Source organism: Geobacillus sp. FJAT-46040 (assembly GCF_002335725.1).
In the GTDB taxonomy this organism is placed as follows: domain Bacteria; phylum Bacillota; class Bacilli; order Bacillales; family Anoxybacillaceae; genus Geobacillus; species Geobacillus thermoleovorans.
The window spans coordinates 2,068,873-2,124,316 of record NZ_NISS01000001.1; the positions used below are offsets into that span (position 1 = coordinate 2,068,873).

At 51.7% G+C, this 55,444-nt stretch carries 66 protein-coding genes, 1 tRNA gene, 3 pseudogenes, 1 riboswitch and 1 other annotated feature (1 of these 72 cut by a window edge); of the genes and pseudogenes, 27 read left to right on the forward strand and 43 right to left on the reverse strand.

Features of this window, described 5'->3' with window-relative positions; all coding sequences use genetic code 11:
- From CD000_RS10870 to CD000_RS10905, 7 genes and pseudogenes are all read right to left on the reverse strand, one after another.
- Positions 1-294 (reverse strand): DUF4277 domain-containing protein (locus CD000_RS10870; RefSeq protein ID WP_143425280.1); only part of this gene is annotated, 294 nt, incomplete at its 3' end.
- Between the two features lie 490 nt (positions 295-784).
- Positions 785-982: pseudogene (locus CD000_RS19575) on the reverse strand (IS1634 family transposase); the annotation flags it as partial.
- 258 nt (positions 983-1,240) lie between these two features.
- Positions 1,241-1,741, reverse strand: a pseudogene (locus CD000_RS10885) (helix-turn-helix domain-containing protein); the annotation flags it as partial.
- A 152-nt stretch (positions 1,742-1,893) separates the two neighbouring features.
- Positions 1,894-2,439 (reverse strand): DUF6431 domain-containing protein, encoded by a 546-nt coding sequence (locus CD000_RS19165; RefSeq protein WP_096225649.1) that lies wholly within the window; start codon positions 2,437-2,439, stop codon positions 1,894-1,896.
- Between the two features lie 153 nt (positions 2,440-2,592).
- A pseudogene (locus tag CD000_RS10895) lies at positions 2,593-2,700 on the reverse strand (UPF0236 family transposase-like protein); the annotation flags it as partial.
- Between the two features lie 286 nt (positions 2,701-2,986).
- A tRNA-Val gene (locus CD000_RS10900) sits at positions 2,987-3,058 on the reverse strand.
- A gap of 112 nt (positions 3,059-3,170) precedes the next feature.
- On the reverse strand, positions 3,171-4,220 hold the full coding sequence (locus tag CD000_RS10905) for a polysaccharide pyruvyl transferase family protein (RefSeq protein ID WP_096225651.1): 1,050 nt from the start codon (positions 4,218-4,220) through the stop codon (positions 3,171-3,173).
- Here CD000_RS10905 and CD000_RS10910 point away from each other — a divergent pair.
- A complete protein-coding gene (locus tag CD000_RS10910; protein ID WP_233130428.1) occupies positions 4,210-4,503 on the forward strand; it encodes a hypothetical protein in 294 nt (97 codons plus the stop codon). The two genes, CD000_RS10905 and CD000_RS10910, sit on opposite strands and share 11 nt — an antisense overlap.
- Positions 4,504-4,651: 148 nt before the next feature.
- Positions 4,652-4,861 (forward strand): LSm family protein, encoded by a 210-nt coding sequence (locus CD000_RS10915; RefSeq protein WP_011230369.1) that lies wholly within the window; start codon positions 4,652-4,654, stop codon positions 4,859-4,861.
- A gap of 49 nt (positions 4,862-4,910) precedes the next feature.
- Here the strand turns inward: CD000_RS10915 and metC are convergent, their stop codons facing one another.
- Together metC and CD000_RS10925 are read right to left on the reverse strand one after the other, a co-directional pair.
- Complete coding sequence (gene metC / locus CD000_RS10920; RefSeq protein WP_096225652.1) at positions 4,911-6,092, reverse strand: cystathionine beta-lyase; 1,182 nt, start codon at positions 6,090-6,092, stop codon at positions 4,911-4,913.
- A 3-nt stretch (positions 6,093-6,095) separates the two neighbouring features.
- On the reverse strand, positions 6,096-7,199 hold the full coding sequence (locus CD000_RS10925; RefSeq protein WP_011230367.1) for a methionine biosynthesis PLP-dependent protein: 1,104 nt from the start codon (positions 7,197-7,199) through the stop codon (positions 6,096-6,098).
- 201 nt (positions 7,200-7,400) lie between these two features.
- Positions 7,401-7,511, reverse strand: a riboswitch (SAM riboswitch).
- Positions 7,512-7,694: 183 nt separating this feature from the next.
- Here CD000_RS10925 and CD000_RS10930 point away from each other — a divergent pair.
- From CD000_RS10930 to CD000_RS10940, 3 genes are all read left to right on the forward strand, one after another.
- The gene (locus tag CD000_RS10930) at positions 7,695-8,423 is read left to right on the forward strand and encodes an alpha/beta hydrolase (RefSeq protein ID WP_096225653.1); all 729 of its coding nucleotides are present in this window, start codon (positions 7,695-7,697) and stop codon (positions 8,421-8,423) included.
- A gap of 98 nt (positions 8,424-8,521) precedes the next feature.
- On the forward strand, positions 8,522-9,043 hold the full coding sequence (locus CD000_RS10935) for a YjcG family protein (RefSeq protein WP_096225654.1): 522 nt from the start codon (positions 8,522-8,524) through the stop codon (positions 9,041-9,043).
- A 1-nt stretch (position 9,044) separates the two neighbouring features.
- Positions 9,045-9,479 (forward strand): GNAT family N-acetyltransferase, encoded by a 435-nt coding sequence (locus tag CD000_RS10940; RefSeq protein WP_011230364.1) that lies wholly within the window; start codon positions 9,045-9,047, stop codon positions 9,477-9,479.
- A 117-nt stretch (positions 9,480-9,596) separates the two neighbouring features.
- On the opposite strand, the gene spoVIF is transcribed toward CD000_RS10940, so the two are convergent.
- The 3 genes from spoVIF to CD000_RS10955 form a co-directional block, all read right to left on the reverse strand.
- A complete protein-coding gene (gene spoVIF / locus CD000_RS10945; RefSeq protein WP_096225655.1) occupies positions 9,597-9,854 on the reverse strand; it encodes a sporulation-specific transcription regulator SpoVIF in 258 nt (85 codons plus the stop codon).
- A 126-nt stretch (positions 9,855-9,980) separates the two neighbouring features.
- Entirely contained in the window at positions 9,981-10,106 is a 126-nt protein-coding gene (locus CD000_RS10950) for a YjcZ family sporulation protein (RefSeq protein ID WP_096225656.1), read from the reverse strand.
- Positions 10,107-10,185: 79 nt separating this feature from the next.
- Entirely contained in the window at positions 10,186-10,422 is a 237-nt protein-coding gene (locus CD000_RS10955) for a hypothetical protein (protein ID WP_011230361.1), read from the reverse strand.
- Between the two features lie 128 nt (positions 10,423-10,550).
- On the opposite strand from CD000_RS10955, the gene CD000_RS10960 reads away from it, so the two are divergent.
- A complete protein-coding gene (locus CD000_RS10960) occupies positions 10,551-10,871 on the forward strand; it encodes a thioredoxin family protein (protein ID WP_011230360.1) in 321 nt (106 codons plus the stop codon).
- A 139-nt stretch (positions 10,872-11,010) separates the two neighbouring features.
- Here the strand turns inward: CD000_RS10960 and CD000_RS18820 are convergent, their stop codons facing one another.
- The 11 genes from CD000_RS18820 to CD000_RS11010 all read right to left on the reverse strand — a co-directional run bounded on the left by CD000_RS18820 (position 11,011) and on the right by CD000_RS11010 (position 16,274).
- Positions 11,011-11,181: a hypothetical protein gene (locus tag CD000_RS18820; protein ID WP_011230359.1), complete on the reverse strand. Its 171-nt coding sequence runs from the start codon at positions 11,179-11,181 to the stop codon at positions 11,011-11,013.
- Between the two features lie 20 nt (positions 11,182-11,201).
- Positions 11,202-12,062 (reverse strand): DUF421 domain-containing protein, encoded by an 861-nt coding sequence (locus tag CD000_RS10965; protein ID WP_096225657.1) that lies wholly within the window; start codon positions 12,060-12,062, stop codon positions 11,202-11,204.
- A gap of 12 nt (positions 12,063-12,074) precedes the next feature.
- Positions 12,075-12,281, reverse strand: coding sequence for a DUF1657 domain-containing protein (locus CD000_RS10970; protein WP_011230357.1), 207 nt, complete (start codon positions 12,279-12,281; stop codon positions 12,075-12,077).
- A 12-nt stretch (positions 12,282-12,293) separates the two neighbouring features.
- A complete protein-coding gene (gene spoVAE, locus CD000_RS10975; protein ID WP_096225658.1) occupies positions 12,294-12,650 on the reverse strand; it encodes a stage V sporulation protein AE in 357 nt (118 codons plus the stop codon).
- Between the two features lies 1 nt (position 12,651).
- Positions 12,652-13,665 (reverse strand): stage V sporulation protein AD, encoded by a 1,014-nt coding sequence (gene spoVAD, locus CD000_RS10980; RefSeq protein WP_096225659.1) that lies wholly within the window; start codon positions 13,663-13,665, stop codon positions 12,652-12,654.
- Positions 13,665-14,144 (reverse strand): stage V sporulation protein AC, encoded by a 480-nt coding sequence (spoVAC, locus tag CD000_RS10985; RefSeq protein WP_011230354.1) that lies wholly within the window; start codon positions 14,142-14,144, stop codon positions 13,665-13,667. Before spoVAC ends, spoVAD begins: the two co-directional genes overlap by 1 nt.
- 11 nt (positions 14,145-14,155) lie before the next feature.
- Complete coding sequence (locus CD000_RS10990) at positions 14,156-14,632, reverse strand: YhcN/YlaJ family sporulation lipoprotein (protein WP_011230353.1); 477 nt, start codon at positions 14,630-14,632, stop codon at positions 14,156-14,158.
- Between the two features lie 97 nt (positions 14,633-14,729).
- Complete coding sequence (locus tag CD000_RS10995) at positions 14,730-14,936, reverse strand: DUF1657 domain-containing protein (protein ID WP_011230352.1); 207 nt, start codon at positions 14,934-14,936, stop codon at positions 14,730-14,732.
- Positions 14,937-15,094: 158 nt separating this feature from the next.
- Positions 15,095-15,298 (reverse strand): holin, encoded by a 204-nt coding sequence (locus CD000_RS11000; RefSeq protein WP_096225660.1) that lies wholly within the window; start codon positions 15,296-15,298, stop codon positions 15,095-15,097.
- A 27-nt stretch (positions 15,299-15,325) separates the two neighbouring features.
- Positions 15,326-15,556 carry a hypothetical protein gene (locus CD000_RS11005; RefSeq protein WP_096225661.1) on the reverse strand — a complete coding sequence of 77 codons (231 nt, stop codon included), beginning with the start codon at positions 15,554-15,556 and terminating at the stop codon, positions 15,326-15,328.
- 382 nt (positions 15,557-15,938) lie between these two features.
- A complete protein-coding gene (locus CD000_RS11010; RefSeq protein ID WP_014195191.1) occupies positions 15,939-16,274 on the reverse strand; it encodes a spore coat protein in 336 nt (111 codons plus the stop codon).
- Positions 16,275-16,428: 154 nt separating this feature from the next.
- On the opposite strand from CD000_RS11010, the gene CD000_RS11015 reads away from it, so the two are divergent.
- Together CD000_RS11015 and CD000_RS11020 are read left to right on the forward strand one after the other, a co-directional pair.
- Positions 16,429-17,148, forward strand: coding sequence for a BMQ_0737 family morphogenetic spore coat protein (locus CD000_RS11015; protein ID WP_096225662.1), 720 nt, complete (start codon positions 16,429-16,431; stop codon positions 17,146-17,148).
- A 101-nt stretch (positions 17,149-17,249) separates the two neighbouring features.
- Positions 17,250-18,014 (forward strand): hypothetical protein, encoded by a 765-nt coding sequence (locus CD000_RS11020; protein ID WP_096225663.1) that lies wholly within the window; start codon positions 17,250-17,252, stop codon positions 18,012-18,014.
- A gap of 321 nt (positions 18,015-18,335) precedes the next feature.
- On the opposite strand, the gene CD000_RS11030 is transcribed toward CD000_RS11020, so the two are convergent.
- On the reverse strand, positions 18,336-18,686 hold the full coding sequence (locus CD000_RS11030) for a DUF1360 domain-containing protein (protein ID WP_013523186.1): 351 nt from the start codon (positions 18,684-18,686) through the stop codon (positions 18,336-18,338).
- A gap of 174 nt (positions 18,687-18,860) precedes the next feature.
- Between CD000_RS11030 and CD000_RS11035 the strand changes: the two genes are divergently transcribed.
- The 8 genes from CD000_RS11035 to CD000_RS11075 all read left to right on the forward strand — a co-directional run bounded on the left by CD000_RS11035 (position 18,861) and on the right by CD000_RS11075 (position 28,305).
- A complete protein-coding gene (locus CD000_RS11035; RefSeq protein ID WP_011230344.1) occupies positions 18,861-19,163 on the forward strand; it encodes a hypothetical protein in 303 nt (100 codons plus the stop codon).
- Between the two features lie 161 nt (positions 19,164-19,324).
- The gene (locus CD000_RS11040) at positions 19,325-20,320 is read left to right on the forward strand and encodes an aminoglycoside phosphotransferase family protein (RefSeq protein ID WP_096225664.1); all 996 of its coding nucleotides are present in this window, start codon (positions 19,325-19,327) and stop codon (positions 20,318-20,320) included.
- Between the two features lie 6 nt (positions 20,321-20,326).
- Positions 20,327-21,409, forward strand: a complete 1,083-nt coding sequence (locus CD000_RS11045) for a glycosyltransferase (protein ID WP_096225665.1) — start codon at positions 20,327-20,329, stop codon at positions 21,407-21,409.
- A gap of 584 nt (positions 21,410-21,993) precedes the next feature.
- Entirely contained in the window at positions 21,994-23,277 is a 1,284-nt protein-coding gene (locus CD000_RS11055) for a UDP-glucose dehydrogenase family protein (RefSeq protein ID WP_096226282.1), read from the forward strand.
- Entirely contained in the window at positions 23,274-24,230 is a 957-nt protein-coding gene (locus tag CD000_RS11060) for an NAD-dependent epimerase/dehydratase family protein (protein ID WP_096225666.1), read from the forward strand. Before CD000_RS11055 ends, CD000_RS11060 begins: the two co-directional genes overlap by 4 nt.
- Positions 24,227-25,381 carry a glycosyltransferase family 4 protein gene (locus CD000_RS11065; RefSeq protein WP_096225667.1) on the forward strand — a complete coding sequence of 385 codons (1,155 nt, stop codon included), beginning with the start codon at positions 24,227-24,229 and terminating at the stop codon, positions 25,379-25,381. The genes CD000_RS11060 and CD000_RS11065 overlap by 4 nt, the downstream gene beginning before the upstream one ends.
- A gap of 255 nt (positions 25,382-25,636) precedes the next feature.
- Positions 25,637-26,731, forward strand: coding sequence for a CotS family spore coat protein (locus tag CD000_RS11070; RefSeq protein ID WP_096225668.1), 1,095 nt, complete (start codon positions 25,637-25,639; stop codon positions 26,729-26,731).
- 2 nt (positions 26,732-26,733) lie between these two features.
- Positions 26,734-28,305: a glycosyltransferase family 4 protein gene (locus CD000_RS11075; protein WP_096225669.1), complete on the forward strand. Its 1,572-nt coding sequence runs from the start codon at positions 26,734-26,736 to the stop codon at positions 28,303-28,305.
- A gap of 154 nt (positions 28,306-28,459) precedes the next feature.
- On the opposite strand, the gene CD000_RS11080 is transcribed toward CD000_RS11075, so the two are convergent.
- A complete protein-coding gene (locus tag CD000_RS11080) occupies positions 28,460-28,870 on the reverse strand; it encodes a CotO family spore coat protein (RefSeq protein WP_011230336.1) in 411 nt (136 codons plus the stop codon).
- Positions 28,871-28,989: 119 nt separating this feature from the next.
- Positions 28,990-29,766: an enoyl-ACP reductase FabI gene (gene fabI, locus CD000_RS11085; RefSeq protein WP_011230335.1), complete on the reverse strand. Its 777-nt coding sequence runs from the start codon at positions 29,764-29,766 to the stop codon at positions 28,990-28,992.
- 198 nt (positions 29,767-29,964) lie between these two features.
- Between fabI and CD000_RS11090 the strand changes: the two genes are divergently transcribed.
- Positions 29,965-31,140, forward strand: coding sequence for an FtsW/RodA/SpoVE family cell cycle protein (locus tag CD000_RS11090; protein ID WP_096225670.1), 1,176 nt, complete (start codon positions 29,965-29,967; stop codon positions 31,138-31,140).
- A 206-nt stretch (positions 31,141-31,346) separates the two neighbouring features.
- The gene (gene prpE, locus CD000_RS11095; RefSeq protein ID WP_011230333.1) at positions 31,347-32,084 is read left to right on the forward strand and encodes a bis(5'-nucleosyl)-tetraphosphatase PrpE; all 738 of its coding nucleotides are present in this window, start codon (positions 31,347-31,349) and stop codon (positions 32,082-32,084) included.
- On the opposite strand, the gene CD000_RS11100 is transcribed toward prpE, so the two are convergent.
- From CD000_RS11100 to CD000_RS11115, 4 genes are all read right to left on the reverse strand, one after another.
- A complete protein-coding gene (locus tag CD000_RS11100) occupies positions 32,081-32,992 on the reverse strand; it encodes an RluA family pseudouridine synthase (RefSeq protein ID WP_011230332.1) in 912 nt (303 codons plus the stop codon). The two genes, prpE and CD000_RS11100, sit on opposite strands and share 4 nt — an antisense overlap.
- Positions 32,993-33,148: 156 nt before the next feature.
- Complete coding sequence (locus CD000_RS11105) at positions 33,149-33,964, reverse strand: NAD kinase (protein WP_011230331.1); 816 nt, start codon at positions 33,962-33,964, stop codon at positions 33,149-33,151.
- A complete protein-coding gene (gene yjbM, locus CD000_RS11110; RefSeq protein WP_011230330.1) occupies positions 33,961-34,599 on the reverse strand; it encodes a GTP diphosphokinase in 639 nt (212 codons plus the stop codon). The genes CD000_RS11105 and yjbM overlap by 4 nt, the downstream gene beginning before the upstream one ends.
- A 137-nt stretch (positions 34,600-34,736) precedes the next feature.
- Positions 34,737-35,114: a UPF0738 family protein gene (locus CD000_RS11115; protein WP_020278707.1), complete on the reverse strand. Its 378-nt coding sequence runs from the start codon at positions 35,112-35,114 to the stop codon at positions 34,737-34,739.
- A gap of 135 nt (positions 35,115-35,249) precedes the next feature.
- Here CD000_RS11115 and CD000_RS11120 point away from each other — a divergent pair, with 135 nt between their 5' ends.
- From CD000_RS11120 to CD000_RS11140, 5 genes are all read left to right on the forward strand, one after another.
- Positions 35,250-35,843 (forward strand): CYTH domain-containing protein, encoded by a 594-nt coding sequence (locus CD000_RS11120; RefSeq protein ID WP_011230328.1) that lies wholly within the window; start codon positions 35,250-35,252, stop codon positions 35,841-35,843.
- Positions 35,840-36,463, forward strand: coding sequence for a lytic transglycosylase domain-containing protein (locus CD000_RS11125; RefSeq protein WP_011230327.1), 624 nt, complete (start codon positions 35,840-35,842; stop codon positions 36,461-36,463). Before CD000_RS11120 ends, CD000_RS11125 begins: the two co-directional genes overlap by 4 nt.
- Positions 36,464-36,565: 102 nt before the next feature.
- Complete coding sequence (locus tag CD000_RS11130; RefSeq protein WP_011230326.1) at positions 36,566-36,979, forward strand: globin domain-containing protein; 414 nt, start codon at positions 36,566-36,568, stop codon at positions 36,977-36,979.
- On the forward strand, positions 36,972-37,865 hold the full coding sequence (gene spxH, locus CD000_RS11135; RefSeq protein WP_096225671.1) for a ClpXP adapter protein SpxH: 894 nt from the start codon (positions 36,972-36,974) through the stop codon (positions 37,863-37,865). The genes CD000_RS11130 and spxH overlap by 8 nt, the downstream gene beginning before the upstream one ends.
- A 425-nt stretch (positions 37,866-38,290) precedes the next feature.
- Entirely contained in the window at positions 38,291-38,488 is a 198-nt protein-coding gene (locus CD000_RS11140; RefSeq protein ID WP_011230324.1) for a hypothetical protein, read from the forward strand.
- Positions 38,489-38,501: 13 nt separating this feature from the next.
- On the opposite strand, the gene pepF is transcribed toward CD000_RS11140, so the two are convergent.
- The 4 genes from pepF to mecA form a co-directional block, all read right to left on the reverse strand.
- Positions 38,502-40,325, reverse strand: coding sequence for an oligoendopeptidase F (pepF, locus tag CD000_RS11145; RefSeq protein WP_096225672.1), 1,824 nt, complete (start codon positions 40,323-40,325; stop codon positions 38,502-38,504).
- Positions 40,325-41,653 (reverse strand): competence protein CoiA, encoded by a 1,329-nt coding sequence (locus CD000_RS11150; RefSeq protein WP_096225673.1) that lies wholly within the window; start codon positions 41,651-41,653, stop codon positions 40,325-40,327. The genes pepF and CD000_RS11150 overlap by 1 nt, the downstream gene beginning before the upstream one ends.
- A 188-nt stretch (positions 41,654-41,841) precedes the next feature.
- A complete protein-coding gene (cls, locus tag CD000_RS11155) occupies positions 41,842-43,350 on the reverse strand; it encodes a cardiolipin synthase (RefSeq protein ID WP_096225674.1) in 1,509 nt (502 codons plus the stop codon).
- A gap of 280 nt (positions 43,351-43,630) precedes the next feature.
- The gene (gene mecA, locus CD000_RS11160; RefSeq protein WP_015374157.1) at positions 43,631-44,311 is read right to left on the reverse strand and encodes an adaptor protein MecA; all 681 of its coding nucleotides are present in this window, start codon (positions 44,309-44,311) and stop codon (positions 43,631-43,633) included.
- A gap of 210 nt (positions 44,312-44,521) precedes the next feature.
- On the opposite strand from mecA, the gene CD000_RS11165 reads away from it, so the two are divergent.
- Entirely contained in the window at positions 44,522-45,184 is a 663-nt protein-coding gene (locus CD000_RS11165; RefSeq protein WP_096225675.1) for a TerC family protein, read from the forward strand.
- A gap of 50 nt (positions 45,185-45,234) precedes the next feature.
- Here the strand turns inward: CD000_RS11165 and spxA are convergent, their stop codons facing one another.
- Complete coding sequence (gene spxA / locus CD000_RS11170) at positions 45,235-45,633, reverse strand: transcriptional regulator SpxA (RefSeq protein WP_011230318.1); 399 nt, start codon at positions 45,631-45,633, stop codon at positions 45,235-45,237.
- A gap of 302 nt (positions 45,634-45,935) precedes the next feature.
- On the opposite strand from spxA, the gene CD000_RS11175 reads away from it, so the two are divergent.
- Positions 45,936-46,118: a hypothetical protein gene (locus tag CD000_RS11175; protein WP_011230317.1), complete on the forward strand. Its 183-nt coding sequence runs from the start codon at positions 45,936-45,938 to the stop codon at positions 46,116-46,118.
- Between the two features lie 88 nt (positions 46,119-46,206).
- On the opposite strand, the gene CD000_RS11180 is transcribed toward CD000_RS11175, so the two are convergent.
- The 5 genes from CD000_RS11180 to CD000_RS11200 all read right to left on the reverse strand — a co-directional run bounded on the left by CD000_RS11180 (position 46,207) and on the right by CD000_RS11200 (position 51,939).
- A complete protein-coding gene (locus CD000_RS11180; RefSeq protein WP_033015644.1) occupies positions 46,207-47,142 on the reverse strand; it encodes an ABC transporter ATP-binding protein in 936 nt (311 codons plus the stop codon).
- Positions 47,135-48,196: an ABC transporter ATP-binding protein gene (locus tag CD000_RS11185; protein WP_063192215.1), complete on the reverse strand. Its 1,062-nt coding sequence runs from the start codon at positions 48,194-48,196 to the stop codon at positions 47,135-47,137. Before CD000_RS11185 ends, CD000_RS11180 begins: the two co-directional genes overlap by 8 nt.
- Positions 48,197-48,217: 21 nt before the next feature.
- Complete coding sequence (gene opp3C, locus CD000_RS11190; protein WP_044743398.1) at positions 48,218-49,240, reverse strand: oligopeptide ABC transporter permease; 1,023 nt, start codon at positions 49,238-49,240, stop codon at positions 48,218-48,220.
- Positions 49,237-50,166 (reverse strand): oligopeptide ABC transporter permease, encoded by a 930-nt coding sequence (opp3b, locus tag CD000_RS11195; protein ID WP_011230313.1) that lies wholly within the window; start codon positions 50,164-50,166, stop codon positions 49,237-49,239. Before opp3b ends, opp3C begins: the two co-directional genes overlap by 4 nt.
- Before the next feature lie 120 nt (positions 50,167-50,286).
- The gene (locus CD000_RS11200) at positions 50,287-51,939 is read right to left on the reverse strand and encodes a peptide ABC transporter substrate-binding protein (protein ID WP_096225676.1); all 1,653 of its coding nucleotides are present in this window, start codon (positions 51,937-51,939) and stop codon (positions 50,287-50,289) included.
- A gap of 457 nt (positions 51,940-52,396) precedes the next feature.
- On the opposite strand from CD000_RS11200, the gene CD000_RS11205 reads away from it, so the two are divergent.
- Positions 52,397-52,771: a DUF3899 domain-containing protein gene (locus tag CD000_RS11205; RefSeq protein WP_094239707.1), complete on the forward strand. Its 375-nt coding sequence runs from the start codon at positions 52,397-52,399 to the stop codon at positions 52,769-52,771.
- 49 nt (positions 52,772-52,820) lie between these two features.
- Positions 52,821-53,054 (forward strand) — a binding site (T-box leader).
- Between the two features lie 50 nt (positions 53,055-53,104).
- Positions 53,105-54,091 (forward strand): tryptophan--tRNA ligase, encoded by a 987-nt coding sequence (gene trpS / locus CD000_RS11210; protein ID WP_096225677.1) that lies wholly within the window; start codon positions 53,105-53,107, stop codon positions 54,089-54,091.
- 61 nt (positions 54,092-54,152) lie between these two features.
- Here trpS and CD000_RS11215 read toward each other — a convergent pair whose 3' ends face one another.
- From CD000_RS11215 to CD000_RS11225, 3 genes are all read right to left on the reverse strand, one after another.
- A complete protein-coding gene (locus tag CD000_RS11215; RefSeq protein ID WP_014195169.1) occupies positions 54,153-54,893 on the reverse strand; it encodes a YjbA family protein in 741 nt (246 codons plus the stop codon).
- A gap of 85 nt (positions 54,894-54,978) precedes the next feature.
- Positions 54,979-55,185 (reverse strand): YuzI family membrane protein, encoded by a 207-nt coding sequence (locus tag CD000_RS11220; protein ID WP_011230308.1) that lies wholly within the window; start codon positions 55,183-55,185, stop codon positions 54,979-54,981.
- Between the two features lie 136 nt (positions 55,186-55,321).
- On the reverse strand, positions 55,322-55,444 hold the 3' portion of the coding sequence (locus CD000_RS11225; protein ID WP_096225678.1) for a DUF2268 domain-containing putative Zn-dependent protease. The gene runs 681 nt beyond the window's last position; only the last 123 of its 804 coding nucleotides appear in the window; the start codon falls outside the window, past its right edge; it ends in the stop codon at positions 55,322-55,324.

Below are 55,444 nucleotides of genomic sequence, written 5' to 3' on the forward strand. Positions count from 1 at the left end.
GCGGTCGAGATGACGAGCCAAGGCATCGTCGTTCAACCAGGAAGGATGGAGACCGGGACGGATGAGTTTCTCTAGATCGATCTCCTGAGCCCATCGTTCCACGTGAACGAGGGCTTGCCGGCCGTCAAACATATTGTAGATGATGGCCTGAACGGCATCGCTGACTCGAGTCTGGCACTGTGGATCAACGGGAACGAGATGGTCAATCAATTGGGGCAGGCCCAGTTTCTTGAATAGGGCACTTATTATATTCAAATAATGATTGCGATAGACCTTTTTGACTTGAACGTTCATAAGAGAAAAACTCCTTTACGTTCCTTGTGTGTCAAGGATTCATTCGACATCGGAACGAAAAAATCCTCCCGATTTTCGTCGAGAGGGTGCGAAATGTGAGTTAAAAGCAAATAATATAATATAAAATATAAGAAATAAGGAACGAATTTGCTAACGTAACTTCAATCCATGCCCCAAGTGATGAAAAACACTTGGGGCATTTTTCAATTCTAATCGTATACCCGAGTTCGACAGTCACTAGGCAAACAAAATGCCTCTCGCCCCTTGATACAAAAGGGATCGGAGGCATTTGGGCACACTTCGGGCGTGTATCTAGGCGCGAGGGTGGATGCCTAGAATCTTTGGAGGAGGTTCCAGCCCTAGAGCCGCAAGGAATAGCGCTTGTTTGGCCGTCAGTTCTGTTCGTTGATAAAGGTCGCCGTTTTTTGAAGAAAAATGTCCAAGCATGAGACGCTCGCATTCATCTCTTACTTTCGGCCACGATTCATGAGTCAGGGGAAAGGAATCGCGAAATGCTTTTGGCCAGACGCTCCAAGACGGCGCGATCCACTTCATCTTCGCGACCGAACGAATCCATCACCTTCGCTTTCGCCTATTTGGCCTTTGGATCCCATTCATTATGAGCAAGCTGGGGATCCGCCACAGTCGTTCCGTCTTTGTTTTTGCGTGTCACTCGTCGTATGTACATGCCTATATTATAAGCGATATTAGGCTTTTTTAAAGGATAAATTATGAATTCGTGTGCCTATGAAATTCAGTGTTTTTTTCTAGGATCCGCATCGCGAAATCTTTGATATAACAGCATTTTGGCCATTTTCATTTGCCTAAAATGGCCTCAAAACTGTCGAACTCGGGGGTTTCATACAAGACGTTCATGTAAATTAGCACATTATTTCAGAGTCCCTTTTTCAAATTATTTCAGACGGATTCGGAAATAATGTGCAAAAGTTGGTCCATGGGATAAGTCCCCTTGCCATAGCTCATTGATCTGGTCATACGCAAAACGCTTTCGCTCCGGCATCGGCAAGATTTCTTTCCCGACAAGGTTGTGTTTTTTCAACAATCGGTATATAGTGAAGTAAGAGGTATGATTTTCTGGGATTTCCCCCTGCTCGATCAGGTGTTCGTAGAACACCGTCACGGGCATGGTGGGATGTTCTTTTCTTAGGGCTAAAATATGATCCTCATCATCGGGCGACAGACGCCTTGAGTGGCCGCGGTCCGAACGGCGCTTCGGCTTTAAGGCGTCAAAGCCCCCTTTTTTGTATCGGGTGCACCAATCGAGGATCGTCTTGGCTGCGATTCGTTTGTCGCCCTGGTGGGGAACATGGTGCACTCGCTCGCTCACCTCTTTCAGATACGTCTTCGGTTCCACCTGCCCATTCACCAACGGAGCGATTAGCCCGTACCGAAACAGGGCAATGTCGTGTCTCATCGACTCATTCATTCAAATCTCCTCCTGGTCTCACTTGGAATCAGGACCGTTCCGGTCCGTCTGCCCTTATCGTACCGAATTGCTTTTTCTCCGTCGATAGGAAAGGTTTGTGGGAACCGAAACTATTTCCAATTTAGGGTATGTATGTAAAATCAGGATCCCATTTAATTCGCAAAAGGGTGTCGGAATCCGCCCTCCCACATCTCTCTGATGGCCGAATCAAGACCGTGTTCCTCTAACGTCTGGATCCACCAAGAAGCCCGTTCCTTTTCTTTTTTCACGATAGGGCCTATGATCCTCCACCGCCTCGCAAAAAAGCTATGAAGGCTTGATAGGTTTCGGTAGAACCGTCGGACATAAAAGATGATGCCGTCCTTTGTCGGAAGAAACGGAGCCTGGTTCGTCCTTTCGGTCAATCCCAACTGCTCTTTCACGACTTGCCATATGGCGGACAACGTATACTGAAAATACGGGAGGAGAAAGGAAGGCAGCACACTCACCGTCTTCAAGCATTCCCGACAGCGATACCGGACAATCCAAATGCGATCATCACCATGTGGGGTCAATGCGTTTCGCTCATCGTAACCCTGGCGGTGCAACGGGCGCTTGGCCCGGCAATGCGGGCACTTTTTCAGAAGAGGGAAGTCGTTTTCTTTTCCACGCTCTGCATACGTTTGAACGTCAATGCCAAAGTCATGAAATTGAATCACGTCCTCCTCCCCCTCCTATGAACCGATGGATTTTTTCTTCCGAAATAATTCACAAAAAATTTAGCACATTCTTTCAGAAAAGGGGAGAGGGCTTTCTGAAGGAGTATGCAAAAAAATGTCTCTTTTGTTCCGAAATAAAGTGATAATTTACAACCGCCGCTTGTCCCGCGCTTCCGCCAGTTGTTGATCAATCTCCTCCAAAAGGGCGGCCAACAAGACAGCGAACACCTTTTGAAGAGTTCTTACTAATTGCTCCTCCAACTCTTTTAATAGGGGCCATTATGTGGTAAGATGTTTCATGGACTCCCTCCCTCCTGTTTTATGGATGTTGGTCATCACCATCATAGCAGGGAGAGAGTCCTTTTTACATGAGATTTGTTTTTGGATTGGTGGCCCCGACGAGCGTGGCGAACAAAAATTCGCTACGCTCGTCGGGGATCCTTCCTGAATTTCACCCACAAATATTTTACTCACACTTTGTGTTCGCATAGGCGGCGGGGCAATAAAAAAACACCTCGATCTCCATCGAGATCGAGGTGTTTTGTGATGACCTGTGAGGGACTTGAACCCCCGACCCCTTCCCTGTCAAGGAAGTGCTCTCCCACTGAGCTAACAGGTCATATCGCTTTCAAACACATTTTTTATTATATATATGCCTTCCTCGTTTGTCAAACACTTTTTTAAAAAAATTAGTGTTCATCATGAAAAAAGGGAAAGCCCGCGCCTCCCCCTTATCGAAACAACCCGCGCTCAAACGGCTCGAGCAAGAGCGGAATGTACTGGCGGCGGGCGGTTTCGTATTGTTCCATGATCCGGCGGCGGTGTTGTTCCGCGAGGGCGACGGTGTCGATCAAATCTGTTTCAAGCTGCGGGCTCGCGGTCGAGACGACATACCGGTCAAGGCCGAGCAAGGCGGCGAAGTCGAACACTTTAAACCGGTAGCCGAGCATGACGGCCGGGACGCCGGCGGCCAGGGACAACAAATTAGCGTGGAGTTTGAAGTTGACGGTGGCGGCAAGAGGCTGAAGCCGCTCGATGAACTGCCGTTCGTCATATAGTGCGCGGTCGAAGGTGACGCGCTCCGGGCAGTTAATTTTTTTGTACAGCCGCTCGCAGGCGGAGCGGTCGTTCGGCCAGACGATGTACAAGTGAATCCGGTAGCCGGAGGCGATCCACATTTTGGCAGCGCGGGCGAGGGTGTCTTCGACGAGTGTTTCGTGTTGGCCGAATAGGCGATTGTATGTCGTCCCCCAGTTGATGCCGATCGTTTTTTCTTTGTTTGGCGGTTCGGCTGAGGCGGGAGTCTGCAATAACAGCCCTGGATCGCCGATGACGCGGACGTTTGCAGGATAGGCGCCTAACGTTTTTAATACCGCTTCGCTGAGCGGGCCGCGAATGCCGGCAAAGGCGGCCGAGGCGAGGACGGTGCGGAACAGCTCGACGTCGTTGGCGGAAAAGTGGCGGTGAAGCGCTGGCTTAGCGCCTGCACACAAGGCGTCGGTTTCAGCTTCACCGATCCAGTCAATGCCGCTTCCCCATATCCATATTGGTTTTCCAGCTTCGTGCGCCTCTTGCAAAACGGCCATGTAGCCTGGAAGCAAGAGCGAACCGCCGCCGAGCACGACGGCGTCGTACGGGCTCGTATCTTTCCAGTTGACCTTGGGCGTCGATGGGATGATTTGAACGTCCGGGGCGTATTGGCGGGCATAGGAGGCAAAAAGATTCCATAACAGCTCGTCGCCTACGTTTTGAAAGCCGATCCAACCGATTTTGCGCCGCATTCTTGATGAGGAGCAAGAACAGCGGGACATTTTGGAGGACGAGCGCGAACTGTTGCAAGCCATTTTGACCGAGTTGCGCACAGGGGCGCCACCCGCGGAAGATATTGGCGACGAGCTCGAGGACTTGATTGGGGAGAGAGTAGAAATTACGGTCAATTTCGGCCCGGTGAGCGGCACAGTCATCGCCGTCCGAAACGATTATGCCGTGCTTGAGGATGCGCTCGGGCGTTTCGTTTACATTCCGTTTGCCAGCATTCAAGCCATCACCCGTTTAGAAGGCTGATGAAAAACAATGGATTCGCTCGATTTATGAGAAATCACAAGGAATGAAGTGATGGTGTTGCAAGGTTTTTCAATTTGAGAAACACTGTTGGAGAGCAGTATTTCTCCTTAAATCACCGGCCTTTTAGACTGAAAGGAGGGAGGAGACAATGGACTTTGCGACCACATTCGAAGAGCAGCTCCGCCGCCTCATCGGGGAAACGATCCAAGTCGCGACGGACAACAACTTAATAGAGGGACGACTCACCGATGTCGAGGACGGAACGATCGAGCTTAGGGCGGAAGCGGGCGGATACGAGCGGGAAACGCGCACGGTGCTCATTCCGCTGACAGCCGTCAACTTTGTTCGGGAAGTGTAACGAAAAAAACAAAGGTATGCATCCGCCGAAACGATGCATACCTTTGTCGTTACCGCGTCGGAACGACCGATGGATGCTCATTGACAAACGACAACGCCTGCTCAAAATCGGCGATCAAATCGTTGACATCCTCAAGCCCGACGCTCAGCCGCAACAAGCCGTCGGTAATGCCGCGCCGGAGCCTCTCTTCTTTTGGCATCGCCGCATGCGACATTTTCGCTGGGTGCGATAAAATTGACTCGACCGCCCCAAGGCTGACAGCAAACACCGGCAAGCGGACGTTTTGCACGAACGTCCGAGCCGCTTCTTCATCGGCTAAACGGAACGACAGCACAGCGCCAAACCCGGCCGCCTGATGGCGCTGGATGTCATGGCCTGGGTGGTTCTCCAGCCCCGGATAATACACTTCTTCGACCTTTGGATGACAAGCCAAATACTTGGCGATGGCGGCCGCTGATTCAGACGACTGCTTCAGCCGAACGTGGAGCGTTTTTAATCCCCGCAGCACAAGCCACGCATCTTGGACGCCAAGGACGGCGCCAAACGCGTTTTGCAGTTTGTACAATTCTTTTCCCAATTCCTCGTCTTTCACGACCGCCAGCCCGGCGACGACGTCGCTATGGCCGGCTAAAAATTTCGTGGCGCTGTGAAGGACGACATCGACTCCAAGATCAAGCGGCCGCTGCAACGCCGGCGTCATGAACGTATTATCCAAGAATGTCAAACAGCCATGCGCCTTCGCCAACTTGACGACGCCTTGAATGTCGGTCACTTTTAACAATGGATTGGACGGCGTTTCCATATAAATGACTTTCGTGTTCGGCCGGATGTTTTCCGCCACTGCGTTTAAATCGGTCATATCGACAAACGTATATTCAATGCCAAAGCGGCCGAGCACCTCCGTAATCATCCGGTACGTGCCGCCGTAGACGTCTTCGGTCACGAGCACGTGGTCGCCTTTTGAGAGAAGCAAAAACGCCGTTGAAATAGCCGCCATGCCAGAGGCGAACGCAAACCCGCGCGTTCCGCCTTCTAACGCCGCGATCGTTTCCTCAAGCGCCTCGCGCGTCGGGTTGCCGGAGCGGCTGTAGTCGTATTTGCCGAATGAATCGAAATCGAACTGATGGAACGTGGAGGCGTGCTGGATCGGCACGCTCACCGCTCCCGTGTGGCGATCGACTTTCCATTCATTGTGGAGCAGTTTCGTTGAAAACGACCATTCCCGTTCCATCGCTTACACCTCTTTCATGTTTTTCAATGCCTGCGCCAAGTCGGCGATTAAATCATCCGCATGTTCGATGCCGACCGAGAAGCGGAGCAGCCGGTTGCAAATACCGTTTTGGATGCGGATTTCCTCAGGAATGTCCGCATGCGTCTGCGTCGCTGGGTACGTAATAAAGCTTTCGACTCCGCCCAGGCTTTCCGCGAACGTAATGAGGCGCAAGCTTTTTAAAAACCCGTTCACCCACTTTTCATCGGCAATCCGGAACGACAGCATCCCGCCTCTTCCTGGATATAAGACGTCTGTAACATCTTCATGTTCGCGCAAAAAGGCGCTGATGCGCTTGGCGTTTTCTTCGTGCTGGCGCATCCTTAGCGCCAGCGTTTTCATCCCGCGAATCAACAGCCACGAATCAAACGGCGACAAAACCGCGCCGATGGCGTTCTGATACTCGGCCAGGCGTTGACAGAGCTCCTCGCCCTTGGCGACGACAAGGCCAGCCAACACGTCGTTATGGCCGCCTAAATATTTCGTGGCGCTGTGGATGACAATATCGGCACCTTGTTCGATCGGGCGTTGAAGCACCGGTGTATAAAACGTGTTGTCAACGATCAACAAAAGCCCATGCCGCTTGGCGAATTCGGAGACGGCGCGGATATCGGTCTCATGCATAAGCGGGTTCGTCGGTGTTTCCAGGAAAATCGCTTTCGTTTTTTCGGTGATACACGCTTCCACCGCAGCGAGATCAGCAAAATCGACGTAATGGAATCCAAGACCATACTTGCGCCAGCCGCGCTCAAACAGGCGGTACGTGCCGCCGTAAAGGTCGGCCGATACGAGAAACTCATCTCCGCTCTCAAACAAGGCGAGCACCGTCTGAATGGCGGCCATGCCGGAGCTGAACGCATAGCCTTGGTCGCCACCTTCCAGTCTCGCGATTGCTTCTTCGACGATTTTGCGCGTGGGGTTGCCGGTGCGGATGTAGTCAAACCCAGTCGACTCTCCGATGCCGGCATGGCGGTAGGCGGTGGAAAAATAAACCGGCGGGTTGACCGTCCCCGTCACCGTTTCGCTCCGGTTGCCAATTTGCGCTAACAACGTCTCCAGTTTCTCCATCTCATCTCTCTCCTTCTGTTGAAAATTCCATCATCGATCAACGGCCGACCACTTAATGCCCAACGAAGCACCACTGTCCGTTGGGCAGCGGCCAAGCGCCTTCGTCCGAAACCGCCTCGCGGTTGATGGAAGCGGCCGCTTGAATAAATAAAAAAAGTCTTCTAAGAAGAAGACTTTTCCATACACATGGGGGCATGCTTCTTCTTATCTGCCGAATTGAATGCTCAATTCGCTGGATTTAGCACCTGGCCGTCGGGCGGCTGGTTGCTGAAGCTTCATTGGGCCAGTTCCCTCCGCTTCTCTTGATAAGAATGGGACGCGTATTCAATTTTTTTTTTAATAAAAATGTAACGCATTCCCCACGTTTTTGCAAGCCATTTTTTTGTCAGCGGTGCGATTCGGCAAATTCGCGAAAAATTCGAGCCCTTCATTCACATCTTTGGGCGCAAATATGTTACAATAACAGATGAACTTACGCTTTCATGGAGGATGGTCATGGCGACAGCAACAGGAACGATGCGCGACTGCAAGTTGTACAGCGGAGAGCTGCAAGAAGAAATCGAACTGCTCATCTACTTGCCAAGCAATTTTTCGCCGCTTTACAAATATCCTTTATTAATCGCGCAAGACGGCAAAGATTATTTTATGTATGGAAAAATGAAAACCGTCATCGAAACGCTGATGGCAGAAGGAACAATCGACCGGATGATCGTCGTCGGCATCCCGTATCGGAACGTCAACGACCGCTACGAGAAATACCACCCGGAAGGACGAAAGCACGAAGCATACCTTCGTTTTTTAGCCCATGAGCTCGTCCCGTTTTTGGACCGCGAACTGCCGACATACCAAATGGGCAAAGGCCGGGCGCTGATCGGCGATTCGCTCGGTGGAACGGTGTCGCTTCTAGCCGGGTTGTTGTATCCGCATACATTTGGGAAAATCGCCATGCAGTCCCCCTATATCGATGACTCGGTATTGGCGCGCATCCGCTCATTCCGCGATCCATCGCTCCTTTCGCTTTACCATTCTGTTGGCACAGAGGAAACAGCGGTGAAAACGACGGATGGCCATGTGCGCGATTTTATCACCCCGAATCGAATGGCGCGGGACTTGTTTATGGAAAAACGGTTTGCTTATACATACCATGAGTTCGAAGGCGGCCATGCGTGGACGTATTGGCAGCCGGATGTACCCCGGGCCGTAGCCGCTGTTTTATCATTATAGGACAAAACGGAGCAACTTCAAAGATGTTGAAGCCGCCGCATCCATTCCGTGCGTTTCCTGTGCATGGAAAAAGAACTGGTTCAAGGAGGGAAAACAAAATGAAGTACGGCATTGTGATCTTTCCGCCAAAACGGATTCAGGACTTCGCCAACTCGTACCGGAAACGGTACGACAGCCATTACGCCCTCATCCCGCCGCATATTACGCTGAAATACCCATTTGAAGCGGATGAGGAGCAAATAAAAAAAATGGCGAAAGAGTTGCGCCGCATTGCGGCGGAAACACCTCCCATTCCGATCAAAGTGACGAAATTCAGCTCGTTTTACCCGACAAGCAACATCATTTATTTGAAGGTGGAACCAAACGACGTGCTCGAGCGCCTTCATGAACAACTGCACAGCGGCTTGTTCGCCGGAAAGCCGGAGTTTATGTTCGTGCCTCACATTACGATCGGCCGCGATTTGCCGAGCGCAGAATATGCGGACGTCTACAGCCAGCTGAAGCTGCAAGATGTGCACTTCGAGGAGACCGTCGACCGCTTCCATCTTCTCTATCAGCTGGAAAACGGCTCGTGGACCGTCTATGAAACGTTTATCGTCGGAGGAAAGGAAACGGTCTGAGATGAACATTGCGATTGGCACAACGCAAGATCGCGCTTTGTACGAAGACGCCTTGCGCGTCCGCCGGCTCGTATTCATTGAGGAGCAAAACGTGCCGGAAGACGAGGAAATCGACGCATTCGAGGACGACTCGTTCCACCTCGTCCTGTATGATGGCCAAACACCGGTGGGTGCTGGGCGACTCCGTTTCATTGACGAAGGCGTCGGCAAAATCGAGCGCATTTGCGTCCTGCCGTCCTACCGCGGCCGCGGCGCCGGACGGATGGTGATGGAAGCGATCGAACAGCTGGCGAAAACAAAAGGGGCGAAAACGGCGAAACTGAACGCCCAGACGCACGCAGAACCGTTTTACCAAAAGCTCGGCTATACGACCGTCTCCGGCGTCTTTATGGACGCCGGCATCCCACATGTCACGATGGTGAAATCGCTCGAATGATGGCCATAGAACAGCCTCGTCTACACTGATCCAAGGCTTGGGATCATCGAACATCGTTTCGCTCTCCTGAGCCAAGCAGAGCAAAAGGGAGCTGTGCGCACGCAAGCTCCCTTTTGCTTACTTTTTGTTGTTCAGCATATTGGCGATCGTATTGAAATCAATTTGCTTGCCGTTATGGACGATCGCCTTGACGATTTGATCCTCAAGTTCTTTTGGCACTTTCCGGTTGGCAATTTGCGCCACCCGCTTCACCACTTGGCGCACCGTTTTTTCATCGCTGAAATTGGCGTTTTGCAGCGAGTTGGCGAGCTCAAAAACGTCTTTCATATTGACACCTGTTTTCTGTTCGATGTTTTTAAAAAATTGCTGATCCATCGTTCCGCCTCCTTCTCCCTGCTATATCGTATGATGCTCCCGCCTCGGCGTGCATCAAATTAGGGAAAGAAAAATACGAGCCGCTCCGTGGCGCCGAAACGGCCCGTATCCCATTCGCTTTTTCCGTTAGGCGACAAATGCCGCGCCGACAATAATCAACAAAATGAACAACACGACAATCAGCACAAAGCCACTGCCATAGCCACCGCCATAGCCGTAGCCGTAAGGATAACCATAACCGCAGAAGCCCATTATAATGTTCACCTCCTTCTCCGTTTACTGTATCGTATTCACCGGCTTAGCGGGGCGTATGGGCGCAAAGGCCATTTTGTCATCCAAATCGGCGGAACAGCTCGGCAAATTCCCGCTCCTTTTTCGCAAACCATTGCTCGATGTAGTCTAAGTTGCCTTGCACACTTTTTAAAAATCCATTGTTCAATTTTTCGATTTCTTGCAACTGTTTGTTAAAGTCCTTTCCCCATTGTTCAAACAGGCGGATGAACGTTTCATGCCCTTCTTTGCGTGACGCAACCCAACCTTCGAGCGCCTTTTCCAGTTCTTTGCTCACACTTTCCCCCCCTTTCTTACTGTTGTATGCAAAAACGACTGCCCGAGGTGAAGGCATCCCCGTTCTTTTTTTGCCTTGCCATATGATAAAGTAAAGATGAACGTCAACATGAAAGGGAGGAAACGAATGTGAAACGCATTGAAACAGTGGAGCAATTCGAGGCGGTCATTTCCGGTGATAAACCAACGATCATCAAGTTTTACACAACTTGGTGTCCGGACTGCGTGCGCCTCAATATGTTCATCGATGACATCGTTCGCGACTATAGACAATATGATTGGTTTGAAATCGACCGTGACCAGTTTCCGGAACTTGGCGAGAAATACCAGGTACTTGGCATCCCGAGCCTGCTTGTCTTCCGCAACGGAAAAAAAATTGCTCATCTGCACAGCGCTGACGCCAAAACGCCGGAAGAGGTGCGCGCCTTTTTGCAGTCCCTGCCGGAGTAAGACGGGGCGGCATCCTTGCCTCGCCAGAGAAGAAGGGCAACAAAAAGAGGCTGTCCGAGAAGGAAGCTTTCCTTCTCGGACAGCCATGCGAATGAACAGACAGCTCCTTATGGATCGCCGATCGTGGAAACGGAAGCCGTCAATATTCAATTTCGTCGTAGTCTTTCGGCTGGCGCGTCAGCTGCGGGCTGTCAAACATCAATTCAATCGAAATTTCCTCATCGGTCGTCCGCGTCCGCTCGGAGCGGTCGTTTGGTTTCAATTGGACTTGAATTTCCTCATCCGTCGTTTTTATCCGTTTGTCTTCCATCGTCTTTTCCTCCTGTGTCATCAGTTTCGCAAGAGCTGTTCGACTTTTTGCACAAGCTCTGCCATTTTTGCGGCGTTTCGTTCATACAGCGCCTTCGCCTCTTCGGAATTCGTCTGCAACGCATACAGCTCCAGATCAGCCTGCACTTTTTTCATCGCGGCCAAGAGCAACTTTTTCTCCTGCGGCTCGGCAATTTGGATCTTATCATCGTACAAATCGATCGTCAGCTGTCCGTATGAATCGACTTGGGCGAGAAACACATTTTCAATCGCCACTCCTTGTTTGTCAAGCTGTTCCTTCAGCCAGCCGCGGCCAAGCCCCATCGTAGCGAGTGGCTCATCCAAAATCATGCCGTCCATAATGACCGTTTGCGGCTCTTTTTCCCGCGGCGGGTTTGGGAACACATCTCCGACGGTGAGCGGCTGCTTTTCCCGCTTCAGCAACACGTTCAAGTCGCCGTTTGGCTCAAGCACCGCAAACTCGACGTCGGCGACGCGGAACACATCTTTTTTGCGCAGCTGTTCGAGCAGCTCGTCAACCGTATATTTCTCCTGTTTCAAGTTTTCCTCTAAAATTTTGCCGTTTTTAATAAAAACCGTGGAATTGCCCTCGACAAAATCGCGAAATTTCTTGTTGCGCAGCGAGAGACGAGCGACAGCCACTGGAAACAGCGACCAAATCAAAATGCTGGTGATGCCTTCTTGCCACGAAATTCCTAGATCGACCGACATCGTTCCAGCGATATCCCCGACGGTAATGCCGACGATGTATTCAAAAAACGACAATTTTGATAATTGCTTTTTGCCGAGAATGCGGGTGATCACAAACAACCCGATTAAAATGCAAATCGAACGAATGGCGGTTTCTAACCATATAGGCATCGATCATGCTCCTTACTTTCCGTGGTATTGCGGCTCTTCGAACTCGAGCCGGCCGATCCGGTCTTTGATGTCCGCGATGATCTCCTCTGTCGCAAGCATCGCTTCATGAAACGTCCGTTGCGCCGTTTCATCCTGGGAAGTGAGCGCCAGCTGTTGCAGCCCAGCGTGAATGCCTTTTAAGCTCGCCAACGTTTGTTTCACCTGCGAAGCAACGGTCATGGAAGATCCCTCCTATCCTTTCGGGCGGAACAAGAGCGCCCCGATAAACCCAAAGACGATCGCCGCGGAGATGCCGGCGCTCGTCACTTCAAACATGCCGGTCAATACGCCGATAATGCCGTGTTTTTCCGCCTCTTGCATCGCGCCGTGAACGAGCGCGTTTCCAAAGCTCGTAATCGGAATCGTCGCCCCGGCGCCGGCAAAATCAATGAGCGGCTCATACAAACCGAATCCATCCAAAATCGCCCCGACGACGACGAGACTCGTCAACGTATGCGCAGGTGTCAGTTTAAACACATCCATCAAAATTTGCCCGATCACGCAAATCAACCCGCCGACGACAAACGCCCAAAAAAACATAGCCAACACGCTACGCCTCACCTCCATACTCGATCGCCACCGCGTGGGCGATGCATGGAATCGTCTCGTTTTGCTGGAACGATAGCGGCGACAATAGCGCTCCTGTCGCGACTGCCAAAATGCGCTTCAGCTCGCCGCGCCGCATCCGTTTGATGAGATGCCCGTAAACGACAACGGCGGAACAAGCCGCCCCACTTGCGCCGGACAAAACCGGCTGCCCATCGCGGTAAATGAGCAGTCCGCAATCTTGGTAGCGCTCTTCATCGATGTCAATGCCGTGCTGACGCAGCAAGTCAAGGGAGACTTGGCGTCCGATTCGCCCTAGATCGCCGGTGACGATCAAATCGTAATACGATGCATCGATTTGCATGTCGCGCAAATGCGCCTCAATCGTATCGACCGCCGCCGGCGCCATCGCTCCGCCCATGTTGAACGGATCGGCGATCCCCATATCCACAACGCGGCCGATCGTCGCTGCCGTCACGCGCGGCCCGTCCCCTTTCGGGCTGACGATCGCCACGCCAGCTCCCGTTACCGTCCACTGCGCCGTCGGCGGCTTTTGCCCGCCGTATTCGGTTGGATAGCGGAACTGCTTTTCGACAGCGGTGTTATGGCTTGACGCACCGGTTAAGATATAGTCTGCCCCGCCGTAGTTGGCAATAAAAGCGCTTAGCGCCAGCCCTTCCATCGAAGTGGAACAGGCGCCAAAAACACCGAGATACGGCATGCCGAGCGTTCGGGCGGCAAAACTTGTCGGCGTCATCTGGTTGATCAAATCGCCGGCGATGAGAAATTGCACTTTTTCTTTCTCTAGGCCGGCTTTTTCCATCGCCTGAAACGCCGCCTCCTCAAGCAACACGCGGTGCGCCTTCTCGTACGACTCCTCTCCGAGCCATAAATCTTCGTGAAGAAGATCAAAGTCTTCCGCGAGGCGGCCGTTCGCCTCAAACGGCCCGCCGACCGCCGCTGTTGCGATGATTGCCGGCTTGTTCGCAAACACCCATGTGCGGTGCCCTTTCAGCATTACAATCCCCCCCACTGGGTCGCAATCGTTTTGACAAGGGCGATAACAAAGGCGGCAAACGTACCGAACAAGATGACCGATCCGGCGAGCTTGAACATGTTCGAGCCGACGCCTAACACAAATCCTTCCGTCCGGTGCTCAATCGCCGCCGAGATGACGGCGTTGCCAAACCCTGTCACCGGCACGGCGCTTCCCGCCCCAGCGAATTGGGCGATCCGGTCATAAACGCCAAGCCCAGTTAAAATCATCGACAAAAAGACCATCGTCGCCACCGTCGGATTGCCTGCCGTTTGCTCGGTAAAGTCAAAAAAATACATGTAAAAATAAGAGATCGCCTGTCCAATCACGCAAATGATTCCGCCAACGAGAAACGCGCAAACACAGTTGCGAACGATAGGGCGCTTCGTTTCCCGCTCTTTTTCGAATAAATGATATTCCTGCTGAACCGGGGTCAGCTTTTTCCGTTTTTCATTCGCCATAATGACACCTCTTATGTTTGCTCTTTGCTTAGCTTTTCAATGCGCCTGATTTCCCGATTGACTTTTCGTTCATCCCAGCGTCGATTGTCCATGTTAGCTTTTAATTCCTTCGTCTTCCAAAAAATTTTCAAATCGCTCGAAGAAACAACGTCATAGCCAGGAAACAGGTCGCGCAGTTTTTGGTCAATGTCTTTCTCAATTTGTTTTCGACTCCACCGCTTCATATGGGGAATTTGATAAGCAATGAGCAACCGATCCCCGCTGTTGACCGCCACCACGTCCCGAACATCGTCGCGCCCGCGCAAATAGCTGGCCGCCCGCTCGGCCGGACCTTGGTTCAGCTCCGCATGTTTCGCCGTCCCGGACGTTTGGGTTCTCAGCAGGTTTGCCCCTTGCAGCGATTGCTTTTGTTCCGTTTCTTCTTTGGCGCAGCCGCCGACCGCGATCATCGCAACGACGGCCGCCAACCACCATTTTTTCATCTTCATCAACCCATTCGTTTTTATGTATTTCCGCCAAGTCGGGAAAGGTTGGCGTGCTGTGCCAACCTTTCCGCCTAAACCATCCCATTCGCTTCTGCGAAGGTTATTGTTGTTTATATTGTGGCTCTTCGTTTTGAATTTCTTGCATGCGCGAGTTCACCAAATCAATGACCGCCTGCGTTTGTTGGGCAGCTTGTTGGTAAAGCTGTTTCGCGGCTTGGTTTTCGGTTTGCAAAGCAAACGTTTCGAAGCTCGCTTGAGCCGATTTTAACCCCGCCAATGTTTGTTTCACTTGTGTTGCAACCGTCATGATTCATGTCCTCCTTATATGGTGTAAGATTGGTGGTGACAATGTTTAGAATGGTTTTTTTCCGCCAAATTATAATTGTCATTTTCTGCAAAACGTTCTCCCGCCTTTCCAGCCTTTCCGGGCACGAAAAGGGCGCCTTCTGCAGGCGCCCATACGGTTTACGACTTGTTATCAACTTTATCGGAATAACCGCGGCCGAGCGATGGGTTGTTTAAAATACCGGCCATCACCAAAATGCTTAAGAAGGCATGGTACAGTCGTTCATATTTGCCAAGATCAATGTCGACGCCGAATGTCTCAAGCGCAATCACGGCAAACGATCCGATTGCCAGCCAAAGCCCGTAATTTTTAAAACGCTCCACCGTTTGCGTCCCCCATTTGCTTTATGGTTAGATCCACGAGAACGGTCTCCGTTCTCCTTCGTTTCGATCATGGCCTCCTTCACCATGTTCTTCCTTATCCCGGTCCCGCACATCTTCAACGGCTTCCATTTCCGTATCATCGCGGTGCGGGAACAACCATGGATCGCGGATGCGGCCGCGCGGCATAATGACGATGTCATCGGTATGAATGATCAATTTATCGACATGAATCACTTTCGCTTTTTTCCGATCCGACATGCCCTTCCCCCCTTCCTTTCGCCTAGTTGCACTGTTAGACTATGCAAGGAGGCGAAGCGAAGTATAGGCATCTCTCACAGATTTCCGTTATTTCTTCTTGATGACGGCTGGCCGACCGCATCCGCATCCGCTCGGACGCCGCACAGGCTGCGTTGTCGAAGAAAGCACCCTTGTCACCGGTTTCGACGGAGTAGGCTTCTTCATTCCTCATCCCTCCATCCCGAAAAAGTGTAGCCCTCGCCGATCAACCAATTTATGTTCAAGTCCATTTCCGTACGATTCGTCTCTAATCGAAACGGCATAAAAACAAACAATGTCTAACGGCGAGAGAAAAAGCGAGCGGCTACTGCTATTGTATGGCTTGGCGAGCCAAGGGTGCCTCTCATTTTTCGTTTCGCTCCGGGTGTGGCATGATGGCATTTTCTTGCCTCAGTGTGCGGAAAAACCAGCTGTCCGGCCGTTCGTCCTCATCTGCCTTGCCCGTTTTTTCGCTCCATGGCGATTGCAGCAGCTGGCGGCGAAGCTCGTCATTTTCCTTCGCCAGCTGTTTGAGCTGCTCGTAGCGCTTGGCGCTTTGGTAAGCCAGTTCCTTTAACACAATGTTTTCGGCTTCCACCTCTTTCAGCCGGCGCTCCAGTTCAGCCATTCGCTCAGCAAGCCGCTGTTCACCTGTCCCCCTTCTCTCTTCATTCATCGCCCCATGTTTGTCTTTCATCATTCGACATCTCCTCCTTTGATTCATCGTTGTCTGCACCCACCAGCAAAAAATCCGCATCTGTCCCAACACATTTACCTAAGCCGTTCCATAGTATACAGTAGTCCCAAACCACCAGGCGTTGGGGAACAACTGAACGATAGGAGGAACGAAGAAAATGGGTCATCATCACCGTCGCGATACAGAAAGAGTATGCATCAGAACGCGCAAAATTTACGACTGGGTGACGCGCCAAGTCGATGTGCCATTGCGAAGCTTCAGCGGCGAGGATTTGGAAGCGATTTTCCCGATGGACCACTGCCAGCGGGAAGGAACGATTTGCGATTTTTTGGGAGCGCAACATACAAACCCGCAACACTTGACGATCCGTTGCTTCCTGACAGACGCCGACGGAAACCCGATCGACTCGGTCGTTGATCAGGACGCATTGATTTGCCAGGAAATTACGCAGCCAAACGGCCGGCAGTCCGTAAACGTCACCCTTCCTTCTGGGGAAACGGTGACGCTGCAAAAAGTCAAAGCGCTCATCAAAGGGCATGTCGTCGTGCAAATTGTCAGCCCAGCCGGCACGGTTATTTTCCAATCGAAACCAATTCCGTTCGCTACAGCACAAACGTTCATCTTGTGCGCCCCAGAAGGCACGCAGCTCAACTGCCATATTTCGTTCTTCGAATGCGACACGAGCCTAGTCTGCACAGACAACTTTGCACAACTTGATGTTTCCATCACCTTATGCCTTGAAGTCCAAGTGGAAGCTGATGTCAAAATCGAAGTCGAAGCTCGTTTCTGCCAACCGCGCGAAGAATTGGCCGAAGCCGTGCTTTGCCCGACAACCAAATTCCCGCCGCAATGCCCGGACGTATTCCCGGCCATGTAGCGTCCTGCACCGTTCAGGCTGTTGTTCCAACAACAGCCTTTTTTATATGGCATGCACCCGCAATGGATACATAAGATGAGAATGGAAGGGGTGGAAACCGTATGAAAAACAAAAACGACCAACATCTCCGTCTGCAGCAGCAAATCATCCACTACCGGTCAGAAGCAGCCTCATGCCGGCAACAAGTGCAGCAACTGGAGGCCGAGTTGGCCAAGGAAAAAATGCGCAGCGCCTATTTGAAAGAGAAGCTGCGTGAAGCAGAAACAACCAACGTTGAAACGTACAAGAAAAAAATCGCCGCCTTGGAACGCCAGCTTCTGTTGTGTGAAATTGCACTGGAAGAAACGCGATATAACACCTCAAAAGAGACACAGACACCAGCGTTTGAACGAGCTGCTGCCGTGTCAGCGTTGTTTCACTATTCTGTCGTCGTTCCGACGCATCTTGATGAGGAGGAGCTGACCATCATCGGCGATTTCATCATTCGCAATCACGGAACAGCGCCGCTTCACCATTTGATTGTCTGTCTCCGCCTTTCGCCCCCAAAAACGGCGGTGCTCAGCGGGAAAATTGTTTTGCCAAACAGCGGACGGGCCGAGCAGGAAGCGCTGATCTCCAATAGCGCGGAAAGCTGGACGTTCACCCACGAAAACTGGCGGGAAAAAGTGCGGCAAAGCGGGGAATACTGGCTTGCCCCGCTTTATGACACCCCGCTTGAACCAAGCGAGGAGCGGCGCTTTTCCCAGTTTGAAATCACTGTTCCCCCGTCCAGCAATGCCCGCTCATTGACGGTTGATGGATTCGTGTATTGCGCAGAACTGCCAAAGGGCGTTCCTGCCGCCAACCATATTGCCATTCAATGGTGACCCGCTCGTTTTCCGCCTTCATGCCGACCAGCGGCGCACCTGCTGTTTGGGCCGGCCGTTTTGGGCCGGCTCCGCTATTTCCTATTTCAAACAATAGGAGTTGGACGTTTCCTTCCATCAACGTCATCCCGACAAGCTGCGCGGCTGTTTTTGCATCACCGGCTGACGACGGCTTGACGACTTCCATCCACACCGCCGGCCATTCCTTCAGCGAACGTTGCCCAACCAGCATCAGCGGTTCGCTGTCCATTTTTTGACCAAAACGACGCCCGCCGGCATCCCTCATTGGCTGTGTCATGACCTCAATAGCCGCCTTTCTTCTTACGACAGCCATTTACTGACGATCGTCTCCATGATCGCCGCCCCGCCGGCAATCGCTAGAAGCATAATGAGCGGCTCAAAAACATTCGGCCAAAGCATTAGGCCAGTATAACAAAACGCCGCACACCAGATCCCCGTGCACCAGTAGCAGCTCAGCAGTTCGCCAAACCAGCGACGCAGCCCGCCTCCCTTAAAAGAAAGAAACACTTGTTTGCTTCCGTCCGGAAGCTCCTGCTCCGTCCATTCGTGAAAGGGACGGCGAATCCAGGCGGTGATCGCGTCATATACGATGAGCCGTGTCAGGCGAAAGCTGGCTAAACAAAGAAGGACAAATGAAAACGGATCGTCCATGCTCCCCTCCCCTTTCCATGATTATGACCGCAAAAAACCGATTGCCTTCTGTCGTTCCCATTTGGCAGCTAGCGAATTCTCTTTGGTACAGACGTTTACCCAAACGCTCTCCTACGCCAATCATATGATGGAGTATAGGTTTTTAACACAAGAGACTAGAAAGGAGGCGACGCGATGTACCATGTCTTTTTCAACCGACGCCCAACCCGCCCCCGCCTTCCCCGTGCTCTTTACGAACAGCTGGCCGCGCTTCCACTCAACACTGAGGTTAACGTGCACACCACCAACGAGACGCATTACAATGCGCTTTTTCTCGGCTTCGAGCCGCGGACGAACAGCGTCTCGCTATTGGTTGACCGCTTTTATAAAGAGGGGGGGCGCTCGCTTACGATCGATGCTGCCACGATCACCTCAATCGATCTCCCTGCCTCCATGAGGCCAGCTCCATCCGCCGACACAGATGAAGAGGAAGAATAGCTAGAAAAGAAGGCACAGCCGGCTGACGCCAACCAGCGCGGTCGGCGCTTATTTTTTTGGCGGCGCCGTTTTCTCATTGACTAGTGCGCTTGTCTATATATTCGCTTCTCGTATTACATACACTTTTACTAATCGACAATAGATGCTAGGAGGAACTGATCTTGGCTTCGAAACGATCTCGCTTGTTGTTTGACATTTTAAGCAGTTACGACCTGACTGGAACTGAAGTCGATATCATGAAGGAACTGAAAAACGACAAAGTATGGCTTGTGCGAAACAAAAAAACGAGGGAACAGTACGTGCTGAAACGGCTGAGCGAAGACAAAACGAATTTTCCGATTTTGCTTCATTCAAAGCTGTACCAAGAAGGATTTCATGTCCCAAAAATCTTCCAAACGAAAACAGACCAATATTACATCCACCGAAAAGGCCATTACTACTATTTGATGGACTACATCGTCCCAAGCGGAACGAAGCCCTCTTTCCAACAACGGATCGAAGGGCTCGCCCGCTTTCATGCTCACAGTCTGTTTGCCGATTGGATCGGCCCCTGCCCTTCATCGTTTCCGGAGCCAAAAGACGTGCTGAGCGCACATCGGCAAAAAGCAGCACAGTTAGAGGAGCAGGCAAAGGCCATCGATCATGGTGACACTCTTTCTCATATAATGGAACAGATGGCCCGGATCGCTAATCAAAGTTATGCATGGCTTGAAAAAAGCAATCTAGCTGATTTTTGCCGCACAGCGAAAGAACGAAAGGCCATTTGCCACGGGGATTACAACAGCAACAACCTTTTATTGGCGGAAAACCACGAAGTCATGATGATTGACTTTGACCGCGCCTACTATGGCCTCCCGCTTGATGATTTTCGCTTTCTGCTTGTTTCATTGATGAAAAACCCGAAAAACGATGCGGTAAAGCGAACGAAGCTGCTATTTGACCTTTATTTCTCCATTTGCCCGCTGTACGCTCCGTACAAGAGCGTCTATGTCGCTGATGCTATGTTTCCTCACGTGTTTTACAGCGAAGCGGTCGGCCGTGAAAAACAAAAGCAAGCGTTGCACAGCCCATCGTCCTTGGACTTGCTCACCCGCCTCGCCGAACAGGAAACAAAAAAATTCGCATTCTTGTCCGATTTTTTCAAAAGCGAGGGATAGAGAAAAATGAAACAAACGATCGCCCACTTTCTTCATGAAAAAATGAAAATCAATCAACGTTTTATTTACAACCAAATGGTTCATTTAAAAAAATACCGCCCGATCATGATCGGGTCATTCGCTGATGACGGCATCCATCCGTTTCCTCTCATCAACTATTACCGCCTCAACGACATCGACGATTTCGACCGCTTCGCCAAAGAACAAAATATTGTCGCCATTCACGCTCACCATGGAAAGCATGCCGTCGAAATTCTTCCGCTTTGCATCGCCCATCGCATTCCGCTTGTCGTCAGCATCCGCGGCCGCGATGGATCGGCGAAGCATCAAAGTTTGCGGCGCAATCAAAAACGGTACAATTTGCTCAAACAGCATGGGGCGCTCTTTCTTCCTGTCTGCCGCTACCTTGCCAATGAACTGACCATACTAGGCTTTCCGCCGGAAAAAATCCAAGTTCTCTACGGCGGCATCGAGCTCGATTTATTTCCGTACCGAGAGCGGACGATTCCTGCAAACGGAGACATCATCATTCTCTCAATCGGCCGGCTCGTCGAGAAAAAAGGCTTTTTAACGCTTGTGCGCGCCTTTTGGCGCGTGCATGCGGTTCATCCGCGCTGCCGCCTCCGCATCATCGGCAGCGGCAAAGAGGAAGAAAACATCCGCCGGCTTGTCAGCGAGCTGAAGCTCGATCCGTCTGTCGACCTGCTGGGTGCCATGGATGCCGCTTCAATCGCCCGCGAAATGGAACGCGCCCATCTATTTTGCCTGGCGAGCGAGACCGCTTCAGACGGAGACATCGAAGGCATCCCCAACGTGTTGAAAGAGGCGATGGCAAGCGGGCTGCCGGTCGTCTCAACGAATCACGCCGGCATCCCCGAATTGATCGAACACAAACGCACCGGCTATCTCGCACCAGAAAGAGACGATCTTGAGCTAGCGAACGGCATTCGCTTTTTTCTGGAACATCCGGAACGAATTCCATCCTTCACGAAAAAAGCGCGCAAAGTGATTGAACAGCGGTTTGATATCACGAAACAAATCAAGGTGCAGGAGCGGCTGTATGATGAATTCATCAAAAAAACCAGGTAACTGTCACCTGGTTTTTTTGATGCTCAATTCTTCCCCTTTCCTTTCCAAACAGCAGAAAGGTTGTCCGCCGAAAATAGACCGCACCATTTCCAGTGTTTTAGGCGCTTGTCATGTAGCAAACCACGCTTGTCTGTTAATACGCTATAAAAGCCGGAGATTTCACGAAGGAGGCCTATTAACGTCAACTACCCCCACTTAGCTAACGCTTGAAGTGGGGGCTTGCAACTCCCCAGAAGTGCAAACGGACTTCGTCCTCCTTCCTTGACTTGGGGTTGCATCAGGGGGCAGGTTGACGACTACCCAACGACACAGGTCATGCCTGCATCGTTACCGATTCTCTCGGTGTGTCTGTTGGCAGTACTTGGCTTCCACACACAACAGACAGACCTACGCTCGATGTTTTACGGTTGCAACGTTTCCTGCAACCAACTCCATACATCGAGCAGCAGTTTATTGGAGTGCCTTTATTTAACGGTTTTCTCCACGCCTTTATTCTATCATACACAAAAGAAAGGGGGAACGCGCATTCCTCTCCCACTTACTTCCTTTGGTCGTTGAAGTGGGAGTCTCCTGCGCGAAATAGGATGAACATTTGCATCATTGGCGCTGGCTACGTCGGACTAACCACCGCTGCCGTCCTTGCTGAACTTGGGCATGAAGTGCATTGCATTGATCATGATGAACGGAAAATCCGCCTGCTCAATAACGGGGAAGTTCCGTTTTATGAGCCAGGGCTCGAAGAATTGATTGCCAAAAATGATAATTATTTGACGTTCAGCGGCCGCTGGGATGATATCAAACGGGCGGCCGTCGTTGTCATTTGTGTCGGCACCCCGCCGCGGCCCGACGGCGGCACCGATTTGCGCTATATTGAAGCGGTGCTCGACCGCTTGACAACGACGATCAAATCGTACAAAACGATCGTCACGAAAAGCACTGTCCCGCCGGGGACGAATGAATGGATGCGTGCCGAGCTTATCCGCAAAGGAGTGAAACCGCAGTTGTTCCGAATCGTATCCAACCCAGAGTTTTTGCGGGAAGGGTCGGCTGTCTACGATATGTTTCACCCAGACAAAATCGTCGTCGGACTCGAACCGGATGATGACCAATCGCTTGCCGTCATGCAGGCGGTGTATGCCGGCATCAACGCCCCTTACCTCACAACGAGCCTGACCGGCGCGGAACTGATCAAATACGCCGCCAACGCGTTTTTGGCGACCAAAATTTCCTTTATTAACGAAATGGCGCGCATCTGTGACGCGTTTGCCGTCGATGTCAATGACATCGCCCGCGGGATCGGCCTCGACCCGCGCATCGGCCCACACTTTTTGCGGGCCGGCCTCGGCTATGGAGGATCTTGCTTTCCAAAAGATATCAAAGCGCTCGAACATGCGGCGCGTTCGCGCCAAGTGGAGCCGCATTTGCTGAAGGCGGTGCAGACCATCAACGCCACCCAGCTTGACGTTTGCTTCCAAAAACTCAATGAGCAACTTGCCCCATTGACGGACAAAAAGATCGCCGTGCTTGGCATCTCCTTCAAGCCGAATACAGACGATACGCGTTTTTCCCCCGCTGAAGCGCTCATCCGCCGATTGAGTGAAAACGGCTGTACGGTTGCCGCCTACGACCCGAAGGCAACGCTCTCGGAGCCGCTCACCCGCGTCACACAAGTCCAGTCGGTGCACGAAGCGATCCAAGGGGCGGGTGGCTTGGTCATCGCCACCGATTGGGACGAATTCCGCACGCTTGACTGGGGGCAAGTGAAAGCGGCGATGAATGGGACGCTCGTGTTTGACGGTCGAAACTGTTTGGATCGCCATGCAGTCGAACAAAGCGGTTTGCGCTACATGGGGGTGGGGCGCCCGTGAACATTCTCGTCACCGGTGCGGCCGGATTTATCGGCTCCCATTTATGCGAAAAACTGCTGGAAAACGACGAGCATCATGTGATTGGCGTCGACGGCTTTCTCGGACCGACGCCGGCGCCGCTAAAAGCGAAGAACATTGCCCATTTGCAGTCTCATCCACGGTTTACCTTTCTTGAGCTGGATTTGTTGACAGCCGATTTGCCGTCCTTGCTGCAAAACGTCGAAGCGGTCTACCACTTAGCCGGCATGCCCGGTGTGCGAACGAGCTGGGGGACGGAGTTTGCCGCCTATGCTGCACACAACATTTCCACTACCCAGCGGTTGCTTGAGGCATGCAAAGACCGGCCACTCAAACGGTTCATCTACGCTTCGACCTCATCCGTCTACGGCGAGCGGAGCGGCCCGTTGTCGGAAACGCTTGAACCGGCCCCGCTCTCCCCATATGGCATTACGAAGCTCACCGGCGAACATTTATGCCGCATCTATTTTCGCGAGTTCGCCGTACCGATCGTCATTTTGCGCTATTTCACCGTCTATGGCCCGCGCCAGCGCCCAGACATGTCGTTTCACCGCTTCATCCGCCAGCTGCTCGCTGGACAACCGCTCACCGTGTTCGGCGACGGAACACAATCGCGCGATTTCACCTATATTTCTGACTGCGTTGATGGAACGATCGCCGCGCTCGAGCGGGATGGCGTCATTGGAGAAACGATCAATATCGGCGGAAAAGAACGAACATCGGTCAATGAGGTGATCCGTCTGCTGGAAACGCTGACGGGAAAACAAGCGATCATTCAGTATACCCCCGCCGCCCGCGGAGAGCCGAAACAAACGTGGGCCGACTTGGCAAAAGCGGAGCGGCTGCTCGGGTACAAGCCGGTTGTAACGCTTGAGGGCGGCCTACAAAAAGAGATCGAATACATCCGTTCGCTGTATGAGGGTGAGCATTCATGAAAATCGCCTATGTCTGCACGGAAAAGCTGCCCGCCCCGGCAGTGCGGGGCGGGGCCATTCAAATGATGATCGATGGGATTGCTCCATTGATCGCCCGACGCCACGAACTGACGATTTTTTCAATCGCTGATCCGCTTTTGCCGCCTGAAGAGACAGACGGAGACATCCGCTACATCCGTTTTCCAAAAGCCACGTATGAAACGGATGTGGCACGTGCGTTGGCCGCGCACAAATTCGATGTCGTCCACGTCTTCAATCGTCCTGTTCCGCTCATCGATTACCAAGCGGCGGCTCCGCAAAGCGCCTTTGTGCTAAGCCTGCATAACGACATGTTTTCCCCGCTGAAAATTACAGCAGAACAGGCGAAGCGGGCGCTAGACGCCTGCACCTTGCTGACCGCCGTCAGTGAATACATCAAACGGACGGTGACAAACCGTTACCCAATCGATCCTCAGAAAGTAAAAGTCGTTTATTCCGGAGTCGATGCTTCCCAATACATCCCCGTCTGGATGGAAGAAGGCAGGCGCATCCGCCAAGCGGAACGCGAAGCGTACGGACTCACCGATAAAAAAGTCGTTCTCTTTCTCGGCCGACTCAGCAAAACAAAAGGACCGCATTTGCTGATTCAATGCCTGCCATCCCTTTTGATCCGCCATCCCGAGGCAGCGCTTGTCATCGTCGGCGGAAAATGGTTCGGCGACACCGGCCGAAGCGAATACATCGACTGGCTTCATGAGCTCGCGGCGCCGATGGCCGATCGCGTTCTGTTTACGAATTACGTTCCGCACAGTCATATCCCCAAACTGCTCTTAATGGCCGATGTGTTTGTATGCAGCTCGCAATGGCACGAGCCGCTCGCCCGCGTTCATTACGAAGCGATGGCCGCCGGCATTCCGGTCGTGACAACCAACCGCGGCGGCAACACCGAAATCGTCCGCCATGGCGAAACCGGACTAGTCATCGACGACTATCCAAACCCGCACGCTTTTTTTGAAGCGATTGATTACATGCTTGTGAACAAACATGAAGCGGAAACCATGGCGAAAAAGGCAAGAACGCTCGTTGAACAGCAATTTCAATTCGAACATGTGGCCAAGCGGTTTGAAACGGTTTATATCGAAGCATGTTCCTCTCTTTCCCCAAACCAATAAGGGCTGTCTAAGAGAAATGTTTTCGGGACAGCCTTTTTCTCTTTCTCCGATGAAATCAACCATGCCGCTCCTTGTGCATCTATCCCCACTCGTCACACTTTCGCCGCCCCCCAGTTCGTCAAACTGCAGAGGCTTCGGGAAATATCCTCTATTTAATGAGCTTACCCAGTCCAATTTCGTTCTCCATACATATCCTAGTAGCAATCACACATATTTCGCTTCGTCCATTCCCAAATACCTGACAGGAGGGATAGCATGAAAGACATCGTTATTGAACCATGGCTCGTCGATGAAACGACCCATGAATTTTTTATCCCTGAGTATATCATCCAGCTGGCAGAGGAAGTGCTGAAAAACTACGATTTATCCGTTCAAAACATGCAAATCGTTACGACAAAACCGGACAAGGGAGGAGCGATTTGGAAGCTCGAAACGAAATCAGGCCCGAAAAGTTTGAAGCTGCTGCACCGGAGGCCGACAAGGAGCCTATTCAGCCTAGGAGCACAAGAATATTTAGTGGAAGTGTGCAAGGCAAGAGTGCCGCCAATTGTAAAAACAAAGGATGGAAAAAGTTATGTCGAGGCAGGAGGAAAACTATGGTTTGTGGCGGAATGGATTGAACCGTTGACGCCAGTTACAAAGGATTTGGAAGGAGCAAGAAAGCTTTGTTATGCCCTTGGTGAATTCCATCGGCTAAGCAAAGGGTATGTCCCCCCAAAACAGGCGGAAATGGCTTCGCGGCTGCACAAATGGCCAAAAAACTATGAAAAAATGATTACGAAAATGAGCTGGTTTCGGAACATTGCCAAATACTACCCTGAAATGCCGGCAAGCCCACCATTATTAGAGGTAGTTGACCGATTTGAAGAACAGGCGCGAAAAGGCATGGAACGATTCCTGCAATCCAGCTATGTTGAATTCGTCAAGCAAGGAACGGCTCATTGGGGGTTGGTTCACCAAGACTACGGTTGGTCCAACGGCCAAATGGGCGCGGACGGAATGTGGATTATTGATCTCGACGGAGTTGCCTTTGACCTTCCGATTCGTGATTTACGAAAACTCATTAGCGGCACAATGGCGGATTTATACAAATGGGATGCAACATGGGTGCGGGAAATGATTCTAGCGTACCACGAAGCAAATCCAATCACACCTGAATTATACGAGCTTTTGATGATTGACTTGGCCATGCCAAACGAATTTTATAAAAATATGAAAGAAGTCGTCTATGAACCGGAAATTTTTCTCAATGAACAAACAGCACAGTTAATTCAAACGATTGTCGAAACCGACCAGTCAAAGTGGCCTGTATTGGCAGAAATCGAAAATGACTGGAAAGGAGTGGGATAAATATGAGGATTTTGATGGTTTGTACAGAAAAACTCCCCGTTCCCCCTGTACTCGGCGGAGCCATTCAAACGTATATTTCCGGCATTCTTCCACATGTAAGCCAATTCCATGATATTACCGTTTTAGGCATCAGCGATTCGTCGCTTCCCGAGCAAGAAACGATCCATGGCGTTCACTACGTGCGCGTACCGGGAAAAATATTTGAAATATACCGGGAAAACGTTGTTCGTTATGTGGAAGCGAACAAGTTCGATCTCATCCATATCTTTAACCGCCCCCGCCTTGTTCTGCCCATCCGGCAGGCAGCGCCCGACGCCAAAATGACGTTAAGTATGCACAATCATATGTTTCAACCGGAAAAAATCGATCCAGAAGAAGCAACGGCGGCCATCGCAGAAGTGGCCTACATCGTAACCGTGAGCGATTATATTGGCAATGTCATCCGCAGTCTATATCCGCAGGCATCGCCAAAATTGCGCACGATTTATTCTGGAGTAGACAGCGAACGATTTTTGCCGGGAAATCATCCAAAAATGCAGAAAATACGCAACGACATTCGGCGGGCACATGGGTTGGAAAACAAAACGGTCATTTTGTTCGCCGGAAGGCTGTCTCGCAATAAAGGGGTCGATAAACTCATTCTAGCATTGCCGGAGCTGGCAAAAAAATTTAAAAACTTAGCCCTGGTGATTGTCGGGAGCAACTGGTTTAGCGAAAATGACATTACTGATTATGTCGCATATGTAAGAGCACTGGCGAAACGAATGCCTGTCCCCGTTGTCACGACAGGCTTTGTCCCACCGAATGAAATCCAAAATTGGTTTGCGGCGGCTGATTTGTTTGTATGCACCTCGCAATGGCAGGAACCGTTGGCGCGCGTCCACTATGAGGCCATGGCAGCAGGCCTTCCGATCGTAACGACCGCGAGAGGCGGCAATCCGGAAGTCATTTTCGCCAATGAAAACGGCCTTATCGTAGAAAATCCGGAGGACCCGAGTGATTTTGCCAACAAGATTGCCCAAATATTATCGGATCAATCATTGATGAGAAGAATGGGAGAAAAAGGCCGGCAGCTTGCGATTTCGATCTATCATTGGGAGCGAGTCGCTTCCGAGTTATTGGAAGTTTGGGAGCAGGCGGAGAAAACAGAACAAGCTGTAGTGAGTGAAGAACAAGCAGCCGGCATGACAATAGAACCGCTGAAAGAAGATGCAACAGAACAACTGAACCGGCCAACCCCTAAAGCGGATGCAAAAGAAAAAGTCCACTCGAAAAAGAACGCGGCAGCGTCATCCGACAAAACGAAAAAGGGAAAAACCAAAAAAGAGCGTGCCATATCAATGGAAGACCATCAACAAACAGCCAAACAAAAAGAAGCTGCGGCAGAGCGAACTGAACTCGCGAAAAGCGCCCCAGCTCCTAAACAGCCCCAAACCGGCCGCCACATAAAACCTTTTACCATTGCAAGCGGCAACCAACAAACGCTGGACGCGTCGCCTAAAACGCATTTGAACCGCAAATTGGCTCAAGCGAAACATGACACCAAACATTTTACGATTGCAAGCTCACACTAACACGAATCGAAAATCGCCAAGAAGAAAATGACGGACATCCAAAATAAAAATGAGAATACACTCCCACAGCAAATGAAGGAAACAAACCCTCATCATCCTTTCCTGGCGCCGCAACGCATTCAGGCAAAGATGCGTTTCAACGCAAGGAAATGCGTTACTGCACAAACCCGATCATCGTCACCGCGAGAAGCTGCGCGCGCCCGATGACCGTTTCGTTTCCCTGTTCATCGGCGATCGTCAACTCGGTCGCCGTGCACTTCTTTAATATGCCTTCATAGCTCTTATCCTTCATGACAAATTGGCATTTCAGCGGCGGCAAATGGCCGGGCAGCTCCGCCAAAAAGGCCAGCCGCTCGTCGAGCGCCATCGCTTGGAATTCTTTTTTAGCAAAAAATTCAGTCGGTTCCTCCTCGCCGCCTCGTTCATCGTTGGAATTTCCTTCCTCTTCCTGTTGCGTTCGGCTAGTCCACATAAACGTTTCTTGCATATGCGCCGCCGCCCGCATCGCTTTTGGCTGCACAATGTAAAGCAACGGCTCCGTCTCCACAACGTTTTGTTTCCGCACGTCGATCCCCCTTTTCCATGCTTGCCTTACCTTATATATGTATGCCCGTGATCTCAATAATTGCCCAAGTCAAGCAAAAAACAGCCGCTCCATCAACAGGAACGGCTGCTCGCACGTTTTTAATATCCTAAAATGTGGTATCCCGAGTCGACGTGAATAATTTCCCCGGTGATGCCGCGCGACAAGTCGCTGAACAAAAACAGCGCCGCATCGCCGACTTCTTCTTGGGTCGTCGTCCGGCGGAGCGGAGCGCGTTCTTCGATTTGCTTTAAAATCGAGTTGAAATCGCTCACCCCTTTGGCCGACAGTGTGCGAATCGGTCCAGCGGAAATGGCATTGACGCGGATGCCGTATTTGCCTAAATCGTTCGCCAAATATTTCACGCTCGCATCAAGCGACGCTTTCGCCACACCCATAATGTTGTAGTTTTGCACGACGCGCTCGCCGCCCAAGTACGTGAGGGTGACGATGCTGCCGCCTTCCGTCATCAGCTCTTTCGCCTCGCGCGCAACCGCGGTGAGCGAATATGCGCTGATATTGTGGGCGAGCAAAAAGCCTTCGCGGCTGACGTTCATATATTCCCCGCTCAAGTCTTCTTTATTGGCGTAGGCGATGCAATGAGCGACGCCGTGGATGACGCCGACTTGTTCTTTGATTTGCGCGAAACATTGAACGATGTCTTCATCTTTTGCCACATCGCATGGCAGCAGAAGCGAACGTTCGTCCCCAAGCGTATCCACAAGCGCCCGCACCTCTTTTTCAAACCGCTCTCCGGCATACGTAAACACCAACCGAGCGCCGGCAGCGTGAAGCGAACGAGCAATGCCCCAGGCGATGCTTCGTTTGTTCGCCACCCCCATCACGACATATGTACGTCCTTCCAACGATAAGACCATTCGTTCATCCTCCCAATTATCATTTATTCTTAGCACCAGGTGTTAATTCTATTATAGGCGATGCGGCGGGCGATGTAAATGCACGCTTCCCTTTTGCCTTCCGATTCCTTCATGCTGGCGGCGGTTTTTCCCACTTTGCAAAACCGACTCAATTCGCTAATATGGTATATGGTACATTTGAATGGAGAGGATCGTTCCATGGATCATGATCGTTTTTCCCAATCGAAGCTTGATTATCACTTATTATTTCTTTTATTCTTAATGGCCGTGGTGAGCGCCATCGCCATTCACAGCGCGGAGCCGATGCTTCCCGAGAAGCTGCAGAACGTCAACTTCGCTTCCAAGCAGCTGCAATGGTACGTGATCGGCGCCGTTGTGATTGCGTTCACCATGATCGTCGACTATGATCGGCTGTTTCAAATCGCTTGGTATTTGTACGGATTCGGGATGCTGCTGTTGCTCGGACTCGAACTGAACGTTCCGGGCTCCGTGACGATTAAAGGAGCGACAAGCTGGTACAGCCTCCCGGGCGGGAACTTTCAGCCATCCGAGCTGATGAAAATTTTTATGATCATCGTCCTAAGTCGCATCATCGTCAACCATCGGGAAAAATATCCCGAACCGACGATCCGCGATGATTTTAAATTGCTTGGCAAAATCGCTTTGACCGTCTTGCCGCCGCTCATTTTGCTCGCCAAGCAGCCGGACATGGGCATGTCGATGGTGTTTATGGCCATCACCGCCACCTTGGTGCTCGTTTCCGGCATCCGCTGGCGCATCATTTTCGGCATTGTCCTTTCCGGTGTAACAATGGTGGCAGTCGTTGTGTTCATTTTCTTTTATTTTCCTGATTTCTTCCATAAGTACATTATTAAAGAAGATTACCAGTTGAACCGGTTTTACGGCTGGCTGGCTCCATATGAATATTCCAACGAACAAGGCTTCCAGCTCATCCGTTCGCTTATGGCCATTGGATCAGGGGAACTGTATGGGAAAGGATTGGGCAACTTACAAGTCTATTTGCCGGAGGCGCACACAGACTTTGTGTTTGGCGTCATCTCAGAACAGTTCGGATTTGTCGGCTCAAGCATCGTCGTGTCTCTCTTTTTCCTGCTCATTTATCGCATGATCCATATTGCCTTGGAGAGCAACGATTTATATGGCAGCTATTTATGCGCCGGCGTCGCGGGCATGATTACGTTCCAAGTGTTCCAAAACATTGGCATGACGATTGGACTTTTGCCGATCACGGGGTTGCCGCTTCCGTTCATCAGCTATGGAGGAAGCTCGCTGGCGACTTATATGCTGGCGATCGGCCTCGTCTTAAACGTTCATTCGCGAACGCGGAAGTTTATGTTCGCAAGCGATGAATAAAGCCGCTTGCTGTGTCCGCAGGCGGCGTTTTTTGTCGCCATCAAGCTCAACTCCACTTCTTTGTTTCCTGGCCGCGGGCTCCGCCGTTTGGGCGTTGCCCCCGCAAAAGCCGCGATGAGACGGACAAAACCGCCGCATCTTTTCTTTTCCTGACTGAACGGACATACTGGTAGTACAACCACTATGGCGAGAAAGGAGCACATTCGATGCAAGTGGACATCATCGGCGACATTCATGGCTGCTTCCGTGAATTCGCCGCATTGACGGAAACACTCGGCTACCATTGGGACGAAGGGGTGCCGATTCATCCCGACGGACGAAAGCTCGGCTTCGTCGGCGATTTGACCGACCGCGGTCCTGAATCGCTGAACATGATCGAGATCGTCTGCGCCCTTGTTGAGCGAAATTTGGCTTACTACGTGCCAGGCAACCATTGCAATAAGCTGTACCGCTTTTTTTTAGGACGAAACGTGCAAATCGCCCACGGGCTTGAGACGACGGTCGCAGAATATCGCACCTTGCCTCCAAGCGAACAGGAGATGATCCGCCGCAAGTTCATCCGCCTGTATGAACAGGCGCCGCTGTATGCGGTGCTCGATGAGGGGCGCCTTGTCATCGCCCACGCCGGCATCCGTCACGACTATATCGGGCGGACGGACAAAAAAGTCAAGACGTTCGTCCTGTACGGGGACATCACCGGCGAAATGAACCAGGACGGGACGCCGGTGCGCCGCGACTGGGCGAAACGGTATCACGGCAGCGCATGGGTTGTATATGGCCACACGCCGGTCGAAAAACCGCGGTTTGTCGGGCGGACGGTCAACATCGACACCGGCTGCGTATTCGGCGGCGCGCTGACCGCCTTGCGCTATCCGGAAATGGAAACGGTCTCCGTTCCTTCCTCGATGCCGTTCGTTCCGGAAAAATTCCGCACGTTCTCCTAATCAGCGCACCGTCTGCGCGTTGCCTCGATGAGGAGCTCCATATCGTCAGGAAGCGGGGCGGAACATGTATACCAGCGCCCGGCAAACGGATGAAAAAACGACAGCTGCCGGCTATGAAGCGCCTGGCGGCCGATCATCTCCCGGCTCCCGCCGTACAGTTCATCGCCGGCGAGCGGGTGGCCGAGATAAGCCAAATGGACGCGAATTTGGTGCGTGCGCCCCGTCTCCAGCCGGAGCGAAACGTATGTATAGCCATAAAGCCGCTCAAGTACACGAAAATGAGTGACAGCCGGCTTCCCGTCTTCCCGCACTTCGCGAGCAATGATGCTGTCGCTTTGGCGGCCGATGGGGGCGTCAATCGTCCCTTCATCCTCGACAATGACGCCATGGCAAATGGCCTCATACGTGCGCACAACGTGCCCTTTTTGCTGCAATGCCGACAACAAATGATGAACGTGGCGGTGCTTGGCGACGAGCACGAGCCCGGACGTGTCGCGGTCAAGCCGGGTGACGATATGGACGGTCGAGTCGAGCTGCTGCTTTCGATAATGGTGAAGCAAGCCATTGGCGAGCGTCCCGCCCGGATGGTGGCGCGACGGAATCGTCGCCAATCCCGCTGGTTTGTTGACAACAAGGACGTAATCGTCTTCATACAGAATGTCAAGCGGCATCGCTTCTGCGTCCATCCAATCGCTTGTCCGCTCCGGCGGAAAGACAACCGACAGCGTCTCGCCGGCGCGCAGCACATGGCGGACGGTGACGGGCCGACCGTCAACCAACAGCGCCCCGCCATGGAATTTAATATCGGTAAGCGCCGTCCGCGAAATGCCGTTCTCTTGCAAAAACTGGCGCAGCAGCTTTCCGTCGTGCTGTTCATCGATGGAAAAGGTCATGGTAAACGGCGGCAATGTTCGTCACCTTTCTGATCAAAAATCTCCGTCTTGCTCATCGTGTTCCATCCACTTTCCTTTGGCGCCGCTAAAACGGAATCGGCATCCGCGCCAAAAGACCATCACCTCGCCGCAAACGGGAAGCGTTGCCTAACCAAGGAGGCGGGTTTTCCCTCAGTCGGCGATAAACGAGTCGCGCACCCGCCGCCAAAACGGAAACGGCCGAAAGCGGGCGAAACGCACCTTTTCATCGGCCACCCGGCATTGAATCGACTTCACTTCTTTATGCAACAGTGACAAATGGTCGATCGTAATTTGAAAATCGACGTGGTTGACCGGCTTGAGTAAACACGTATGGTGCGCCGGCAGCACGAGCGGCGAACCGATTGTCCGAAACACGCGGTTGTTGATCGACGCCATCTCGGTCACTTGAATCGCCTCAAGCGAAGGATGCAAAATCGCGCCGCCGAGCGCTTTATTGTAAGCCGTGCTGCCGGTCGGCGTCGAAATGCACAACCCATCGCCGCGGAACCGCTCAAACAAGTCGCCGCGAATCTCGACATCCATCACGAGCGTCCCGCTGACGCACTTGACTGTGCATTCATTGAGCGCTAAATACTTTGCCTCGCTTCCGCCGTTGAGATAGCGGATCGTCACCTCAAGGAGCGGGTATTCGACCACTTGGTACGGCGTCTTGGCGATGGCGATGACGAGCTTTTCGAGTTCCTCCGGCACCCAGTCCGCGTAAAAGCCGAGATGGCCAGTATGGACTCCGACAAACGCCGTCTTGTCCAACCGATGGCAATAGCGATGGAACGCATACAACAGCGTTCCATCACCGCCAACCGAAATGACGAGATCAGGTTCCTCTTCATCGTAACGCAAGTCAAAGTCAAGCAAATACGTTTTCATTTTTTGCGCCAGAGCGTTTGATATGTCGTCGCCTTTGGACGTGATGGCGAACACGAGCGGCGCGTCCGTCCGTTTCATTGCCCTTCTCCTTTTGCTTCTTGTTTTCGAGAAAAAGCAGCCTGCGCTTCTTGAATTTCAAAGCGGATTTTCGACATCTCCTCATCGAGGCGATAGGCCGCCTCCGCGGCGCGCTGCAGCCGAACTTTGATATCTTCGGGGAAACGCCCGCTGTACTTATAGTTCAACGAATGCTCAATCGTCGCCCAAAAGTTCATCGCCAACGTTCGAATTTGAATCTCCGCCAAAATGTTTTTTTCACCGCGGATCGTCTGCACTGGATAGCGGATGACGACATGGTACGAGCGGTAGCCGCTCTCTTTTTTTTGCGTGATGTAATCGCGTTCTTCAACAATCGTAAAATCGTTGCGCTGGCGCAATAGCTCGACGACGGTCTTAATGTCATCGACAAACTGGCACATGATGCGCAGCCCCGCAATATCTTGCATCTCTTCCTCAAGACGGTCGAGCGGGATGTTTTTCTTTTGCGCCTTATCCAAAATGCTGGCGACGGGCTTCACCCGTCCGGTGACAAACTCAATCGGCGAGTGCGCTTCAATCATCTCAAATTGGGCGCGAATGCCCCTTAGCTTCACTTTCAGCTCCTCAACCGCCTGCTTATACGGGGCTAAAAACAAATCCCAATGGTTGACCATCGTACCACCTGCCTACATGTTTTCGATCTCCCGCGGCTTACGTCAAGAGGGCGCAACCGCGCCTCTTTCTTGCTGCACGATGCGAATTCACCGGGCCGCTCCCTGTTCGAACGCGCCGGAAAGGGAAAACCCCCGGCTTATTGCTCAAAAAACACGTCTTGCACCGCCTGTTCAAGCGCCTCGCCATAGTTGGCGTTGCCGCGAATATTTTCAAGCAAATAAGACAGTTCATCGTGAAACTGTTCAAGCTCAAGCGTCCTCTCTCCACATCGAAGCCAGACCGGCTCCTTGGCATCAAGCGCCGCCTTTAGCTCAGGCCACCACGGCTTCGGAATCATGACATATAGAAAGCGGTCATCGGTTTCCAAAATGTACGCAAACGCCAACGCATCCGAATCGACAAGCATATGGCGTTTCGGCGTTACGCGGGCAAGCGGAACCGGAGCATCATTGACATACAGCCAAAGCCGGCCGCCTTCCCGCTCCGCCCGCTCGACGATCCATTTTTCGTTCATGTTTTCTCTCCTTCCGCATCAACCATCCTCCCTTTATTTTACCATATTCACCCTATACAGGCGAAATAATTGATATTCGCCGGAAAACAGCTGATAATAGAAGGAGACGACTATCCTGTCTGAAGGGGATTCACGATGCATCAAGAAATCGAAATCGAATTAAAAAACTTGTTAACGGCAGCGGAGTTTGCTGCCGTCCGCGCCGCCTTCCGCCTTGATGATGGCGCTTTCTTCCGCCAGGAAAACCATTACTTTGACACCCCGTCATTCGCCCTGAAAGAACGAGCGGCAGCGCTGCGCATCCGGGCGAAAGAGGGACGCCTGACCTTGACGCTGAAACAAACGCGGGCGGACGGGACCATTTTGGAAATCCATGAGCCGCTTTCGCTGTCTGAAGCGGAAGCGTTGCTTGCTGGTATAGCGGCGCCGCGCGGGGCGATCGCCGATTTGCTTGCAGAACTGGGCATCAACCCACACGAGGTGCGCTGCTTTGGCTCCCTTGTCACCGACCGAGCCGAATGGCCGCATGAAGGCGGCACGCTATGCCTTGACCATAACTGTTACTTGCAAAGCGAAGATTACGAACTTGAATATGAAGTGGATCACGTGGAAGCGGGTGAAAAGCGGTTTTTGCGCCTGCTTGAGGCGCTCGGCATCCCGCGCCGCCCGGCGCCAAACAAAATCGCCCGCTTTTACGCCCGCATGAAAGAAATGGAGGAAAGACGATGACCGTTTCGCCATTAAAGCTGCTCATCGAATGGCAGGCGCTCAATGCGTTCTCACCCGGACGCTCCAGCCTGTTGCCATCGCCGGTGCCATCCTTGTTTTCAAGCTTGCTTGCCGAATCTCTCAGCCGCGGTGAGGAATCTTCTGCCGAGGCGCCTCAAGCTGCCCTAAGCGGTCAGCCCCCGGCGCCCGCCGGCCATCGCAGCGCCCCGCTCGAACATGAAGCGGGTGCTGCAACCAACTCATCTTCTTCCATCGATGCTTTAATCGCGGCGGCAGCGGAAAAATACGATGTTGACCCGCAGCTCATCCGCGCCGTCATTCGCCATGAGTCAAATTTCCGTCCCGATGCGAAAAGCCCGGCTGGAGCGCTTGGACTCATGCAGCTCATGCCAAGCACGGCAAAAATGCTCGGCGTCAACAACCCGCTTGATCCGGCGCAAAACATCGACGGCGGCGTAAAATATTTGCGCCAGCTCCTTGACCGGTACAGCGGCAATATCACTCTCGCCTTAGCCGCCTACAACGCCGGGCCCGGGCACGTCGACCGCTATGGGGGCGTGCCGCCATTTGCCGAAACGCGGGCGTATGTCGAACGCGTGTTGAAAAGCTACCGCACATAAACGAGCGGCGCTCGAGTCACTTTGTTTGAGATCCATGCGTGCTGTTGATAAAATAGCAATCAAACGACAACGAATGATTTTCAAACAAAAGGAGCATCCGCGATGGGTGAACAATGGCAAACTCTTTATGAGGCGATCGGCGGAGAGGAGACGGTTGCGAAACTTGTCGAAGCATTTTACCGTCGCGTGGCCGCGCATCCGGACTTGCGGCCCATTTTCCCTGACGATTTGACGGAAACCGCCCGCAAGCAAAAACAGTTTTTAACACAATATTTAGGCGGCCCCCCTCTTTACACGGCAGAGCATGGACACCCCATGCTGAGGGCGCGCCATCTCCGCTTTGAAATCACGCCGAAGCGGGCGGAAGCGTGGCTTGCCTGCATGCGGGCAGCCATGGACGAAATCGGCTTGTCCGGGCCGGCGCGCGAACAGTTTTATCACCGGCTCGTACTCACCGCCCATCATATGGTCAATACCCCAGATCATCTGGACAGAAAGGAGCATACCCTTGAGTGAGAAGTTTGCTGGGAAGACGACATCAACTTGCTACCCTTCCCAGCCGCTAGGCAACACGAACAAACCGCTCGAGCTGTATTTGTTTATCGATCCTTTATGCCCGGAATGCTGGGGGCTTGAACCAGTCATCAAAAAACTGACGATCGAATACGGCCGTTTTTTTACCTTAAGGCACATATTGAGCGGAACATGGGCGACATGGAGCGCGCGCAAAGGAACGAAGCCGGCGGCAATGGCCAAAGCGTGGGAGTGGGCGGCGAACCGCACCGGCATGTCATGCGACGGCAGCGTTTGGCTCGAAAACCCGATTTCGAGCCCGTTCGCCCCATCGCTCGCCATTAAAGCGGCGGAAATGCAAGGAAAGCGGGCTGGCCTTCGCTTTTTGCGCAAGCTGCAAGAACAGCTCTTTCTCGAAAAACAAAATGTCGCCGATTTGTCGGTGCTCGCCGAATGCGCCGTCAAAGCGGGCTTGGATGTCGATGAATTTTTGCGCGACATGCACTCGCCGGGAGCGGCGAAAGCGTTCCAATGCGATTTAAAAATCACCTCGGAAATGGACGTTGACGAAATTCCGACGCTTGTATTGTTTAATGAAAACATTGAAGACGAAGGCATTAAAATTTCCGGATGCTATCCGTACGACATCTACGTCGAATTGATCGCTGAAATGCTCGGCTTCCATCCTGAACCGTCCTCTCCTCCTCCGCTGGAATCATTTTTAAGCCATTTTAAATTCGTCGCCACAAAGGAAGTTGCCGTTGTGTACAACTGGACGATCCAAGAAGCGGAAACGGAAATGAAAAAGCTGCAGCTAAAGCAAAAAGTGGAGCGGGTGCCCGTCAAACACGGAACATTTTGGCGCTATATCGATGATTCCCGTCCCTAGCAGCAGGGATGGGCGCAAGAAAAAGCCCGGCTGACGCCGGGCTTTTTCTTGTTGCCAAGACAACAAAGGGGATGGGAGAAATTGTTCACGGTCAAACAAAGGGGTATCAGATTTTGTCTTCCGTTCACGTTTTTATCTTACCAAACGTCCAACTAAATTGGCAACCCGTTTGCTCGTTTGTTCACATTATTGTCATAATTCGCCCTGCGTCATGATCAGGCAGACAAACAGCATATAATCAACTAGGCTCTTCACCAAAAGTTGTACTTGATTTTTTCTGAACATACCCTATTTACGCTTGTGAGGGAAAATCAACAAATCAGTGATTTTTGCACATCTTTGTGCAGGAAACCGTATTGCTTGTCAAATACATGTTGTGGTGAAGAGCCATCAACTAAAGCAAATGGGAAGAGGTGGCCATCGCCATGAAGCAGCGCATCGTCTTATCCCTTTGGGCGGCGGCATCCACTGCCGCCTTTATTCTGAACTTGTTGGGCCTCATGCAGCTCCTTCCGCTTTGGGCGACCATGCCGCTTTTGTTTCTCTCCTTGCTTGGATTGGCAGCGACATGGAACCGCCGCCATCAGTTTCGTGGATTTCCGTCCAAACGAATGCGGCTGTAGCGCCGCATTCGTTTCATTTCTCAAGCAGCCGCTCCATCTCATCAAGCTTCTCCGCAAACACTTGGCACGCTTGGCGGATCGGCTCGGCGCTCGTCATGTCGACGCCGGCTTTTTTCAACACTTCAATCGGGTAATCAGAACTGCCGGCTTTTAAAAAGTCGATGTACCGTATCACCGCCGGTTCGCCTTCTTCCAAAATTTGTTTGCTAAGTGCAGTCGCCGCGCTGAAGCCGGTTGCGTATTGGTACACATAGTAGTTGTAATAAAAATGCGGAATGCGCGCCCACTCGAGGCCGATTTCTTTGTCCACGACAATATCATCGCCAAAATACGTTTTATTTAAGTCGTAATAAAGGGACGTCAACGTTTCGGCCGTCAACGCTTCGCCTTGTTGCGCCTTCAAATGGATCAAATGCTCAAACTCCGCGAACATCGTCTGGCGAAAAACCGTGCCGCGGAACCCCTCAAGATAATGGTTGAGCAAATAGAGCCGCTTTTTCTCATCATCGATCGTTCTCAGCAAATAGTCGTTCAACAGCGCCTCATTGCACGTCGACGCCACTTCGGCGACGAAAATTGAATAATGCGCATACGGATACGGCTGCGTTTTGCGCGTATAGTAGCTGTGCACCGAATGGCCAAACTCATGCACAAGTGTAAACAAATTGTTCACATTGTCCTGCCAGTTGAGCAAAATGTACGGATGGGTGCCGTACGCTCCCGACGAATAGGCGCCGCTTCGCTTTCCTTTGTTTTCGCGCACATCGACCCAACGGTTGTCAAGACCTTCTTTCACGATCGCCACATATTCCTCGCCAAGCGGCGCGAGCCCTTCAAGCATATATTGCTTCGCTTCCTCGTACGTCACTTCCATTTTCACTTCTTGCACAAGCGGCGTGTACAAATCGTACATATGCAGCTCATCAAGCCCAAGCACTCGTTTGCGCAGCCGCACGTACCGATGCAACAGCGGCAAATGTTCATGAATCGTAGCAATTAGGTTGTCATAGACGCTCTCCGGAATGTTGTTCGCATCCAACGCCGCTTCCCGCGCCGAACGGTAGCGGCGGATGCGGGCAAAAAAGTTGTCTTTTTTCACCGTGCCGGCAAGCGTATTGGCGAACGTATTTTGAAACTTCTCATACGTATGGTATACGGCGTAAAACGCATCGCGGCGGACGCGGCGGTCCGTGCTTTCTAAAAAGCGAATGAACCGGCCGTGCGTGACTTCGACTTCCTCGCCGTTTTCATCGATGATCGTCGGAAACGTCAAATCAGCGTTGTTCAACGCGCTGAACGTGTCGGATGTCGCCTGCATCACCTCGGCTGCCTGCGCCAAGATCGCCTCCTCTTCCGCCGACAGCACGTGCGGGCGCTGGCGCGTAATTTCGTCTAACGCGTGCGCATACAAGCGAAGCGGCTCGTATTGTTCCAAAAACGAGCGCAGCACCGCTTCATCGATCGCCAAAATTTCCGGCACGATAAACGCCATCGCGCTCGATGCTTCGCTGTACAAGCTTTTCGCCCGGGCGTCGAGCCCTTGGTAAAACGAGTTGGTCGTATCTTGATCATAGCGCATATGGGCGTATGTATACAGCTTGCCGAGGCGCATCGATACGTCATCTTGGCATTGCAATGCTTCATACAGCACTTCCGGCGATTCGCCAAGCCGCCCTTTGTATTCGCCAAGCTTTGGAATCATTGCCTTCACTTGTTTGAATTCTTCTTCCCAGGCGTCATCGGTGGGAAAAATGTCCTCAAGCCGCCACGTTTCTTCCACAGGAATCTCGCTTCGCAGCGGCAGCGACTTTTTCGCTTTCTTTTCCTCCACTGTCATCATTCCTCCTTATACAAATAATCGATACACGAATTATTATTCACCATTCCGTTCATCTTTTCCTGTTTTCTGCTCATTTTTTCCACTCTCCCGAACTCAAGTGTTGACCAATAGCAGCTAAGCGCCGACGTTTGGTGAATTTGCTCAAGAAGCGCAGCATCTTGATGAATCATCTGATCGACGGTCGACGGAAACGACAGCGGCTTCACCAAATGAAGCTGGTCGCCCTCTTCGCGGCGGAGATAGCCGAGCAGGCTCAACCAATGCAAATACTCGCCGACGGCCTCACGATACGTATCCCGGCCGACAAGCGGCAGCCGGCGCGGAACGAGGCGGCCGGTGCGGATTTTGTCGTCGATCCACTGAAATAAAGATACTGCCGTTGCCGGCCGTCCGGTCTTTCCAAGAAGAAACAAAAGGACATACGTTTGCCAAATGAACGGCGCCGTCTCCCATAAATACCCCCGCGGCACTGGCCAGCCTGCTTCGGTCGGAAACAGTGACGGAACGATGCCCGCCTGGTAAAAATCAGCACAAATGCGGCGCACGGTTTGGTTCGGATAAAGCGGAAACGTCCGTCGCCATTGTTTTTTTCGTTCGAGCCATCGCTCCCAAAACTCGGATGGAAGCGGCAGCAGGCAGGGGGCCATCCAATCGGGGAACGAAAACGACGAAAGCGGAATCGAATCGACCGCGGCCAATGTTCGCTGCACCGATAGCGGCAACGGGCGAAAAAGACGGATGAAGCGTTTCGTCTCTGGACTGTAGTACCATATATGTGGAACGACTGAATGTGGAGCGCGATGGGCAAACAACCATTGAAACCGGGAGAGCTGCACTTCCCCCGAATATTTTGGCGAACGCCGCAAATGATGGGCTCCTAACACCCACAACGGGCGGATGCCAAGGAGACGGTAGCCGTCATTGCGTTCGCGAAACAGCGATTCATCGATCGTGGAACATTGGTATTCGAGGGCATAAAGGTGTGGGCCATGGCGGAACAATACGTCAGGACGCTGCTTGATGGCGGGCAAATACGGCTCGAGCTTCGCCTCCATGCCTTGGCGAATGAGCCACGCGAACAAGTCTCGCTTCCCAGTTAAGTGACGCTCCGACTCCGGTTCGTGCTCGACCGGGCAGGCCGCCCCTTTTCGATGGGCGAAATGCGGCAAACGGTAGCGGCCCGACCGGAGCACCACTTCTTGACGGCACGCGGGACAAAAAAACGGTTCCTGTCGTTTCAGGCGCATCAGCCCCTCTCGTTCCCATCTTTCCGCCCCGGCAAGCGAAACCGTCCTGCCATCAGCGGCGAGAGCGACAAACAACATGATCACTTCCTTTCCAGTAAAAAATAGTTGTCCGTGAGCGGGAACAGCTGGAATTGTTCTCTGCTGCCCCCCTTCACCGTTCGGTTCTTCCCTTTTATTCGTTGACCATCGCCGGTTTTCCTGCCCAAAGCCAAACTGCGTCGAAAAAAGTCCGCCGATTCGGCGGACTGGCGTTTACAAGCGGTTGGTTACAACAGAGGCGACAACAGCCGGGAGACCGATTCAGCGATACGCACCCGGAACGGGCGCTGTTGAAACTGTTCGTAGTCGATCATGGAAGCGTGGCGAAAATCTTCCAAAAAGTCGCGGACGAGTTTATGAATGCTGTCGGTATAATACAAAAAGGCGTTCACTTCAAAGTTTAAATGGAAACTGCGCATATCCATGTTCGCCGTGCCGATCGAGGCGAGCTCGCCATCGACGACGATGACTTTGCTGTGCAAAAACCCGCGTTCATACTCATAAATTTTTACCCCTGCCTCCAGCAGCTCTGGGAAATACGAGCGCGAAGCGTAAAAAACGATTTTTTTGTCCGGCCGCTTCGGCGCAAGCAACCGCACATCAATGCCGCTTAGCGCTGCCACTTTCAGCGCCGTCAAAATGTCTTCATCCGGCACAAAATACGGCGAAGCCACCCAAATCGACCGTTTCGCTGCTGTGATCATAGCAAAATACAGCTGCTTAATGACCTCCCACTTTTGATCCGGACCGCCGGCGATGAGCTGGACGCCGCCTTGCCCTTCTTCTACAATGAGAGGCGGCGACAAGTAGTCCGGCGTCAGCAGCCGCTCTCCCGTCATATAATACCAATCTTGCAAAAAAATAAGCTGCAACGTCCGGACTGCTTCGCCCCGGATCAACAAATGCGTGTCGCGCCAAAATCCGAAATACTCGTTTTTTCCTAAATACTCGTCGCCAATATTCAGCCCGCCGACAAAGCCAACACTCCCGTCAATGACGATGATTTTCCGGTGGTTGCGGAAGTTGATTTGGTTGCTTAAAAACGGCAGGCGCACCGGCGAAAACGGGATCATCTCAACCCCGGCAGCGCGCAGCTCTTCGATATAATCGTTCGACAGCTTCCAGCTGCCGACAGCATCATACAAAAAACGGACGCGCACGCCTTGGCGCGCCTTTTCTATCAAAACACGCTTCAGTTTTTGTCCGATTTCATCATGACGAACAATATAATATTCCAAGTGGATATGATGCTCCGCTTTCTCCAACTCAGCAAAAATCGCCGCAAACGTCTCGTCGCCGTTGGTCAATACTGCCGTTTGCGATGCCAATGACACAGGGTGTTGGCCAATGCGGTAAGCAAGATGCAACAACGGACGCTGATGGGGCGCCATCGGCAGCCGTTCGACGGCAATCGGCGACGGCTCTTGAAACCTTAACAGCACCGCCTCATCAAAATCGGCTTTCTTTTTATAGCGCCGTTGTTGCCAATAGTTGCGTCCGAACAATAAATAAAACAAAAAGCCAACGATCGGGAAACTGCCTAACACCGCCAGCCAGGCGATCGTTTGTGCCGGCTTTCGGTTTTCAAGCGAAATGACAAAGGCAATAAACACCACTGAACAAGAGATGAGCACGCTGAAAATGCCGAGGAGCTTCCCTTCCCAATAATCGTGCGTCAAAGCCAGCAACAGGCCGACGATGCCAGCAAGAATGGCCACTCTTGATGCGTTTCTCAACCAAACCCCTCCAACTGATGTTCCTCTTTCCCCTTATTCTTTATACTTGACTTCACGGCCAACGGTTTCACGGTTTTCCCTTCTCTTTCCTATCTAGAAGGGTCGGGAAAGCAGCCATTTTCTAAATAAGTGACCGACGGGTGCGAAAAAGCGTGCTGTTATAAAGCTTCTCCATTTGAAAACAACAGGGTCAACCCGCGTTTTCTGTCCGCCCCCTCCAAGCGCCCCAACAAAGAAAACGCCGATTTCTGGCGGCGAAATCGGCGAATGAACGAAAAGGTTATGGAGCTGGAAAATACCGTTTTACGGTCTCAAGCGCATTGTCGCCCATAATTTCAGTTCCGTATTCCTCAAGGCGGTAAATCGTCAGCTGTGAATCGTTTCCGTATTCCAGAAGAAGGCTGAGCATATTGTCGATATCATGCTCGCTATATTGTTCGGTAAATTGTACGAACAAGTAATAACGCCCTTCAAACTGGAATAAACGGTTCGACAAACTTGAAAAGTCGGCGCGGTGAGCCAAGGAGATGACGTCTTCAATGTCTTTGAACGAAATGATAAATTGAAGCACGTCTTGTGCTTCTTCGTCTCCGGCCGCATTGTTCCGCCCGAAATGGAAGTGATGGCCGAACAGCGATTCGATCTTCTCATCAGCCGAGAGCGAAAACTCGCGCCACTTGTCTTCCGGGAGCGGCAGCTCAAGCTTGCTGCCGTCTTTGGACAGCTGCGCTTTCGTTACAACAACCTCAAGTCCTTTCTCAAGCGCCTGCACTTGAATCCAAAGCGGACCGTCAAGCGAAAAATCGCTTTCGCCGTGAACCTCATCCATCATTTCCCAAAACAATTCTTCGCTTCGTTCCCGATTGTACCAAATTTCCTCGCGGTCAAAGCCGCGCTCCTCTATATCAACATAGGAAATGTAGAACTTCACCGTATGTTCATTGATGCGTTCGATTTCCATTTCTCAACTCTCCCTTCTAAAACAGAGAAATAAAAAAGGAAGGGATTGTGCCCCTGAAACTATTTAAATCAAAACTTATGATCTTGTACTTTTATTTTATGATAAAAAGCGAAAGAAGGGAAATAAAAAAACGCATTTTTAAAAATTGGTTATGAAACCGGCCATGCCCTACTATAATGGTGATGAACACGGACGGAATGAGGGACGTCTATGGTGGATGAATACATCGTTTCCATCTTGCTGATTATCGGCATTGATGTCATTCTTGGCGGGGACAATGCGGTTGTCATTGCGTTAGCGAGCCGCAACTTGCCGGAACAAAAGCGGAACATCGCCATTGTCCTCGGCACGGCGCTGGCGATCGCCGTCCGCATTTTGCTGACCGCAGCGGTCGTATGGCTGTTGACCATCCCGTTTCTGCAGCTAGCTGGCGGCCTCCTCCTATTTTGGATCGCCTTGAAGCTCATGGGGCAAAAAGACGAAAAACATGCCGCCATTAAAGCCGAACCGTCGCTTTGGAAAGCCGTCCAGACGATCGTCGCCGCCGATGTCGTTATGGGCATGGACAACGTCATCGCCATCGCCGGAGCATCCCAAGGCCATATGGGGCTTGTCATCTTTGGCTTTCTTTGTTCCGTTCCTATCATCATTTTAGGCAGCAAAATCATCCTTTATGCCATGGAACGGTTCCCGATTCTCATTTATGCCGGCGGCGCCCTTTTGGCATACACAGCCGGAAACATGATCACTGCCGAAGAGCGGCTGCGTCCGTTTTACGACCCGCGCTGGGAGGCGTTGTTTCCGGTCTTAACGGCCATTCTTGCCGTTTTGCTCGGCTTTGCGGCCAACCGGCGGACGCGCGCCGTGCGCTGACCGGCAAGTGTGAAAAAACTTCTACATGGCAAGCCATGTAGAAGTTTTTCTTACCCGTTTACCAGCCGCTGCGCTTCGCGGAGTTGGTAGGCCCGCACTTTGCGCGGCAGAAAGCGGCGGATTTCATCTTCGTTATAACCGACTTGCAGCCGTTTTTCGTCAATGATGATCGGCCGGCGCAAAATGCCTGGGTTTTTCTGAATCAGCTCGTACAAATCTTGCAGCGGCAAAGCTTCCAAGTTAATGTTCAACTTTTGGAACACTTTCGAACGGGTCGAAATGATTTCGTCCGTTCCCGTTTCCGTCATCCGCAAAATTTCTTTAATCTCTTCAACCGTGAGCGGTTCAGAGAAAATATTGCGTTCTACATAAGGAATATTGTGCTTCTCGAGCCACGCCTTCGCCTTCCGGCATGACGTGCAGCTCGGTGATGTGTATAGCTTGACCACTTCGATCACTCCTTTTGACAAGGAATCCCTTGCTTCCCTCGTCCGTCAGACGACAGACGTGCACCGCTATGCCGGTTTGACGTCTGACAGCATAGCGACACGGCCTGGACGCCAGTCTGGCGATCAGCCGCTTTGCCAATCGTTTACAAATTGAAATGACTTTAACATAATATATTATACAATACATCGGCCAAGAAAGATATAGTTTTTCGATGATAAATGCAATTTTCTTTCTTTCCTCTTCCAAAGTGAAGGCAAATCCTCTACAATCAAAGTAGAAAAGGAAAAGGGAGGAAGAACCGATGGCCGGCTATTTCATCGACTTTGCCATTGCTTCGGCATTGATCGTCGTCCTCACCGCATTGATGGGGAACATCAGCAACACGATCGGAGAGCGGATGTTCGGCCGAAACAAAAGTGGAAAGCATGTCGAGGCCTCCCGCCGCATCCAACAAGGATGGAAAGTCGTCGGGGGAAAAAAATAACGCGCCAAAACAGGCGCATAGGTGGGCGCCGCCTCTTTCACCGTTCGCATCATGCGGCGATGAAGGAGCGGCGCTCTTTTCTATTCTGCTAGGCATACATCGCCCGATACCGCTTATACTCTTCCTCCGAACAAAGCACAAAATGGCCAGGCGTAATTTCACGGAATTCAAGTTCCTCTCCATCTTTGTAGCCATGTTGCGCCGGGTCGTAAACGATCCGCTTGCGCGTCCGCTCCGTTTCCGGATCTGGAAGCGGAATAGCGGAGAGCAATGCCTTTGTATACGGATGGATCGGATTGCGGTACAGCTCTTCCGATTCAGCGAGCTCGACCATTTTCCCGAAATACATGACGCCGATCCGGTCGCTGATGTATTTGACCATCGACAAGTCATGGGCAATAAACAAGTACGTCAACCCTTTTTCACGCTGCAGGCGCTTCAATAAATTCACGACTTGCGCCTGAATGGAAACGTCCAGCGCCGAGATCGGCTCATCGGCGATGATGAATTCCGGCTCGACGGCGAGCGCCCGGGCGATGCCGATCCGCTGGCGTTGCCCGCCGGAAAACTCATGCGGATAGCGGCTCGCATGCTCGCGGTTCAACCCGACCGTCTCAAGCAGCTCATAGACGCGCTGCATCCGCTCCTCTTTCGTTTTCGCCAATCCGTGGATGTCAATGCCCTCAGCGATAATGTCGGCGACCGTCATCCGCGGATTGAGCGACGCATACGGATCTTGGAAAATCATTTGCATTTTTCGGTTTAACTCTTTCAGCTCTTTTTTTGATTTTTTGCCGTGTACGTTAACGCCGTTAAACAGTACTTCTCCGTCTGTCGCCTCATACAGCCGAATGATCGTCCGCCCCGTTGTCGACTTGCCGCAGCCCGACTCGCCGACAAGGCCGAACGTTTCCCCTTTATAAATGTCAAACGTGACGCCGTCGACCGCTTTGACGACCTCGCCGCGGCCGGCCGGGAAGTATTGTTTTAAGTTTTTCACTTCAAGCAGCTTTTGCTTAGCCACGCGGCTTCCCTCCTTTCCGGGCGACGATGTCAGCAAACCGTTTCATCCGTTCACGCACGATCGCCGGCGGTTCCACTTTCGGCGCCATTTCATGCAACAGCCATGTCGCCGCATAGTGCGTATCAGACACTTGGAACATCGGCGGCTCGAGCTCATAGTCGATTTTGAGCGCATACGGATTGCGCGGCGCAAACGCATCGCCTTTTGGCGGATTTAACAAATCCGGCGGCGAACCCGGAATCGAATACAGCTCCGTATCTTTATGATCAAGGCTCGGCATCGAGGCGAGCAATCCCCACGTGTACGGATGTTTCGGATTGTAAAAAATTTCATCCACCGTGCCGATCTCCACGATTTTCCCGGCATACATCACCGCCACTCGATCGGCCATGTTGGCAACAACCCCTAAATCATGGGTGATGAAAATAATCGACATGCCGAGCTTTTTCTGAATGTCTTTCATGAGCTCCAAAATTTGCGCCTGAATCGTCACATCCAGCGCGGTCGTCGGTTCATCGGCGATCAAAATTTTCGGATTGCACGCCAAGGCGATGGCGATGACAACACGCTGGCGCATTCCGCCGGAAAATTGGTGCGGGTATTGCTTCATGCGCAGCTCGGCGTTTTTAATGCCGACCAGCTGCAATAGTTCAATCGCCCGTTTGCGCGCTTCCTCTTTCGACAGCTTTTGATGTTTTAAAATTGCTTCCATAATTTGCTTTCCGATCGTCATCGTCGGGTTGAGCGACGTCATCGGATCTTGGAAAATCATCGAAATTTTCGCCCCGCGGATCGATTGCATCTCTTTCTCCGACAGCTTGGTCAAGTCTTTTCCTTCAAATAAAATTTCCCCTTGCTTGATTCGGCTCGGCGGCGTCGGCAACAGGCGCATCAACGCCTTGGATGTCACGGATTTCCCAGACCCCGACTCGCCGACGATCGCCAGCGTTTCTCCCTTATACAAGTCGAACGTGACGCCGCGAACCGCCTGCACTTCACCGGCGTGGATGTCAAAGGAAATATGCAAATCGTTCACCTGCAAAATTTTCTCCATCGGTTTCACCCCTTCCGTCGGCTATTTGCGCATTTTCGGGTCGAGCGCATCGCGAATTCCGTCTGCCACCAAGTTGAAGCTTAAAATGAGCAAGCTGATCACAACCGCTGGAATAATCATCAAATGCGGATACGTTTGAATCGATTTATACCCGTCATTGACAAGCGAGCCAAGCGACGCTTCCGGCGGACGGATGCCAAGGCCGATAAAGCTTAAAAACGCTTCGGTAAAGATGGCCGATGGAATTGTGAACATCGTCGTAATGATGATTGGGCCGATGACGTTCGGGATCAAATGTTTGAAAATAAGCCGTGATGTCGGCGCTCCGAGCGTCCTTGCCGCCAGCACGTATTCCATGTTCTTTAATTTCAACACTTGCCCGCGCACGATCCGCGCCATCGTCGTCCAACCGGTAATGACCATCGCCAGCGTGATGGAAATGATTCCAGGCTCAAAAATCAAAATGAACAAAATGACCATAATTAAATACGGGATGCCGTTTAAAATTTCGATGATCCGCTGCATCACATTGTCGACGCGGCCGCCATAGTAGCCGGAAATGCCGCCGTACGCAATGCCGATCAATAAGTCGATCAACGCCGCCAGCAAACCAATGTAAAGGGAGATACGCGTGCCATACCACGTCCTCACCCACAAGTCGCGTCCTAAGTCATCCGTGCCAAACCAATAGTACTCTTTCACGCCGCGCTGTTTATACACATCAACGCCGTTCGCATCCCGGCCGTCAAACGGAAGCCAATGAATATGTTCAAGCACCGGGATTTTCGGCGGAAGTTTCGCATGCCGCAAGTTTTGATCTTTATACGTCCGGTCGCTCGCCATCGGGGCGATGATCGCCATGAGCGCCAAGATGATAATCATCACGAGCCCGACGATCGCTGCCTTGTTTTCCCGAAGGCGAAGCCAAGCATCCTGCCAAAACGTCAAGCTTGGACGATTGATTTTTTCCTGCTCACCAACGTTCGGCGGGGCGGGCTGAAACCATTCCGGTGACAGTTGTTCGTATTGTTGTTTCGCCATCATTTTTTCCCTCCCGCTAACCGGATGCGTGGGTCGACAACCCCGTACAACACATCAACGATGAATACTGCCAAAATCAACAAGGCGGAATAAAACAACGTCGTTCCCATAATAACCGGGTAATCGTTCAGTTCAATCGAACGGACAAACTGCTCCCCAAGACCAGGGACAGCAAACAGTTTCTCAATGACAAGCGTTCCCGTCATTAAATTGACGGTCATCGGTCCTAAAATGGTAATGACGGGGATAAGCGAGTTGCGGATGGCGTGCTTGATGATAACCCCCGCCTGGCTGATCCCTTTCGCCCGAGCCGTCAAAATGTAGTCAGAGCTTAACACTTCCAGCATTTCTGTGCGCATAAAACGGGCGATGCTAGCGATGACCCCGACAGACAGCGCCAATGTCGGGAGAATCGTATATTTGAAGCCTTCCCAAAAAGCGACCGGAAGCCATTGCAGTTTCACAGCGATAAAATATTGCAAAAACCCCCCTAACACAAACGACGGGATCGAGGCGCCCAACACCGCAATGACCGTAGCGGTGTAATCTTCCCAATGATTATGTCGAATCGCCGCGACAATTCCGAGAATCAACCCAACGATCGTCCCAAACACAATCGCCTGAAACCCGAGCTGGGCCGACGGGCCGATTCGATCGCTGATAAGCTCTGTCACGGGGCGGTTGTCATATTGGAACGATACCCCCAAGTCTCCTTTCAACAAATTCCCTAAATATTGAATGTATTGAACCGGCACGGGCTTATCCAATCCGTACTCTTTTAAAATAAGCGCCTTCTGTTCCGGCGTTAATTTCTCTTGGTTCTGAAGCGGTGAACCAGGCAACAGCTTCATTAAAAAGAACGTCAACGTCGCAATGATAAACAACGTGATAATCATATAAACGAACCGCTGAAGCGTATACCGCGCCATGACCGCACCTCCTCTGCTTTTCTATAATCTTTGTTGTTTTTCGACATTTTTCGCCTTGGCAGGCAAAAGGAGAGTATATGCCCTAGCATATACTCTCCTCGGCATGCTGTAGAAAACAGATTACTCAATATATGCCCATTTGTAGCTGTAATCGCCGCCAAACGGGTGCGAAACGATATCTTTGACATACTCGCGTTGCAAGTAGGCGGCACCGCGCTGATAGAGCGGGGCAATCGGCATTTCTTCAAAGACGATCTTTTCTGCTTTCAGCATCGCATCCCAACGGGCTTGCAAATCGCCAAGCAACGTTGTTTTCGCGTCTTTAATCAATTTGTCGTATTCAGCGTTCGACCAGCCCGTTTGGTTGTGCGGGTTAGTTGTCGTCCACAAGTCAAGGAACGTCATCGGGTCTTGATAGTCCGGACCCCAGCCGGAGAACGACAGGTCGTATTGCATTTTGCTTTCAAGCTCGAGCTTTTGTGCGAACGGTTGTTGTTTAATGTTGACCGTCAAGCCCGGCAAGTTTTGTTCAAGCTGCGCTTTCACATACTCGCCGATTTTCTTCGCGCTGTCGCTGTCATAGTTCAGCAGTTCAAGCGTAAATTTGTCTTTGCCCAGCTCTTTTTTCGCTTGCTCCCACAGTTTTTTCGCTTCATCCGGATTGTAATTGACCAAATCGCCATTCACATCGCGGAAGTCTTTGCCATCTGGACCAGTGACGAAGTCTTTCGGAACGGTGAACTTCGCCGGAATCGAACCGTTGTTCAAGAGCGTATCGACCATCGCTTGCGTGTCGATGGCCATTGCAATCGCTTTGCGGGCATTGACGTTGTTCAGCGGTTCTTTTTTCGTGTTCATGCGCAGCCAGTAGAGGGCTGGATCCAATTCCGTTTTGAAGTTTTTATCATTTTTATACTTATCAACAAATTCGGCCGTCAAACCGACGAGGTCGGCCTGTTTCGTTTCATACAAGTTGACCGCTGTCGCCGTGTCTTTCACAACTTTGACGTTAATTTTTTCAAGCTTAACTGTATCTTTGTCCCAGTAATTCGGGTTTTTCTCATATGTCCAGCCTTGTTCATGCTTCCATTCGCTTAAGACGAACGGGCCGTTGTAAAGCGTCGTATTAGCTTCGAGACCGTATTTGTCGCCTTGCGCTTTCACGAATTTCTCGTTTTGCGGCATGAACGTGCCGAATACCGTCAGGCTGATGAAATACGGAATCGGGTTTTTCAGCTCGACTTGGAGCGTGTAGTCGTCAAGCGCTTTGACGCCCAGCTGGTCAACTGGCAGTTTGCCGGTGTTGACTTCTTCCGCGTTTTTGATGTCGTACATAATGTACGCATACTCCGCTTTCGTTTTCGGGTCAAGCACCCGTTTCCAAGCAAACACGAAGTCGTGCGCCGTCACCGGATCGCCGTTCGACCATTTGGCGTCTTTGCGAAGCTTGAACGTATACGTTTTGCCGTCTTCGCTCACCTCATGGCTTTCCGCCACCCCAGGAACCGGCTTGTTGTCTTTGCCTAAACGATACAGACCTTCCATGACGTTGTTCAACACGATAAACGATACTTGGTCGGTGGCGAGCGCCGAATCAAGCGACGGAATTTCTGAGGATTCAAGCAAGTTCAGCACCTGCTCCTTTTTCTCCGCCGGCTTTTCGCCGCCCTGGCCGCCTTGAGCGTTGTCGTTGTCCTTGCCTCCGCCGCAAGCCGCGAGGAACGTCGACAGCGCGAGAAGCAGGACGAGGAAGAAAGAGAATCGCTTCTTCACTAAAAAACCCCCCTTAGGTTTATGTAGTGTATTACAAATCTTCTGAACCATTTGATTTCAGAAGATTGTACTTACATCGCTTATTATATCCTGTGTTAGTATATTTGAAAAGGATTTTTTTATTTCCTTAAAATAAAAAAAATTCAAACTACTTACAAACGGGAGAGGATCGGATTGCATTTACACCTGCATTGTAACGACTTTTGCCACCATTGTAAACAAAAAATTTCTGCCTACAGAAAAAAAGAAAACGCTTACAATATGATTTTTTTGCCCTTCCTTTCAGCTTCGAAGCAAATCTCTCCTGAACTTCCAGGTTATTCTATATTTTTCAATATAATTTTGTTGATAATTTTGAATTTTTCAATATAATTTTGTTGATAATTTTGACAATCTTCCCGCCCACATGATTTATGATAAAATAAGCAGTGAGAAGGGAAAGGCGGGAACAGACGATATGAAACAAACGGCTGTGCGGACTGGATGGCTCGTCGTTGCGATGCTGGCGGCAAGCGCACTCATTGTCGTGGGACAAGGTGCATGGAGTATAGTGTCCTTTATTAACGTTTCGTTTTTGCTCTCCCTTTTGCCTCTGTCGCTCGGCGGGCTTTTGTTTGTTTATGAACGCGGGTTTTTCAACGGATTCGCATACGGGTTTCGCCGATTGCGCAGAAGCAGCGCGAGGGTGGAGCGGTATCTTGAGGAAGCGGCAGCAGAACATGAATCAGATGAGCTGCTCGGTCCGCGGCGTTTCGCCATCACGTATCCGCTTCTCTTTTCTGGTCTGCTTCTGTTTTTGGCGATGATTGCCGCCGGATATGCCGTGCAATAAGGTTGCAACAGCTGAATGTTTTCCGTATAATATAAGGCAAATCTAGAATAACCGAGCGATGAGAAAGAAGAGTACATATTGGCGATGCCTTCAGAGAGCTTGTGGAAGGTGCGAACAAGCGGCTAGCCATATGGAATGGGCTTTCGAGCTTCCCGCCGAACCGGCGACGCAGTAGGCGGGGACGTTCCCCCGCGTTACAGGGGCCATGCGCAAAGCATGGACTGAGCGATTGCGCTTCTTGACGCAATAAATAGGGTGGCACCGCGGTCCTACCGTCCCTATCAGAGGGCTGGCAGGGCCTTTTTTATTTTTGTCTTGAGGGAGTGAAGATCGATGAAAACCATTTTTTCCGGCATTCAGCCAAGCGGCGTCATCACCATTGGCAACTATATTGGGGCGCTGCGGCAGTTTGTCGAGCTGCAGCATGAATACAACTGCTATTTTTGCATCGTTGACCAACACGCCATTACCGTTTGGCAAGACCCACGCGAACTGCGGCAAAACATCCGCCGCCTCGCCGCTTTGTATTTAGCAGTCGGCATCGACCCGACAAAAGCGACGTTGTTCATCCAGTCAGAAGTGCCGGCGCACGCTCAAGCCGCTTGGATGCTGCAGTGCATCGTTTATATCGGCGAACTTGAGCGGATGACGCAATTTAAAGAAAAATCGGCCGGCAAAGAGGCGGTCAGCGCCGGGCTGCTCACGTACCCGCCGCTGATGGCCGCTGACATTTTGCTTTATAACACCGACATCGTCCCGGTCGGCGAAGACCAAAAGCAGCATATCGAATTGACGCGGGATCTGGCCGAGCGCTTCAACAAACGGTATGGCGAGCTGTTCACGATCCCTGAGGCGCGCATTCCGAAAGTCGGCGCCCGCATCATGTCGCTTGTCGACCCGACGAAAAAAATGAGCAAATCCGACCCCAACCCGAAAGCGTACATCACACTGCTTGACGATGCGAAAACGATCGAGAAGAAGATCAAAAGCGCCGTCACCGACTCGGAAGGAACGATTCGCTACGACAAAGAAGCGAAGCCAGGCATTTCGAACTTGCTCAATATTTATTCGACCCTATCCGGTCAATCGATCGAGGAGTTGGAGCGGCAATACGAAGGAAAAGGATACGGCGTCTTCAAAGCCGACCTCGCTCAAGTCGTCATCGAAACGCTTCGACCGATTCAAGAGCGGTATCACCATTGGATGGAAAGCGAGGAGCTTGACCGCGTGTTGGATGAAGGGGCGGAAAAAGCAAATCGGGTTGCATCGGAAATGGTGCGCAAAATGGAGCAAGCCATGGGGCTCGGGCGGCGGCGGTAAATAGCCGCATCCAGCGAAGCCATACAAAAACGGGCAAGCGCCTATCGCCTTGGCCCGTTTTTTAATTGACTTTTGGTTCTTGCTCCATTTCCCACAGTTTTTCGAAAAATGGCTGCCCTTTGATCAAGTTTTCGCACAGCTGCTCATGCCGTTCGGACCACCCGTATTTCGTCTCGTTATACAATTGTTCCCACGCTTCATCAAAAGACATTTTTTGAATAGCGGCGTATTTTTCCGGCGCCCATTCCGTATACCAATAGCGCATCTGGGCAGCATTTTTTGTCGAATAAAGCTGGTCAAGCGCCATAAACAACAGCTGTTTCAACTGCCGCTCTTTGCGCGTGAGTCCGCACATCAGTTCCGGAGCCGGCGATAAAATGTGGTATTCTTTTTCATACCTCGGCAGCGGATAGTCCCGTTCCTCCGCTTCGGCCGCCATTTCGTAGACGAGTTGTTCCTGACGCGGAATGAGACGGCTTTTGCGAATCGGGATTTGATAACCGATTGTATCAACAGCCAAAACGCCGGCGCCGTCCGTGACAACGAAACAATAGTCCAGCTGAATGCGTTCATGGTTTTTGCGGACATACGCCTTCTGATGTACATCGTCTAGCAGCGGTTTTGGAAGATCGGACAAGCTGTTTTCAATGTAATGAAACAGGGCCGGGGATACTTTTAACAGCGGCACTTGGTCGAGCAGCTCGATTTGATCGTCCTTGCGCCATTCATGGAAATGGCAGACGTTGTATCCGTTCTCTTCTCCTTCAAACCAGTTGACCCAAATGTCGTGCAGATAAAGCATGCGAGACCCCTCACTTCCAGACGTGTTTGTCCATCAGTATAGGCAGAGGGGGAGAATTTTATTCCATTTCGTCCTCTTTTCCCCTCTAGGGGCTGCGGCTTGGAAACGTCAAGCTCCCCCACATCAAAAGAAGGCCAATAGGGAATAAATAACATTCCACCCTTGTCGAAATATAAGATAAGTATTCGCTAAAACCACGCTCTGGAGTGATGATGTTCAAATAGGCGATCACCATCATGCCGCCGACGACTGAAAAACCGAAACCGACCAAATAAAAAAACAGGCGGACCACCGGGCTTTCCCTTCCTTCTTGTCCACGTCCTTGTTCTACATATATGTCGGCGCCATGGACAACATGCCTGTTTGCGCCCGATGCCCCTAAGATTCTTGTGATAACCGGACAGCGGCGGTCGCCATGCGGTTTCGAGCTAAGACGCTCCTTGCTGTTTGCCTGAAAAGCCCGCCAACTCCGCGATGTCTTTCGCTTCCATCTTCATCAATTGGGCGAGCGAATAGCCTCTTTCTAGGCAACGACGGATGATGGCATACCC

Coding starts and splice junctions, on each gene's coding strand:
- CD000_RS10905 (WP_096225651.1), bottom strand. CDS start 4,220: ATGCGGCGCAAAATCGGTTGGATCGGCTTTCAAAACGTAGGCGACGAG.
- CD000_RS10915 (WP_011230369.1), top strand. CDS start 4,652: ATGGACTTTGCGACCACATTCGAAGAGCAGCTCCGCCGCCTCATCGGG.
- metC (WP_096225652.1), bottom strand. CDS start 6,092: ATGGAACGGGAATGGTCGTTTTCAACGAAACTGCTCCACAATGAATGG.
- CD000_RS10925 (WP_011230367.1), bottom strand. CDS start 7,199: ATGGAGAAACTGGAGACGTTGTTAGCGCAAATTGGCAACCGGAGCGAA.
- CD000_RS10930 (WP_096225653.1), top strand. CDS start 7,695: ATGGCGACAGCAACAGGAACGATGCGCGACTGCAAGTTGTACAGCGGA.
- CD000_RS10935 (WP_096225654.1), top strand. CDS start 8,522: ATGAAGTACGGCATTGTGATCTTTCCGCCAAAACGGATTCAGGACTTC.
- CD000_RS10940 (WP_011230364.1), top strand. CDS start 9,045: ATGAACATTGCGATTGGCACAACGCAAGATCGCGCTTTGTACGAAGAC.
- spoVIF (WP_096225655.1), bottom strand. CDS start 9,854: ATGGATCAGCAATTTTTTAAAAACATCGAACAGAAAACAGGTGTCAAT.
- CD000_RS10950 (WP_096225656.1), bottom strand. CDS start 10,106: ATGGGCTTCTGCGGTTATGGTTATCCTTACGGCTACGGCTATGGCGGT.
- CD000_RS18820 (WP_011230359.1), bottom strand. CDS start 11,181: ATGGAAGACAAACGGATAAAAACGACGGATGAGGAAATTCAAGTCCAA.
- CD000_RS10965 (WP_096225657.1), bottom strand. CDS start 12,062: ATGCCTATATGGTTAGAAACCGCCATTCGTTCGATTTGCATTTTAATC.
- CD000_RS10970 (WP_011230357.1), bottom strand. CDS start 12,281: ATGACCGTTGCTTCGCAGGTGAAACAAACGTTGGCGAGCTTAAAAGGC.
- spoVAD (WP_096225659.1), bottom strand. CDS start 13,665: ATGCTGAAAGGGCACCGCACATGGGTGTTTGCGAACAAGCCGGCAATC.
- spoVAC (WP_011230354.1), bottom strand. CDS start 14,144: ATGGCGAATGAAAAACGGAAAAAGCTGACCCCGGTTCAGCAGGAATAT.
- CD000_RS10990 (WP_011230353.1), bottom strand. CDS start 14,632: ATGAAGATGAAAAAATGGTGGTTGGCGGCCGTCGTTGCGATGATCGCG.
- CD000_RS10995 (WP_011230352.1), bottom strand. CDS start 14,936: ATGACGGTTGCAACACAAGTGAAACAAACATTGGCGGGGTTAAAATCG.
- CD000_RS11005 (WP_096225661.1), bottom strand. CDS start 15,556: ATGTCGGATCGGAAAAAAGCGAAAGTGATTCATGTCGATAAATTGATC.
- CD000_RS11010 (WP_014195191.1), bottom strand. CDS start 16,274: ATGATGAAAGACAAACATGGGGCGATGAATGAAGAGAGAAGGGGGACA.
- CD000_RS11015 (WP_096225662.1), top strand. CDS start 16,429: ATGGGTCATCATCACCGTCGCGATACAGAAAGAGTATGCATCAGAACG.
- CD000_RS11020 (WP_096225663.1), top strand. CDS start 17,250: ATGAAAAACAAAAACGACCAACATCTCCGTCTGCAGCAGCAAATCATC.
- CD000_RS11030 (WP_013523186.1), bottom strand. CDS start 18,686: ATGGACGATCCGTTTTCATTTGTCCTTCTTTGTTTAGCCAGCTTTCGC.
- CD000_RS11035 (WP_011230344.1), top strand. CDS start 18,861: ATGTACCATGTCTTTTTCAACCGACGCCCAACCCGCCCCCGCCTTCCC.
- CD000_RS11045 (WP_096225665.1), top strand. CDS start 20,327: ATGAAACAAACGATCGCCCACTTTCTTCATGAAAAAATGAAAATCAAT.
- CD000_RS11055 (WP_096226282.1), top strand. CDS start 21,994: ATGAACATTTGCATCATTGGCGCTGGCTACGTCGGACTAACCACCGCT.
- CD000_RS11065 (WP_096225667.1), top strand. CDS start 24,227: ATGAAAATCGCCTATGTCTGCACGGAAAAGCTGCCCGCCCCGGCAGTG.
- CD000_RS11070 (WP_096225668.1), top strand. CDS start 25,637: ATGAAAGACATCGTTATTGAACCATGGCTCGTCGATGAAACGACCCAT.
- CD000_RS11075 (WP_096225669.1), top strand. CDS start 26,734: ATGAGGATTTTGATGGTTTGTACAGAAAAACTCCCCGTTCCCCCTGTA.
- fabI (WP_011230335.1), bottom strand. CDS start 29,766: ATGGTCTTATCGTTGGAAGGACGTACATATGTCGTGATGGGGGTGGCG.
- CD000_RS11090 (WP_096225670.1), top strand. CDS start 29,965: ATGGATCATGATCGTTTTTCCCAATCGAAGCTTGATTATCACTTATTA.
- prpE (WP_011230333.1), top strand. CDS start 31,347: ATGCAAGTGGACATCATCGGCGACATTCATGGCTGCTTCCGTGAATTC.
- CD000_RS11105 (WP_011230331.1), bottom strand. CDS start 33,964: ATGAAACGGACGGACGCGCCGCTCGTGTTCGCCATCACGTCCAAAGGC.
- yjbM (WP_011230330.1), bottom strand. CDS start 34,599: ATGGTCAACCATTGGGATTTGTTTTTAGCCCCGTATAAGCAGGCGGTT.
- CD000_RS11115 (WP_020278707.1), bottom strand. CDS start 35,114: ATGAACGAAAAATGGATCGTCGAGCGGGCGGAGCGGGAAGGCGGCCGG.
- CD000_RS11120 (WP_011230328.1), top strand. CDS start 35,250: ATGCATCAAGAAATCGAAATCGAATTAAAAAACTTGTTAACGGCAGCG.
- CD000_RS11125 (WP_011230327.1), top strand. CDS start 35,840: ATGACCGTTTCGCCATTAAAGCTGCTCATCGAATGGCAGGCGCTCAAT.
- CD000_RS11130 (WP_011230326.1), top strand. CDS start 36,566: ATGGGTGAACAATGGCAAACTCTTTATGAGGCGATCGGCGGAGAGGAG.
- CD000_RS11140 (WP_011230324.1), top strand. CDS start 38,291: ATGAAGCAGCGCATCGTCTTATCCCTTTGGGCGGCGGCATCCACTGCC.
- pepF (WP_096225672.1), bottom strand. CDS start 40,325: ATGACAGTGGAGGAAAAGAAAGCGAAAAAGTCGCTGCCGCTGCGAAGC.
- CD000_RS11150 (WP_096225673.1), bottom strand. CDS start 41,653: ATGTTGTTTGTCGCTCTCGCCGCTGATGGCAGGACGGTTTCGCTTGCC.
- mecA (WP_015374157.1), bottom strand. CDS start 44,311: ATGGAAATCGAACGCATCAATGAACATACGGTGAAGTTCTACATTTCC.
- CD000_RS11165 (WP_096225675.1), top strand. CDS start 44,522: ATGGTGGATGAATACATCGTTTCCATCTTGCTGATTATCGGCATTGAT.
- CD000_RS11175 (WP_011230317.1), top strand. CDS start 45,936: ATGGCCGGCTATTTCATCGACTTTGCCATTGCTTCGGCATTGATCGTC.
- CD000_RS11185 (WP_063192215.1), bottom strand. CDS start 48,196: ATGGAGAAAATTTTGCAGGTGAACGATTTGCATATTTCCTTTGACATC.
- opp3C (WP_044743398.1), bottom strand. CDS start 49,240: ATGATGGCGAAACAACAATACGAACAACTGTCACCGGAATGGTTTCAG.
- opp3b (WP_011230313.1), bottom strand. CDS start 50,166: ATGGCGCGGTATACGCTTCAGCGGTTCGTTTATATGATTATCACGTTG.
- CD000_RS11205 (WP_094239707.1), top strand. CDS start 52,397: ATGAAACAAACGGCTGTGCGGACTGGATGGCTCGTCGTTGCGATGCTG.
- trpS (WP_096225677.1), top strand. CDS start 53,105: ATGAAAACCATTTTTTCCGGCATTCAGCCAAGCGGCGTCATCACCATT.
- CD000_RS11215 (WP_014195169.1), bottom strand. CDS start 54,893: ATGCTTTATCTGCACGACATTTGGGTCAACTGGTTTGAAGGAGAAGAG.